The organism is Echinicola sediminis (assembly GCF_054777495.1).
Genome location: NZ_BAAHAP010000023.1, coordinates 1 through 57,671, shown reverse-complemented (window position 1 = coordinate 57,671; position 57,671 = coordinate 1). Strand labels below are relative to the sequence as shown.

Genomic DNA, 57,671 nt, shown 5'->3' with positions numbered 1-57,671 from the left:
CTTATGGTCTACAAAGCAGTTGGTAAGCAATATGACCTTCCCGCTGGAGGCCCGGTGGTGCATATGGTAGCCATTGCTGATTCTCCTACCGGGCCATTTAAGAAATATCCCGATCCGGTTTTCACTTTTGAGGGGGAGCGTTTTCCTGCTGAGGATCCCTACATCTGGTACCAGGAAGGACGATACCGGGCTATTGTGAAACGAATCAAACATGAGGGGGCAAAACGTATTTTTTCTCTCGTACATTATGATTCTGAAGATGGTATCAAATGGGATAGAGCCAAATACTTTGAGGTTTCCGACCGGACCTTGACTTGGGAAGACGGTACCATCGTAAAGTACGATCACTTGGAGCGACCCCAAGTTTTCATCGAAAATGGTCAACCGGTGGCCCTACTCTGTGCAGCTGACACCATTGATGAAAATAATGTCAGGCACTCATTCAATGTTCAGATTCCTTTAAAAATCATCAAACATACCCCTTGAGCTGACGGTAATATGGACTTCTTCGGCTGGGCCCTGATGTAAAGAAAAAGGCCAAATGTTAATAAAAATGATAAGGGCCAAGGGGGGATGGACCTAAAGTAATCCAATGGGAAAGATATAAATCTACAAAAAACGATAGACAAGAAATGAAACAGTTTTACTTATTAATATTAAGCTTGACCTTGTTTTCCTGTGCCAAGGAGGTGGTACCATATGGGGAATACCAAAATACTATTTCTTTGAACGGCACTTGGCATTTTTTGGCTTCCAATGATCTGGATGAAAATGAATTCCTGCGGGCCGATTATCCCTCTTGGGATACCCTGAAAGTACCAGGAAACTGGGACACCCGGAACCGATACAGTGAATATGTGGGCAAAGGCTATTACCAAAAGGAATTTACCGTTCCTCAGAGCTGGATGGGCAAGCAGATTAGGGTACATTTTGGTGCCGTCTATCAATCTGCACGCGTTTGGTTGAATGGAACATTATTGGGTGAACATATAGGAGGCTACACTCCATTTGAATTCAATATAACGGACAAAATAAACCGAAACGGTCCGAATTCATTGGTGGTAATGGCTGATAACTCTTATAACCGGGGCGCATGGTGGCCCTGGGGAGGGATTAGCCGTGAGGTAAGCCTGCAGGCTAACGAAGACCTGCGGCTGGTGTATCAGCATATTACAGCATTGCCAAACTTCGAAAAAAATGAGGTCCAATTTATTATTAAGTATAAGTTGGAAAATAATGGCGATAAGCGTGTAGCAGCTGAAATAGTATCCACAATAGATCAAAACAAGCATACCGTTTCAGCTACCCAAGAAATACAAGCCGGAGAAGTGGGGTTCTCTGAAGTGAAGTTTACCAAGAGCTTATCGGAGTATCAATTGTGGTATGTTGATTCTTCAAACCTCTATACGCTAAGCAGTCAGGTAAGCGTAGATGGTAAGACCGTGGCTTATGCAAAGGATAAGTTTGGGATCCGGAAATTTGAAGTACGTGGAGAACAATTCTATCTCAACAACGAACCAGTCCGCATGAATGGGGTGAATCGTGTGCATGATCACCCTGATTATGGAAATACGGAACCGGACCATTTGGTTCGTCAGGATATGCTGGACATAAAATACAATCTGGGATGTGATTTTTCACGACTGATGCATGCTCCCTACGCAGAAAATCTCCTGGACCTCTGTGACAGCATTGGGTTCTTATTGGTGGAAGAAATTCCTGTTTGGGGCGATGATGATCCCCAGGCCTTTCCCAATAATCCTTTAACAAAAACATGGCTTAAGGAAACGGTGGAGCGTGACTTTAACCATCCTAGTGTGGTGGCTTGGAGTGTAGGGAATGAACTACGTGACCCGGAAGGTCCATGGGAAGAAAAGTCTATGACTAAAGATCAGTTTGAATATGTCAATTCCATGCTTGACTATGTGGATGAACTGGATACAACAAGACTAAAAACCTATGTCACTATCACTTCCTACCGAAAAGGTGAAATTGGAAGTGAGCCCTATGAAAAAGTGGATTTCATATCCATGAATTCTTACGGGGAGGCAGTGAAACTAGCAAAAAAGACGCATGAAAAGTTCCCAGGAAAGCCCATCTTCATTTCAGAGATTGGAAAAGCGCAGATCGGTCCTGCGCCGGATGCGGAATTGAGCGCGGAACTGATTGGATACTTGCGTGGATTCAAGGATTTGCCCTATGTGATGGGAGTGTCTATCTGGAGCTACAATGACTACCGAAGTAAGTACAAAGGTACTCCAGCATCCGGTTTTAGGGAGTGGGGATTGGTTGATGAACGAAGGAATAAGAAAAAGGCCTATGAACAACTTAGGGAAATTTATTCATTATGGAATCAATAAGAATTGCTTTAGAAGCGTAACGCTTTGTGATGGTATCGTGCATACCAATGTAGTGAATAAATCAATTTATCATGCAAGTTTAAAGCTTGACCGGTTAGGGATAGCGAAGGAAAAAAATGAGTTAAGAGAGCTTATATCAGCAAAGAAGTAAGGGAAATTATTGATTATGAAAAGCAGAGGAATAGGGACATTGGTTTTTGCTTTTGTATTGATTTCAATTCAAACATTGGCACAAACCGATTTTGATTTTAAAAAGCTTATGCCTGAAAAGTGGGATAAGAACAATATCATCCAGGAAGAACATTATAACGTTTGGGGTACCAATATCCTTAAAGGAAAGGACGGTAAATACCATGCGATTTATTCACGCTGGCCCAAAAGCCGCGGACACCATGGTTGGGTAACGCACTCGGAGATTGCTCATGCAGTATCGGATAATTTGACCGGCCCTTATCAATTTAAAAATGTCGTTTTACCCGCACGAGGAAAGCAATATTGGGACGGTGACTGCACCCACAATCCTCATGTTATTGAGCATAATGGGAAATACTATCTTTATCACATGGGAAATAGAGGCAGTGGTTACTGGGACAATACACCGGATGACCGCATGCCATCCATTAACCAGGATAGTGAATGGTGGGTAAACCGGAACAATCAGCGTGTAGGTTTAGCAATTGCGGATGATCTGAATGGAGAATGGAAGCGATTTGATAAGCCATTGATTGATGTGAAAGAAGGACGAAGGATGACTTCTACCCCAGTTGTTTCCAGACGGTTGGATGGCAAATTTTTATTGGCCTATAAATATGTGGTTGACGATGGCAGTGAGAAGGGGGGAAAGGTTATTCATGTCACGGCTACAGCGCGCAATCCAGAAGGACCTTTTGAGGACACCAATATTCCGTTCATTACTCATCCAACAGCAAGCTTTGCCATTGACGATCATTTAGAATGGGTATTTAACGGAAATTACTATTGCATCGCCAAAGATTCCAGAGGTGCATGGACTGATTATCCTGATGGGAGTACAATGCTGTTTGAATCTGATGATATGGGACTGGATTGGAAACCCGCTAAAAACTTTCTGGTGATTAAGGCAGGAGAGATAAAGTGGACAGATGGAACTACTACTAAAACAAAGCGTACGGCAGATATGCCCAAATTCTACATGGATGAGGGTGTACCAAAGGCCTTAATAGTAGCAGTTCTGCCGAAGGACAGTGAAGATTCCTATTCTGTAGTGATCCCACTGAAAACGCCCAAACCTGGAACAGTAGCCTTTCCCTACCAAGTAACTGAATACTCAGATGATTATGAATTGAGTGCAGCGCTTGACCGAAGTTTTAACCAGTATCCTTCTTATGTAAATGCTGAAAATGAATTGTATAGTCAGTTTCGGTACACTAAACTAACCGGATTTGACTATAACGATGGCGATGCGACCATCACACGGCGTGATCCCTCAAAAATCGTGTTTGAAAATGGTAAATACTATGTGTGGTATACCAAGCGGGATACACCAATTCCTCCGGTAGGAAGGTTTTCAAAGGATTATAAAATAATGGATGTTGCAGGTGATGAGGTGGTTTGGAACGACACAATCCCCACTACCGACTGGGATTTGGGTGAGATCTGGTATGCGACCAGTAAAGATGGATTTCACTGGGAGGAGCAAGGAGTGGCGGTATCCCGTCCGGAATATCCCATTCCTGGATGGCGGGCAGTTGCAACCCCAGATATTTTGAAGTTTAAAGGTAAGTACTATCTCTATTACCAGGCATTTACAGAACCGAGCGGCGTACGGGGGGACTACTGTCCGGTCGGAGTGGCCTATGCGGACAACATTGAAGGGCCTTGGACGCATGTGGATGAAGTTGTGATCCCGACAGGAGCAAAAGGCGAATGGGATCAGTTTGCCATCCAGGCGCCTACCCCTTTGGTCCATGATGGAAAAATATATGTGTATTATAAGGCTGCTTTTAATCGGCCAGGCACTGTGTGGAGTGGCATAGGCTTAGCGATAGCCGATGATCCATTGGGTCCGTTTGTCAAGCACGAGCTTAACCCTATTCAAAATTCAGGTCACGAGATATGTTTTTTTCCTTGGAAAGAAGGAGTAGCATCATTGACTATAAGGGATGGAAGTGAGCACTTTACGATTCAATATGCCAAAGATTGGGTGAATTTTGAGGTGATGGCGATTACTGAATTTATGCCTACAGGGCCAAATGCCTATATCCCTGACGCTTTTGCGGACAATAAAAACGGACGGGGAATTACTTGGGGGATAGGCCACTTTATCAATTTTATGGGTAAAGATGCTTCAGGATGGCATTCAGAGCTTTATCGATTTGATTGTGATTTAAGTTTGGATGTACATGATCCCGAAATGAAACACCATAATTATCGTCTAGATCCGGAATTCTATTTCCAGTTTGGACTGACTGAAAAGCAAAAAAAGCGCATTGAAGACTCACATAAAGTTAAAAGAGATGAATAAGTACTTGATGCTATTATTCGTGGGATTAATGGCTTGCCAGCCATCTGCGAATAAGCAAGATACGACTGGTTCCAAGCAGGATCCATTCCCCTATACCGTCACGGAAGACACCAAAAACCGGCAGTTAAGTGCCGCTATGGAGCGGAGTTTCAATCGTTACAGTGCGATCCATCCGAGAAACAATGAACTGTACTCGCTATTCAAGTACACGGATCTTGAAGGATTTGACTATAGCAATCATGATGGCACTATTTCAAGAAGAGATCCATCCAAAGTGATTTTTGAAAATGGTAAATATTATGTCTGGTATACCAAAAGGGATACGCCGGTTATTCCTGTGGGGGCGAGTAACGCTGACCAGAGCAACGATACCATTCCATCCACAGACTGGGACCTTGCAGAAATTTGGTATGCAACCAGCGAAGATGGCTTTCACTGGGAAGAACAAGGGGTGGCTGTTCCCCGGCCACCTAAACCTGAAGTAGGATGGAGGTCGGTATCAACGGCAGATATTCTTAAGTGGAAAGGGAAATTTTATCTGTATTACCAAGGGTTTATGGAAGCCAGCGGTAAGCGAGGAGATTACTGTCCGGTGACAGTTTCTTATGCAGATTCACCCGATGGGCCTTGGACACCAGTCGGTAAAATAGTGATAGAGAATGGCCCGGAAGGTTCTTGGGACCAGTATGCTATCCACGATCCCTATCCCTTGGTACATGACGGAAAAATATACATTTATTATAAATCCGCTTTTAACAGACCTGACCCGGTATGGGTAGGTGGAGGATTGGTTACGGGTACTGATCCTCTTGGCCCTTTTGATAAACACCCTTTGAATCCCTTGACCAGTTCTGGCCATGAAGTGACCATGTTTCCGTTTAAGGAAGGCTTGGGCGCAATTGTCGCCAAAGATGGCACGGAGCATTTTACGATCCAGTATGCCGAAGATTGGGTCAATTTCGAAATAGCTTCTATCACTGAATTAATCCCTGTAGCAACCGGGCCATTTGTGCCGGATGCTTTCACCGATACCGATTATGGCCGCGGGATTACTTGGGGGCTTTCCCACTTCGTAAATGCGGGGACCTATGGAGTGAACCCACATTCTATCCTCACCAGATTCGATTGTGACCTAAGCTTGGATGTGGACGATCCTCGGATGAAGGAAACGGGGATACGTCATGACCTGGACGTTTACTTCAGGCAGGGACTATCCAAGGACCAGCGGGTGCGAATTGAAGAACAAACGGAAAAACTTCGAAAGGAATAGTTGTCAAAAAATACAACCATTAACGATATACCTGAGCCCAATACACCTAAATGATATGAATTTCAATAACCTAACGATTGCGTGGATTATTTGTGTTGTATTAATGTCCTGCAGCCAATCAAAGCCTAAACATGAGCAACCAGACAGCATAACCAAAGCCCATCAGGTTTTTCCGCATAAAATGCCTGAAAAAAAGCCCGGTTTTCCCCTAAGCGCAGCTACCGAGAGGATGTTTGACTATCCAGCTCCGAGAGCGCAGGATAATGAGCTGTTTACACAATTCAAATATACGCAGCTGGAGGGATTTGATTATAATGGAGGGGATGGGACGATATCCAGGCGTGACCCATCCCGTCCGATTTTGGTAGATGGAATATATTATATCTATTATACCAAGAGGCATACTGAAGGGCCCCCAATAGGATGGGATAAGGCAGATGAAGCGACAGATAAGGTGCCTTCCACAGACTGGGATTTATGTGATATTTGGTATGCTACCAGTGAAGACGGATTTAAATGGGAGGAGCAGGGTGTGGCAGTGGCGAGACCTCCCAAGCCCGCGCTGGGCTGGAGGTCAGTTGCCACACCGGATATTCTGATCTGGAAAGACAAGTATTATTTATACTTTCAGGCTTTTAATGAAGCCAGTGGAACACAAGGTGACTGGTGTCCTATTTCCATGGCTTACGCAGACTCCCCAAAAGGACCCTGGACCATGGGGGGGGAACCTGTAATTCCGTTTGGTAAAAAAGGGGAGTGGGATCAGGATCAGACACAGGATCCGCACCCGATGGTACATAATAATAAAATCTATTTATACTATAAAGCAGCGTACAATAAATGGCCAGAGCTCCGCGATAAATATGCGGTCGCTCATGGACTAGCAATCGCTGAAGATCCGTTTGGCCCTTTTGAAAAACATCCCTTTAATCCGGTATTAAATTCCGGACATGAGACCACCTATTTTCCATTTAAAGAAGGAATCGCTGCCTTAGCGATTAAGGATGGGAACGAAGCACAAACCATGCAGTATGCCGAAGATGGGGTTAATTTTAATATCGCTTGTACGGTGGAGCTTGCCCCCACAGCAGCAGGGTTTTACACACCGGATGCATTTACTGATACAGATTATGGACGAGGGGTCACTTGGGGTGTTTGCCATTTTATCAATGCGGCTACTGATAGGAATAAGCAACACTCCATTATAGCTAGGGTAGATGCGGACTTAAGCTTAGATGTGGATGAACCTTCCCTCAAATCAACGGGTGTATGGCATAGGCCAGAGGTATATTTCAAACAGGGACTGGGCAGTTTGAGGAAAAAAAGAGAAGAAAGAGCAGTTGCTCCTTAAAAATAACATGAGTTTGGAACCCGATACCATTACGATGAAAGATGATTTGAGGTATTTGCAAGTTTTTTTCCATGGCCAGGGAAACTATTTTGGATCAAAACTGACCTTATTATTCATAGTTATATTCTTTGCAATCTTTGCAAAACTTACGGCACAAGAAAAACCCAACATCCTTTTTATCATGTCTGATGATCATGCCGCTCATGCCATTGGGGCGTATGGGGGAAGGTTGTCGGTATTGGACCCAACTCCAACGATTGATATGCTGGCCTCTGAAGGAATGCTCTTTGAAAATGCCTTCAGTACCAATTCCATCTGTACACCAAGCCGAGCTACGATTCTTTCCGGACAATACTCCCAAACCAATGGTGTATTAGACCTGCACGGTTTTCTTCCAGAGTATAAACAATATCTGCCAAAAATTTTAAAAAAGACGGGGTATGTGGTCGCGGTAGTTGGTAAATGGCATTTAAAAGCGCCACCTAAACATTTTGATCATTATGAAGTACTTCCTCAACAGGGAGACTATTTTAATCCTCAACTGATCTCCAGAAAGGGCAAAATTAAGAAAACCATCAGTTTCGGAAGATACGGTGCTCATGAGGTGTTTGTGGATGAGTACCAAGGGCATTCCTCTGATGTCATCACTGACCGCTCTATCGAATGGCTCAAGCATTCATATGATCGATCAAAGCCTTTTATGTTGATGCATCATTTTAAGGCTCCACATGGAATGTTTGAATTTGCCCCTAGGTACGCCGAATACCTTGAGGATACTTATATTCCAGAACCAGCAAGTCTTTATCAGCGAGGAAATCATGGTTCTATTGCGACGAGAGGGGAAAACGATGGATTAATTCACGATATAGGTTCATCTGTAGGAATGCGAAATACGATTAGGGGAGTGGGACGAAGTTTAGATTTAGACCTGTCACCAGACGATCCTCAGTATAAGCATAAAGCATATCAAGAATACCTAAAGCGTTACCTCCGCTGTGTAAAAGGGGTGGACGATAACATTAAGCGTATTGTTGATTTTTTAAAAGAAGAAGGATTATACGAAAACACGATTATTGTTTACACTTCTGACCAAGGGATGATGCTGGGAGAACACGATTATGTGGACAAGCGCTGGATCTATGAAGAAAGTATGCGGATGCCTTTCATTGTCCATTATCCAAAAAAGTACCAGAAAGGATTTAAAACGGACGTTTTGATCAACAATGCTGATTTTGCACCGAGTCTCTTGGAGCTGGCAGGTGCTACAGTGCCAGAATACATGCAAGGCAAAAGTTTTAAACAGGTACTGGAAACAGGAAAAGAACCTGAAGGGTGGCGGTCATCCACGTATTACCGATATTGGATGCACATGGGGAGCCGTCATGCCAACCCCGCACATTTTGGAATACGGACAAAGGAATATAAGCTTATTTTTTATTACGGGAAATATTATAAACCTAAAGATGAAATAGAACAGGACGGTTGGGGAAGATATGATTTTGATACTCCAGTAGCATGGGAATTTTATGATTTGAAGAGAGATCCCGAGGAAATGCAAAATGAATATCACAATCCTGTTTATCAAGTTATCATCAGAGAATTAAAAGAAGAGCTCAAAGCTCAACGAAAAAAACTGAATGAAGAGGATGACCATTATCCCCATCTTCAAGAACTGATCGAAAGGAATTGGAATGAATAAACCACTACCCATAATGAAAAAAAACATAATATATCTACCCATTTTATTTCTGTTTTTCTCCCTTGTTCCGAAGAGGACCATCAGTCAGGAAATTTCCCTCAATGGTAAATGGAAGTTTTACACGATCTACGGCGAGGGATCCAATTATCTCAATATCCAAGAACGGGAATCGGATATTGTCATAGATAATACAGATGAAAATGTCAAAATGGAAGGGAGCTGGAAGGTGTCAAAAGAAGGAGAACGGAATTCCAGGTTTTACCGTGAGGATTATGTGCAACATTACTTTTCCCTGACTGACCTAGATAACGGCAATGTTCAGGACAGTTCGTATGTCAGATTTTATCCTGAATTAAAAAAATCCGGCTACTACGAAGTGTTTACCATTTATCCTTTTTCATCGCATCTGACAGCCCAGTACAATATACATCATGCGGATGGCATCACGACAAAATACCAAAGTCAACGTGTCGTTTGTGGTGAGTGGGTGAGTCTGGGGATATATGATTTTAATCAGGCTGATGATAATTATGTGGAGCTTACGGCTATTGTGAGCGGTGCTGTGGCTGCGGATGCCGTGTTGTTTCGGGAAATTTCTGAGGAGAAGTTTTTAAGAGCCAAGTCAGAGCCTGGTCGTGTCCATTTGAAAGATTTTGATGATTCTGAGTGGTATGACCTTACCGTTCCGGGACACTGGGGTATGATCAATGACTTTTCTAACTATACCGGAATTGGCTGGTACCGCAAGCATATCAACTTGCCGGATGGCTGGCAAAAGGCAAGTGGAAAGCGCTACTACCTAAAGTTTGGAGGGGTGTATCATCTGTCAAGAGTATATCTTAATGGTCAGTATATCGGGATGAACCGGGGAGGGTTTACGCCTTTTGAGTTTGACGTGACCGATGCGTTGAATTTTGAAGGTGAAAATGTCATCGCTGTACAAGCTGACAACAGTGCCATTGTAGGAGCCACCTGGAACTGGGGTGGAATCATCCGGGACGTGACACTCACACAAGCCAATGCTGTACGAATCGACTATCAGTACATGCATGCGGATCCAGATTTACAGGAAGGTACTGCTGAGCTTACGCTAAAGGTAAAAGTAGAGAATAATTCAAGCCAAGAGCGATCCATTACTGTGAAATCATCAGTTATGAGTGGAGCTGATGAATTAGCTACTTTGAGCGGAGAGCTTGTACTGGTTCCTCATAGCACGGATCAAGTAACGCTTACGGCTACTTTAGATGCCAATGAGGTAGAGCTGTGGCACTTTGATAATCCCAAGCTGTATCAGGTTCGAACGGCGATTTCTGAAAGTGGTAATAAGGTGTTGAGTACGCAAGCCGATCAGTTTGGTATTCGGAAGGTTCAGCTGACTGATTCACAGCTTTTGCTTAATGGGGAGGCCGTGCGTCTGGCTGGATTCAACCGGGTAAGTGAGAGCCGCTATTGGGGATCTTCTGAGCCTCTGGAAGTATTGGAGAGAGATGTGGATCTTATGAAAGAGTCCGGAGCCAATTTCATGCGCATCATGCATGGCACACAAAACGAAAAACTCATTGAGCTCTGTGATCAAAAGGGTATCCTGCTTTTTGAAGAGATCAATGTACGTGATTTGGACAATGATGAATTCCGCGCCAACTACTATCCGGTAGATAAACTAGAAGAGGAACAAGGCATAAACCTAAATTGGGAAGAAGAAGAAATCCTGATGTTTGAGGAGCCTTATGTTATGTTAAGAGAAGCACATGGGGTGGAGGTAAACGAGAAAAACTACCTGCTTGCCAAGTACTGGCTCAAAGGAATGATAGAGCGCGATATCAACCACCCCAGTATTATCGGATGGAGCGTGGGCAATGAGCTCAATAATCACTATGCATATGGACGGGAGATGATCGAATATGTAAAAAACGAGTTGGACCCGTACCGATTGGTGACCTGCGTGAGCAATTCTGGGCAAAAAGAGGAATATACGCCAAAGACTGATCCCAATACCTTTGTGGACTTGATCATGCACAATATGTACCGGTGGCAAGGCAAACCTCAGGAGATATTGAATACCCTCAGAGAAAAGTGGCCCAATAAGCCCGTTTTCATTTCAGAATTTGGTTTTGACCCTTTTCCTTCCACTTCGCTGGACGGTGATAAAGAGGTGTTTTCAGAGTGGATGGATCATTTTCGACAAAAAAATGAATTTGTGATTGGAACTTCCATGTGGACATTCAATGACTACCGAAGTGCTTATGCCGGTACCACGGCGGAAGAAAACAGGGTGTGGGGAGTCATCACCACCTGGAGGGATAAAAGGAGACTTTTTGATCGAATACAGCGAGAGCACTCACCTGTAAAGGACATAGAGGTATTTGATGTAGACTTTTCAAACGGCAAGGCTAATGTCAGCATGCCTATTCGTGATGCCAAAGACTACCCAAGTTACATCATGCGGGACTACCGATTAGAGTATGCGTTTAGAGATACCTCCGGTAAAGTTGTTTTTGAAAATGCCTTTCAGCTTCCCGACCTTGGACCGCAGGATAAGGAATGGTCTGGTGAGCTTACCTGGACTGGTTTGCCATCAGCTGTTCTTGACCTCACGCTCCGCTTAAAGGCACCAACAGGATATACACGTTTGGCAAAAACCATTTCTTTTAAACGTGCCATTACACCGCAGATTCGTGAGGTGATAGCTGGGAAAAATGCAGTTAGGGTATTCTTCGATCAGGTGCCCAACGCTACAGAATACTATGTGGTCTACACTGATGGTGCTGAGGTAATGCAGACAGAGAAGACGATTGCTGATTTTGTAGATATTGGAGATCTTGATACGGGGAAGACTTATGAATTAGCCCTTGTAGCGATCAATGATCAGGGAAAAAGCAAGCCTTCGGAGGCTGTACAAGTAAACCTGACAGAAAAGGTATTGCCACCTATAGTTTGGGATGCATTTATTACTGATGGTAAGCTGGTAATTGGATATTCCAGTGATTTTAAGGACGGTGAGTACACGGTAAGGTATGGCGAGGATCCTGAAAATCTGGATAAGACTTTCAGATCGAATGTTCGTGGGATGATGTCGATTGAATTGGAGGATGAAAAGGAGGTTTACTTCCAGATAAATCGAAACACCCATCAGGAGGTAAGCCAGTGGTCTAAATTGGATATGGCGAGCGAATCAAAATAAGAAACTATGAATGTGAATGTAAGAAATACTGTACTGATCATGCTAACTATGGTAGCCATTTCATCATGTAGCCGACAGCAGAATCATTCAGCAACATCGAGCGCTGAACCAACAACAGAAAAGTTCAAATTGGAATTAGGGCAACCTGCCTTGCATTCGAAGTTTGAAGATGACAAATGGAGCATTTGGGGAGGAACTGTGATAAAAGGGCCTGATGACCAGTATCATATGTTTTACTCACGTTGGGAAAAAGAGCTTGGCTGGGCATGGGAAACCGATTCGGAGATTGCTCATGCCGTGGCTGACAGTCCTTTCGGTCCGTTCAGGCACAAAGATGTTGCTCTTACTGTCCGTGGAAAAGAATATTGGGATGGTTTGTGTACACACAACCCAACTGTTCACTTTTTTGATGGCAAATATTACCTCTATTACATGGGCAACACCGGCGATGGAAGGGTATATTCCACACCTGGGACGATAAAATTAAATCCCGTACATAGAAACAACCAAAGGATCGGTGTAGCGGTGGCAGATAATCCCAACGGGCCATGGAGGCGATTTGATACTCCCCTGATTGATGTCAGTCCCAATGAGGATGCTTTGGATGCTTTGATTACGAGTAACCCATCCATTACCAGAGGCCCTGATGGTAGATACTTGATGGTCTATAAGGCAGTGATGAAAAAAAAAGCCGGTGTTTGGGGAGGCCCTGTTGTCCACTGTGTAGCCACTTCAGACAGCCCCACAGGTCCATTTAAAAAACATGATAAACCTGTTTTTCAAGCTGAGGGACATGATTTTCCTGCTGAAGATCCCTTTATTTGGTATCAGGATGGTAAGTACCGTGCAATTGTAAAAGACATGCACGGGGCATTTACAGATGCTGGCAGAGCTCTGGTGCTTTTCGACTCTTCAGACGGTTTTGAATGGAAATTGGCTGACGATCCATTGGTTTCTACTTTGAAAATAGATTGGGCAGATGGAACTACTCAGGAAGTAGAACATTTGGAACGACCTCAGCTGTATATCGAGGATGGAAAACCGGTGGTTTTACTCTGTGCCTCTGATATAAAGGGTGAAAATGGCGTGTTACATTCTTTCAATGTTCAATTTCCAGTAAGAATCACTAAATATGAGCCTTAAAAGGGTGGATATTTTTGAAAGCAGGGTTTAAGTTATAATGAGCCTTCCGAAAGCTATTTTGACCAATTCATTTGCAGCTTTCTTGGAAGTTGTTTTTGCTCGAGGAAAGCGAGATGCGAAAGCACCTAATCACAGTACCTAAATGGCACACCGTAGTATCTTGCTGATAACACAGTGACAGAAGCAGAAGTTTTAGAAACGGAATTCCATAAATGGACAGACGGTACTACGACCAAGGCGCAGCGCACGGCTGGCATACCAAAGGTTTATTTGGAAAATGGGGTTCCAAAAGCCTTGATTATTGCGGTATTGCCTGAATATAGTGAGGAGTCATTTGCCGTAGTAATACCCCTAAAAAAACTTAAGTAAATAGTGAAAGTATGAAGCCCCACCAATGATCGGGGACCTGAAATAAACAGAACGATTATAGTGAAATGAGCAAGTTCAAGCAATTAATTTCCACCATGTTTAAAACAATCTTTGGGATGGCATTTTGTGCGGTTCTGATGTGCTGCGGATCATCTGACATTGATATAAACCCAGATGATGGGGAGGTGGATGTTGTAGATGAGCAACCAAATGATGAAGAACCATCAGACGAACCTGAGGCAAAATGCCCCGATAATACATATGTTCATCAGCTTCCCATTCCTGATCAATTCATGGATTTGTCCAGTTATACTTTGGTTTGGGAGGATGAATTTGATTACCCCGATGCCGATCTGGACAAAAACTGGACTTCACAAAATGGCCCTAGTGGTCATATCTCCTGTAGCAGATGGCGCGAAAATGCTGCTGTAAAAGACGGAGTGCTAGAGTTAAGAGCAGTTAAAGAAAGTCGCGGTGGTCAGGACTGGACTTGTGGCAATATCTGGACAAAAGAAGCTTTTAAGTATGGGTACTTTGAATGTAGGTATAAGTATGCAGAGGCTAGCGGCACCAACAACTCTTTTTGGCTTTTTTCCACCTCTGTGCCTATATCCGGTCCGGAACTAACGTGTGAGTTGGATGTTAATGAAGGCCATTTCCCAAATGAAGTAAATACCAACCGGCACCATTGGCAAAATGGTAAAACAGAAAATGATCAGTTGGCCTACACCGAAGGACTTTCTCCAGCCTACGCCCACACTTTTTCAGAGCCAGTAAAAACTTCCCGCATTCGATTGGTTTCAAACAATGCTTCTCACTTTCACATTCGTGAGTTTAGGGTTTACAGTCCAAATGAAAACTGCTATCCTGAAAATCTCCTTTCAAATGCAGCAGATTCTGAAGTAGCAGGATTAAAAAATATTGCACAAAATGAAGAGGTGACGTTCAATGCCAGTGGTGTGCTTCGTGATGATTTTAAGGTGTCTGATGTTGTCGATGGCAATACCGCAACGAGTTGGGTTTCCCAGAAAGAAGGGGAAAAATGGCTGGAGTTTGCATGGCCTACGGTGCAGGAAATTGGTCATATACAATTTATTAATGGATGGCAAAGTGGTAGTAACTGGAATGGGCTAATTTCTGATTATAAAATCGAGGCATTTGTCGGTGGGGAATGGAAAGAAATCGGAAGCTATGATGTAAAGACTGATTACAACTTTGCAGAAGATTACCATAGATACGGTATGGAATGGACGGAGGAAAACATCAGTTTTTACTTTGATGATAAGCTGATACGCACTATCCCAAACACCCAATGCCATAAAGAGTTGAGCATTTGGCTAAGCTTGGCCATATTGGACCATGCTGGCGAAATCACGGATGACATAGACGGTACCAGCATGAAAATCGATTGGGTAAAGTACTATAAGAAAAACAACTAATTGCTTGAATAGGTGATGAATATGAAAAATAATAATTCGAAAAATGCTACGCTGATCTTGGTTTTAAGTACGTTATTTGTTTTGACGAGTTTTAGTATATCCGCACAGGTGCCACGTGTTGTGAAGAAAAATTTCAAACTCGTTTGGGAAGATGATTTTGATTATCCTGATGCGCAGCTAGACGTAAATTGGGAAGCACAAAATGGTCCAAGTGGACATATCCTATGTAGCAGGTGGCGTGAAAATGCCGAAGTTAAGGACGGTGTATTGTACCTCAATAACAAGAAAGAGAATAGGGCAGCACAGGAGTGGACATCAGCGAGTATCTGGACCAAGAGGAAGTTTAGATACGGCTATTTCGAATGTCGCTATAAATATGCGGCAGCGGAAGCAACGAACAACTCATTTTGGTTGATGACAAAGGGAGCTTCTCCAGCTGAGGGTAAGCGGTTTGAGGTAGATATAAATGAAGGTCATTACCCTAATATGGTGAATACGAATATACATAATCACACAGACCTGGTGCTTACGGAAAATGGTAAGAAAATAAGCATGCGAAATCCAGAAGCATTCACCTTTGAAAACATCGATTTCTCGAGTGAGTATCACACATTCGGATTGTTATGGGATGAAAAGGAACTGGTATTCTATCTGGATGGAAAAGAGATTCGAAGGGTTGCCAATGAATTTAGTTTTAGTGAAGCGCCTATCTTTTTAAGCCTGGCCATCATCAAGTGGCATGGAACGGTGACAGACGCCATAGACGGTACCAGTATGAAAATTGATTGGGTGAGGTATTATCAGGAAAAGAAATGGTAGTTGATCGGTCAATTGGTAGTTAGAAAAAATGGGTCGAAAATATCCTAAATGCTTAGTCTGGAAAATCTATTTAGATCATTGGTCTATCCGAAAATGGCGACCTGATTTTCAGGTTGGGCAGCAGGGAGAATTGCACGGAAGCGATAGTCCAAAATGCCTATCCCCCTAGCAATTACTCCAATAGTATGTCCGTTCAGGGATGGCTCCGCATTCATTTAGGCAAATGATAAATTACTGGAATTCAAAACAGGAGTTCGCCATGACACCCAGGACGATACGGCGACCGGTAAGTTGGGAATACGAAGCGGTCAAGGAGGTGACGAGCGAAAACAATTCCTCTTCTAAACCTAAAAACAAAAATTTCGAGGGGAACCTGCAGCATGTCAAAACCTATAACCGGGCAGTTTACTTAACCTTAATCCACCTGTTCATTGGAGCATGAGGATAGATCCCCGGTTAAGATTTTGGAAATAGGTTGTAATGTAATGTATAAGTAATAAGCTCCTGCCAATACCTGGTTTTCCTTATCCAGCATTAGAGCTTTTACCGTAGCTTGACCTTGTTTTAGTTCGACATCAAACGTCAAAGAAGTGTCCTTTGAATTAACGGCCTTGGCCTCGGAGTATCTACCTACCTCAAGTTGAATGGTTTTTACAGGTAAAGGCTTCATTTGGTCTCCGTAAATAAGTTTGTCAATTCCGCTATTCTTGTCCCATGCATCAATGGTTTTATTGAATGTTGGAATTCCCGTAATGGGGACATTGGCCTCTTTGGGCCATCTCCTTACCTCGAACCTGTAGATTCCTTTCTTTGAAACGTTGATTTCCCAAGTGCCTACATTTGACGGTCCGGCAGCAACCTGTGCATGGTTCCAGGGGACTTGGGGAAGATGCCAGTCTGAGGAAGTCAAGTAGGTTTCAGGATCAGCCTCATGACCAACAATAAATTGTGGTTTATCCCTGTCACCCGGGCTTACTTTCTTCCAGTAGGCGGTGAAATCGTTTTGGATTTTTTCAACAGTTTCAGGATGTTCTGTAATAATATTTTTGGTTTGACCGGGATCATTCTCGATATCATAAAGCTCTTCATTATTGATCAACCTCCATTTGTTGGTCATTCCTGCTGTATTCAGCCATTTTTTGGGTTCAATGGTACGCTGTGCTTCTACAAACAGGGTCCGTTCTGGTAGGTAGGTATTGGGGTTTAGTAATTGTTCTTTAAAACTTCGACCGTCCAATTCAGTCAATCCTTTAGGTTCGATGTTGCACAGTTCCATTAGGGTAGGGAGCACATCTATATGTGCGGTGAGGTCATCCACATCGGTACCTTGCTGGATTTGTCCATTTGGCCAATGAAAGAAAAAAGGTACGCGGTGACCGCCCTCGTATACCTGGCCTTTTCGCCCTCGCATGCCCGCATTGAATAATTGTACACCAGCAGTGCCTCCATTGTCACTCATGAAAATAATAATAGTGTTCTCGGCCTGTCCGGATTCCTTAAGGGCCTGTCTTAATCGTCCAATGTTAGCATCTATTCGCTCGATACCAGCAAAGAAATAGGAAACATACTTTGAAACTTTTGGGTCAGCATAGTCTGCCATAGTCGTGTCTGGCAAAGTATGGGGATCATGTGGTAAATAGGTGGGTAAGTATACAAAAAAAGGATCATCGCCGGCCTTTTTTTCTGTGATAAAATCAATGGCCGCATTGTAAAAGACATCCGGTGCAAAACCATCTATTTGCACTCGTTCGCCATTATGCCAGTAGTAATCGTTTACCCGGTCATTATCGAACCAATCGTCAGTAGTCCCTGTGCCACCATCCCCTTGACCCAGCCATTCATCAAATCCCCTGTCCATTGGGCGATAGGGGTAGTTGGACCCCAGATGCCATTTTCCAAATAGTGCAGTTTGATATCCTGATGATTTGAAGATATCAGCCATGGTCATTTCTGTAGCACGCAGGTGATTTCCCCCTGCGATAGTATGCCATACACCAGCATGATGGGAGTATTTACCCGTCATGAGTGCTGCTCGAGTGGGGGCACAGGTCGGATCCACATGGAAGTCGGTAAACCGAACCGACTGGTGGAATAACTTATCAATGTTAGGGGTTTTTATAAACCTGTTTCCGTGGCAACTCAGGTCACCATAGCCTTGATCGTCGGTAAGGATGATGATCACATTGGGTCGTTGGGCGTCTGACTTTTTAAATGTACAAGAACCAATTGTCAAGGTGATAAGACTTGCCAATAAGCAAAGCAAAACTTGATAATGGGAAAAGTATTTCATTGAAGTGTTGATTCAGAAATTAACCACGGCTTTTTTTATAAGCTATTTTAAACACCCAAGCATACTTCAAATTAGCGCTTTCAGGTAAGCTGATCAATGTTCCATTGGCAGATTGCTTAAATTCAATTTTTCCGTCAAAACCTAAAAGTTCGATGGATTGGATATCAACTTTTGAAGTTGCTAGGTTACGGATTTCGATGTCCTTTGTGGGAGGGACCAAAACCGTTGCATAAAGTGCATTCCCATTAGTGGTGAAGCGAATATCTTTTTCAGTAAACCCCTTGTTCTTATCCTCAGAAAGATGTCCGGTTGCGGTTTCAGTGGGGCCTTCCCCATATACCTCCCAATGCTTTGAACCGTAAATGGCCTCACCGTTTACCTCAAGCCACTTGCCCATATCCAAGAGGGTTTTCTTTTGGTCCTCTGGGATAATTCCGTCTTTTCTAGGACCAATATTCAGTAACAGGCATCCGTTTTTACTTACAATATCAACCAAATCCGCTACCAAGTCCTTTGCATCTTTGGGAATCCAGTTTTTAGCATAGAACCAGGAGTTTTTACCGATAGAGGTATCGGTCTGCCAGTATTCGCTGCGCAATGAATCCATTTTAGCACGTTCCAAATCCAGCATGTGAGTCCCTTCAGGGTAAGATTCATATCCCATGTTTTTGGTTTGCAAAACAACCGTTTTATCCCGTTTAAGACCGGAATTGTAATAGTAGGCGGCCAGTTTTTTATGATAAGGCGCAAACTCCGGCCTATCCAGATAAAAGTCAAACCAAAGGATGTCCGGTTGATACTTATCTATAATTTCCTTAGTTCTTGGCCACCAGATTTCAGCAAGCCATGCTTCGCTGGCGGGAGAGTATGGTTCATGTGGAGGTGCATACAAATCAGCGTACTGTGGATTCCCCGTGTCGAAATGAGGCTTCTGAGTGTAAAAGTTCCAATTGAAGGCCAAGTGGGAGCTCGCTCCGCAGATAAGCCCTTGTCTTTTAATCTCGTCTGTCAGCTCTTTGAAAACATCACGCTTTGGCCCCATATTTACCGCGTGGTACGGGGTGATAGAAGACTCGTAGAGTGCAAAACCGTCATGATGCTCTGCTACGGGCACCACATATTGGGCTCCAGCTTTTTTGAAAAGGTCTACCCACTCTTTTGGATTAAATTTCTCCATGGTCCACATTGGAATCAAGTCTTTGAAACCAAAGGTTTTGGGATCCCCGAACTTTTCCTTGTGATAAATAGATGCAGGGTGGGGGGTATCATTTATTTTCTTTCCAGTATTATGATCCACATGTCCTGAATCAAGGTACATCCATCTGGAATACCAATCCGTATGCATTTCTGGGACAGAATTGGGGCCCCAGTGAATAAAAACCCCGAATTTGGCATCTTTCATCCATTGAGGAATTTCGTATTCCAAAAGCGATTCCCAGGTGGGTTCATATTCATTTTGCAGTGACTGTTGAGCATGACCTTGTAGGCCAAATAATAATAGAATACAGATTAATACTGTTGAGTTCTTTTTCATTTTAATATCAATTCCCATTAATTAATTAGGTTCATTTCATTCCATTTTTCAACTACCTGACTCTTTGGATCTATTTTTTGAAATTTGGCCACATATTCTTGCCATTCCTGTTCACGGGGAAGCTTTCCCCACTGCTCGCCTTCCTCTTCCCAGTCAAAGTCGGACTTGGTGTTCATCACCAAATAGGCTTGGTATCCATCGAGATAGATTTCCATATCCCGAACTCCTACCTGTTTCATGTTTTTGGTGATTTCCGGCCAGGCCATTCCCATTCCATGCACCTGCTTGTACATTTTGAGTAGTTCGGGATCATTGACAATCTCAAGCGTCAGAACAAAACGTTTCGTGCCAGGTTGACGATCGACGAGTTGTCCCTCTTTTGCCCTATATTCATTTTTCTGTTCGAGCTTATAAATTCGCTCTAAGGGCTGCATTAGTAAGTTTTTTGCATTGGGGATGGTGCCTTCTAGGTCCTCCATCAGTTGCTCATGGTTATAGTCGGTTGGTGCATCGACGAGCAAAAAAGTATGGCCATCATTTTGGTAAACTTCTATCTCTAACTGCTTCATTGTATGCATATGGATGACTTTTACATCAATATCTCGGGGTAACACAAAGGTAAATCTCCTGACCTTACTTTCATTTTGAGGATTACAGGCACTGAAAATTACCGATAATGAAAGGATGAGGAAAATGTAACGCATTAGGTTATTTTTCATATTGATAGGATTATTTATTAGGAAATTAATTCTATGATTGTCCATAATAAAATTAGCAAAACCATTACAGCAATGCCGATAAGTCTGTAATCCAACAGGCTCTGGATTTTTGAAAAGTATTCATATGGGGTAAACGTATAGCTCTTTTGTTTTTGGGTAGGTTGAGGTGTAAGCAGGCTAATGCCTACAAACAATACGCAGCAGATCACAAAGCCCCACCAGGCTTGCATCATAAAGATCATGCCCATAGTATCTGTCAGTAGTTTTACACCATTTTCATCTGGAAAGTCCAAAGAAAACATGAGCACTCCCAATATCAATCCGATACCAAAGGTAATTTTGGCAGCTTCTTTTGTTCCTCTTTTCCAGAAGTAACCGAGGATAAACACCGCTGAAATGGAAGGGGCAATACTCGAACCGATCGAATTGACAATGGTAATGATAGAGCCACCTTTGGCCCCTGCCACTAAGGAAAACAAGATGGCTATGACCATAACTATAAAAGTGGTGATTTTACCAATCCAGACCAGCTTGTTGTCATCTATGTCAGGGCTTAACCGCTTGACAATATCTATGGATACTAGTGTAGAGGAGCTGTTTAGTGCGGCTGCTACTGAACTCATCAGTGCGGCCAAAAGGGAGGCGATAACCAATCCAGTAAGGCCAACAGGCAGTAACTTGGCTACCAGTATGGAGAACGTCTGCTCTGTACCGGCAACATCAATTTCTTCGCGGAAAAGGACATAAGCAAGAAGTCCAGGGAGCAACATAAAAAATACCGGGGCGAGCTTGAGTACCGCTGTGAACATAGGCCCTATTCGCGCGTCATTTTCTGATCGAGAGCCGAGTGCCCGTTGTACGATAGTTTGGTCTGTAAACCAATACCATATTCCCAATACTGGATAACCTAAAAAGACGGCATACCAAGGAATGCCCCCTGTCTCGGCCACGGTAGCATCCGACCGTAGTAATGACAGGCTTTCGGGCTTTATTCGGGCAGAGAAAAGCTCAAAACTGGATATACCCACCTCCGGAAGCATAGCCAGCCCAAAAAGTGTGATCAGTATACTGCCGCCTAGCAGCATGACGGATTGAATGGATTCGGTGACAGCTACTGCTTTGAGCCCACCGACGATGGTGTATAAAGCAGTTAGAAAAGAGATCAGCAGTACTCCCCACAATTGATCGAGACCAAAAAATTCTTTCATGATGGTTGCCCCCGCATACAGGCTGATGCCGATGTGTATGAGCAGCGCAGTTAGTATGGCAAAGATGACCATAAATGTACGGGCCATTCCGTCAAACCTATGTTCGAAATATTCCGGTATGGTTTTGATTTTATTTCGAAAATAGAAAGGGGCAATAAACACTCCCAAAAATACCAGACAGGGAATGGCCATCCACTCAAAGATCCCGTCAGAGAGACCGGAAGTAAAACCTGATTCTGCAAAACCCACGATATGCACCGTGGAAATATTGGAGGCAAACAAAGAGGCTCCAACCACGCCCCAGCCCAGAGACCTTCCTGCAAGAAAATAACTATTGGACGTCTGTTTTTTGAAACCTCCCGCTGACCAGATACCAACGACAGTGATACCAATCAGGTAGATTGCAATGATGGATAAATCGATAAGGGAGATATTCATATTATTCGCACTTTTGGTATAATAGGTTATTAGTATTCGATAATGGCTTTTACCAGGTCTCCACCATAAGTGTAGAGTTTTTCAAATTCGGTAGGTACCTGACCGAAAGTCAATCGATGGGTGATATAATCTTCTGGGTGGAGCTTACCAGCCTCAGTAAGACGGATAATGCGCTTAAAGTCACTGCTCAGAGCAGCCCTACTGGCTTTAAGTGTCAGCTCTTTTTTGTGAAAATAGGGGTCATTGAATACCACATCTCCCTGAAAGAGACCGATAAATACGATGGTTCCTCCAGCTGCGGTGTACTTAAAGGTATTGAGCATGGACTGAGGACTACCGGTAGCGTCAAGCACCACTGTGGGCAAATCTCCGTTGAGCATCAAAGTGAGTTCCTTTTCGATGTGGTCGGAAACGAGTAGGGTCTCTTTTACCTGTGCTATTTCCTTGGCCTTTTCCAGTTTACGGGCATCTATGTCCATGGCAATTACCCTGGCCCCGCTTAGCTGAGCAAATTGAATAGTGGCCAATCCTATTGGACCTGTTCCTATCACCAACACTATATCTTCATGCGATATTTCCGCCCTGTCCACAGCATGGCAGCCGATGGCCAATGGCTCAATGAGGGCAAGCTGGTCAAGGGTCAATGTTTTGGATGGATGAAGGAATTGAGCCGGTAGGATGATGTGTTCCTGCATACCTCCGTCCACGTGTACTCCCAATACGCGCAGGTGTTCCCCACAGTTGGTTTTGCCTCTCCTTACGGCTTGCCCGATTTGTTCATTGTAATATGGCTCTATAGAGCACCTGTCGCCAACATTTACGTTTTTGACCTGATCGCCCAGAGCGATCACTTCGGCTGCTAATTCATGTCCTAAAATGCGTGGGTAGTCAAAGAACGGTTGGGTTCCTTTAAATGCGTGTAAATCAGTACCGCAAACACCCATTTTTTTGACCTTTAATAGTACTTGATCGGAGCTAAGTTGTAGATCGGGGTTCGAAATTTCTAAGACTTCCCAGGTTCCTGGTTCGTTGAGTCTGATGGCTTTCATTTTAAAATAATTTCTGTTATTCTATGGAATATATCTTCCGGTAGCTTTCCAAGCTTCCAGTCATTGAGTGTAGCAGCTATTTGCCCAAGGTTTCTGGCACCCACTACCACACGGTCCGCCTCTTCAATGGAAAATAAATAGCGCTGTGCAAGTGTGGGCAAAGGCATCTGCAAATCATCAGCTATTGCTTTGACCGCTTTGGCATTGACCAAATCAGCTTTGCTGATCCATTGACCGTCTTCCCCATCATGCTGATATTTTTCATAACGGTTGCCTAACAAAGAAAAATGTAGGGCAGAGGCCGCATAATAGGAAATACCTTCTCTTTTATACTGCTGAATTTCCCCCTCAAACAGTGAAAGATTACAGGCATCCATCCTAAGGAAGCCGGATACCACATCGAAGTTTTCACGAGTGAGATAAGGAAGAAAATCTGCATTTGGATTGCCTCCGACGCCAATTTTTTTCACCAGCCCTTGTGCTTTGAATCCATTTAGTGTTTCAAGGATAGCCTCAATGTCCTGCAAAGGGACCAACTGAGGTTCATGTAGAAATAAGAGGTTGACATGGTCTATGCCGAGGGTTTCGAGACTTTCCTCCAGACTTCTTGTCATGGCATCCCGGGAATAATCCAATCTAAAATCAAAGGCATCATTTCCTTTAAGCCTTCCGACTTTGGTACTTATGAAGGGATCGGTTCCACGCCATTGCCTCAGCGCTTTGCCCAAATAAAGCTCTGCATTACCATAAGAGGGCGCGGTATCGAAAACCGAAATACCGTTTTCTAGGGCAAACAAGATCGCGTCGATAGATTCTGATGCCTCAACTTCTCCCCAGACACCGCCCAGACCTGAGGTTCCATAAACCAAGCGGCTTTGGCCGTCAAATGCCTGACTTATCGAATAATCTTCTATGTATGTCGGTCTCATCTTCTTGCTAAAAATTTACGGTGGCTCCTCCATCTACCGGAAGCAAAACACCGGTGATGTAACGCGCAGCTTCCGAACTTAAAAACACTGCTGCATTTCCAATATCTTCAGGTTTGCCAAAATGGTCCATAGCAATCCTGTTGGTAATTTGTTGTTTTCTCTCAGGGTCATTATTGATAGCGTTCAGAAACATTTGCGACTCAATCCATCCGGGTGCAATGCCATTTACACGAACATTGTTTGAGGAGTATTCGGTAACTAGGGAATTGACCAGGCCAGTGAGTGCACTTTTGGAAGTACCATACGCTACCACCTTGTCTACACCGAATAGCCCTGCCATTGAGCCTATCATAATGATAGAGCCGCTTTTACGCTTGAGCATAAAGTGGGCACATTCCCTGGTGAGGGCAAATACGCTCATAAGGTTGGTCTGTATGACCCTTTCGAAATCCTCGTCTGTAGTGTCTTGTGCCATCGCTTTATGGTGGATGCCGGCATTATTGACCAGAATTTCTATAGGTCCTTCGTTGGCTTCTATATCTGCGACCAGATGGGGAATTCCTTTTTTGTCTGTGATATCATTTGTCCGGTAAGTAGCAGGTGAGCCTAGTGTTTCCACTGCCTGCTGAAGTACAGCTTCTGTACGGCCAGTGATTACCACTCTTGCACCGGCTTCGACCATGGCCTGAGCTATCCCATATCCTATTCCCGTTCCTCCTCCGGTAATTAAGGCAAGTTTTCCTTTAAGTGAAAATACTGAAAGTGCCATATTATTTGATTTCGGTTAGTTTTTCATCAATGAAAGTGAAGCCCCAGCCGGGCTTTTCGTGCGGCTGGGCATAACCGTCTTTGACCACCATGGGGTTGTCTATCAAAGGGTCGACCCAGTCAAACGATTCAGCACCCACCCCATTTGAAATGGTACACAATAGAGGAACATCATAATCCTTGTAGTAATGAGGAAGCACTGGCAAATGAAAGCTTGAGGCCAAAGCAGCACTTTCCCGCCATGCTTCTACACCTCCTATCCTTAGAATGTCTGGCTGCCAAATGTCCAAAGCATTGCGTGTGACCAGCTCCCGGAGAGGTAGTGTATCGAACTCTCGCTCTCCCATGGCCAGCGAGATGCCTGTTTGGTTTTTGAGTATTTGATAGGCTTGAAAATCCTGATGATTCACAGGCTCTTCAAACCAGTTGATATTTAGCTCACGGGCACCATTGGCCAGCTTTATGGCCGAGGGAAGATCCATGCCCTGGTTGGCATCCATCATGATGCCCACCTTGTCCCCCACAGCTTCCCGTACTTTTCGTAAGCGCTCCAAGTCTGTGCTGATCTTTGGTGAACCAACTTTTATTTTCACGGCCTTGAATCCCCGTTCCGCATAACAAGTGACTTCTTCTATGAGCTCGCCTATATTATAAGAGAGCCAACCGCCACTACCATAAATGCTTACCCGCTCTTTTGTAACGCCCAGTAGCTTGTGTACTGGCTGCCCCTGAGCTTTTCCCCAAGCATCCCACATCGCAATGTTTACTGCTGCCTGTGCCCATCTCAGTAGGCCTTGATTGCCAAAATATTCGAAAAGATGGTCCATTTTTTGATAAACTACCCCGGTTTCGAAGGCTTTGTATCCTTTGATCAAGGATGCTGCATCTTTAAGTGCACCGATAATAGCGTTGGGAGAATATTGAAAGGACAAGAGATAAGACTCCCCAATAATCCCATTCTCCAACTGTATCCGCATTACGATAAAAGAGATCTCTGTCAACGTGTGCGTGGCATCAGCTATAGGCTTTTTGAGTTCGGAGGATGCCTTATAGAGCTTTACATCCCGTATGGCTAGGTCTTTCATTTATTTTAAGTTCTATATTGATGATGTTTTACAAAATTGGTTCATCACTGTCTAATATCTGTACAGCATTGTGTACAACTAGTGTACTATATTGACCCTTTTTAAATTTATTAATTGCTTTTACGTTAATTCCTGTCGTTATTGGGGTTTTAGCTACACATCCAGTCCATGAAAGCGCAGTTAAGACAGGTAACCACTTCATCTGAATATTCATTTAAAGTAAAAGTCTTTGAAGATAAGGAGTTCAAAGCGGAGTGGCACTTTCATCCTCAATTTGAACTCACCTATATGGTGCGGTCAACAGGGATAAGGTACGTAGGAGATTCAATGCAGCCGTTTTATCGTGGTGATTTAGTGCTGGTTGGTAAAAATGTACCGCATTCATGGAAAACAATAGGCGACAAGGGTGAGCATGTAAAATGTGTGATTATTCAATGGGATGATTCTTTACTAAATTATTGGCTGGATATGCCCGAATTTGTTGCCATTCGAAAACTGTTGTCAGGTTCTTCTTATGGAATCGCATTTGACCAACAGACGGCATTGTCCTTGGAACCTGATTTTATTGGCTTGGTCGATAAGTCACCTTTTGATCGGTTGATGACACTACTGCAGATTCTGCATACTTTGGCTACAAAATCAGAAACCTCATTGCTGGCTGGCCCAGGGTTTGGGAAAGACTTATCCAGTAAAGAGAGTCATCGCGTCAATCAGATCAACAGCTACATTAAAGATAATATACTTGAGGAAATTAATTTGAGCGATGTCGCAAATAGACTGGCTCTTAGCAAAGAAGCATTTTGCAGGTTTTTTAAAAAAACCTTTGACAAGACTTTTACCCACTATGTCAATGAATATAAAGTTACCCTGGCTAGTCAGATGCTGATCGAAACGGACCTATCAGTGTCAGAGGTAGGCTATCGGTCAGGCTTTAACAACCTGTCCTTTTTTTACCGGCAGTTTAATCGTTATAAGGACATGTCACCACAGAGCTACCGACAGCAGTTTAGAAATATAGTTACAGGTACCAAGAAAAAGAAGTAAGTAGTTGTCCCAAGGGAGGTTATTTCATCGATTTTAAAACAAGCAAAATATTCCAAAAACATATGTACCATTGATCTGGAGAATAAGAGCATGGAAATAAAGCTGCTACAGTTAGCTTTAATGCAAAACCTCCATGTTATGAGAAGCTTATTATTCTTCCTTTTTTTGAGTACCACTTTTCTTCAGGCCCAGGATCAACGGGCCTATCTTAAGCGATTGAAGTCAGAACGAGTGGCTTCTGGCCAAGAGATTACCTGGCAGCAATTTGGACCAGGAAATGCTGGATTTGCCAACTTGCTGCGCTATCACCCTACCATTCCAGGGAAGGTGGCTTTGTGCCCCGATATGTGGAATGCCTACCAGACTGATAACAATGGGGATAGCTGGTATGGAATAACCGATGATGATGGGGATGGTACCTTTTATCATTTGCGTGATCTATACTATGCTTACTCCAATCCTGAGATGGGTTTGGCGATATCATCTTCAGAATTATGGATAACCAAGGATACCGGTAGGACATGGGAAGTAGTCAAAAACTGCCCTTGGTATGAAACAGGTGAAGATGGGGAAGACCTTAACCGTTGGAAGAAAAAGGTGGCTTCTCTGGCCATTGACCCAACTGATAAAAATAGATGGTTTGTAGGAGGAGGTTCCAATGTCCGTGGACAGGAATGGCTGTCCTGCTATAAAGACCTAAAGGCTTCCAATCCCCATGGAACAAGGTCACCATATGAGGGAAAGCTTTGGCGTACCACCGATGCTGGCAACAGCTGGGAAACGGTAACCAAGGGACTGCATCCAAAAGCACAGGTAGGGAGAATCATTGTTAACCCACTTAATCCGCAACAGGTATTTGCTTCTTCCAATTATGGTTTGTACCGATCGGGGAATGGTGGGGACAGCTGGACCCAAATCGGTGAAAAACAGTTGGACAATGGTATCATTATGGATATGGATTTTTATTTTAACCCTAAAACCAATCGTTTTGTCCTCTACCTGATTGATCAGGTTCAATACCACCCAAATGCCAAGACTACCAGCTGCACTGGTGGCGTATTTTATTCTGAAGATTCGGGCAATTCATGGCATAAAATAAACGGTAATATGGTTCTGGATATCAACCAACTGTCCGGTGGGGTACCTGAAAACTATTACCAATATGTGGCAGAATGGTTTGAGCTTACAGTAAAACAGGCTTTTCAAAAATATCCAGAATTGCCTTCTGAGGCCTTGCAGCGATTTAATATGATCAGTGCTGACCCCAGTAGAGATGGTGCTGTTTATGTGGGCTTTGCTGATCCGCAAACTGGAAATTCGATCATGCCGGGCCGCTTGTGGGCAAGTTCGGATTTCGGTAAAAGCTGGATAAGCACAGCAAGGCTTTATGAGGAGGCTTGGGCCAGGGACAGTAGTTATTGGTTGTCTCGGAATCAGCCAATAACAGAAAACATGGACGTAGGGCATGCCTCACCGCATATGCGATGGGGAGATCAGTATGCCTTGAGATCCATGAGGGCCCTTGATGTCGGTGTAGATGGAAGTGTAATGATTATCTCTGATCACAGTACTATGCTGAGTACCGACCATGGTAAAAACTGGCAGCAGGTGGACGAGACCCAAACCTTCGATGGAGGTCTGGTGGGACATGGCAATTCCAATCTTCCCGGTTTGACTATCGCCCAAGATCGTAGAACAGTAAGCCCCTTATTTGGCTCTGGTGAGCACCGGCTATGGATTCCTACAGGTGAATATATCAATGGTGTATTGGCGGTGGAATACATTCCAAGTACCCAGGCGACGGTCAGCAACCTGGCCTATGATCCCTATGATCCGAAAATAATCTATGCTACTTCCAATCGGCAGGAGGATAAGGAATGCATCTTCCGAAGTACAGATGGGGGATATTCCTGGGAAAATTATGGCATTGCCACACCTGCTACCAAGCGGTGGAAGGACGACTTCTACACCAATGGACTGACCATCGATCCGCTGAATAATAAGTTTATGTACTTTGGGATCACACAGATTGTCGACAGAAGCAAGGCCGATCAGGGTGGTTTTTTCTTTTCGGACAATTACGGGAAGACCTTTAGTCAAAGAAATAAGGGGCTGCCAGTCCCTGCAAGGATTAATGATATCCAGTTTGACCCAAGAGATGAAAGCAGGCGATCACTCTTCATAGCAGCCCAAAAAAATGATAAAGATTATTTCCCGCCAAAGTCCGAAGGAGGATTGTTCCATTCCTCAGACCGGGGCGCAAACTGGTTTAAGGTGAATTTGCCGCCAGAAGTGGAAGGGGTACAGTTCATTAAGTTTGACCTGACCAACAGGATGTATATTTCTACAGGACACTATACCGGAGGACAGGGGCTCTGGTTTTCTGATGACTTTGGTATGACCTGGGAGCAACTCTTTCCTCTTGCAGGTGTGGAGTGCATTGACATTTCCCCTTTTGATTACAATCTGATCGTGCTGTCCCTGGGTTTTGAAGCCAAAAATCCAGGCATCTATTTTAGCTGGGACAGAGGGAAGTCCTGGCATAAAAACAATGAGGGCATTACCATACCACACCGGATAGAGGATGTGAAATTTGATCTTAAGGATCCATCCAAATTGTGGTTGGCTACCTTGGGTTGTGGCTTTTATGAAGGTAAGATCCATAGCCCCGTTTCCATTCAAAAATTAAGAATTTCTCCAACAGTGGTAGCAGGCAAAGTGGGCGGGCAGTTGACAATGGAAGTTGATAAATTAGATGCCAGTCTTAAAGGGAAGAAACTTGATTTCATCTCAGAAAATCCGGGGGTGGTCACGGTTGACCAAACAGGTAAGCTCACTTTTCAGGGCATTGGACTGACAAAGGTTTGGGTAAGGGCTGAAGGAGAAGGCGGTTCCACTGATTATGCCGTCGTTACCGTGAGATAGCCAATCCTAGATGGCAATTGGCAAGATCTGGTAATTAGGCCTCGAAAACATAAGTTGTAGAAGTCAAAACATAGCAACTAGTAACAGTTCCTTGGTCTCAATATCTTTACCGAAACTGTTTGACCATTGATTTGCTGCTTAAGTAAGCAAAACCAAAAAAAATAACCTATGTATTTAAAATCATTTTGTGCACTTACATTAAGTGCCAGTCTTTTTATGTTGGCTTCAGAGAGCTTGGGACAGAGTTTGGTAGAGTTTGACCCCACCTGCCAACGGTTTATCAACGAGGTCACTACCTTGGATAGAAGTAAATATTTTACCATACACTCTTCGGGATATGATGCTGAGCACACCGCTCTCTATGAACAATATAATGTGGGACAGGGGAGGGGCTTTTGGGCAGCTTTTTCCGCGGCCAAGCAAAAGACAGGTAAAGTGGCCGAATATCCTGCATTCAAAACAGGAGACAATTCCTTACGGCCTGTTTCCAGAAAGATAGGAACAGAACATCCCTATAACACATTTGTGGACGGAATGGATACAGAAAAGGCAGCAGATTGGGCGGTGAACTATTTTACTCATTGGGTCAGCGAGCAAGAAAGACCTGAATTCTTTGAAGTGATGAATGAGCCTTTTGTCCATGCCAAGGACTTTTATGAGGGCGGATGGAACAATGATGAAAACATTAGGATCAAGAGGCAAATGGCCAAACTATATGGTAAGGTGGGAGAGAAATTTGACCAGAGCCCGGCCTTGGCCAATATGAAAGTCATCGGCTATTCCAGCGCTTGGCCTTCTTTGGAGCTTCAGGATTTTGGACATTGGGAGGAAAATATGAAGATGTTTATGGATGTGGCAGGAGCGCATATGGATGCCTTTGCCACGCACTTATATGATGGGGTAAACGTGGAAGGACAGGATAATAAAAGAAGTGGCAGCAACTCTGAGGCGATTCTTGACCTGATCGAAAACTACAGTTACATCAAATGGAATACGGTGAAGCCCCATGCCATTTCTGAATATGGGGCCATTGAAAAGGGCTATGGGGAGAATTACAGTGATTTGGCCAGCGTCCAGACGGTCCGCTCGATCAACCATATTTTGTTTGGACTGCTGGAAAGGGAAGACCTGATGGAAATCTCCATTCCTTTTATTACCGGCAAGGCATTATGGCACATCAACGAGGCCAATAATTATCAGCCTTATCAGGCCGTGCTCTGGAAGCCCACGAATATCGGAGAGCCCACGCCTGCAGCTTGGGAATATACCCCTCGGATCACCTTTTATGAACTATGGAAAAATGTAAAAGGGGAACGCATTTGGATCAAATCCGATAATCCTGATGTGCAGGCCCAAGCTTTTCTGGATGGGAATATGTTGTATCTGGCCTTTAATAATTTGGATGAACAGTCGCAGGGGTTCCAGTTGGAAGGTTATGATGTTCCAGATGTTTCCCAAATCACCGTCAAAAGACTCAAAATCTATCCAGACAAGGCTCATGAGATGATCATCGAACAATGGGACGACCTTCCACCATCTTTAAGTCTTGTGGCAGGTGAAACGGTAGTATTGGAAGTAAACCTGAAAGAAATTCCTTCTCTGGAAAATACCGTAGTATCAAAAAAATATTACCCTGAAAACTACCTGGAACCTATTTTGGCCAATACACCTATTAGCTATTCCTTTGATGGTGTGGAAAAGAAGCCTGATGGATATGCTGTACTGAGGATGAGTATTGGGAGGAAGCATGATAAAAGTAAGCAGCCGACAGTTAAGGTAAATGATAAGATCGTGCAAGTTCCTGACAATTGGAAGGGCTACGATCAGTCCAACAGGGATGATTTCTTTGGGATGATCGAAATACCGGTTCCCTATGCTTTTTTACAGGCCCAAAACCAGGTGGAGGTGACTTTTCCCGATTCCCAGGGACATATAAGTTCCATGATCTTGCAGGTCCATGGTTTTGAGCAAGTTCGGGAAAATGTAATTGTGGGAATCGAGGATAGCAAGGGAATCCAAGAAAATGCCGGTTTTCGGTTTTATCCAAACCCTGTAGAACATACGCTTTCGATTAGCTGGGGAAGGGAACAAAGTGCTGAAGAAGCTTTCATCAGTTTGTTTTCCCAGGATGGAACAAAGGTAAAAATTGACCCGCCAAAGATGCTATCCGATAAAGCATTGGTAAATCTTGAAGGGATACAACCTGGACTTTATACGGCCTATGTACAGCTTGGAAAAGTGGCGGTCTCCCAAAAAATAATCAAGAAATAACCCGTTCAAATAAATCCATTGTGAAATGAAAATGCTACACTTAGTATTGTTGGCTTTGATGAGCAATATCTTTTGTCCTGTATTTGGACAAAAGCTCAACCAATCTCCCAATGTCCTTTGGATCATTACGGATGACCAACGCTATGACGCGGTTCGTGCATTTAATAGAATCCTTCATGATCGGGAAATGAGTGAACTGGGATATATAGAGTCCCCTAATATTGATAATATGGTGGCTGAAGGAACTACCTTTATCAATACTTACTGCCAATCGCCGGGCTGTGCTCCTTCCCGTGCGGCCATGCACTTTGGAAGGTATCCCTTCAAATCCGGGGTGTATGAATTTGAGTATCACAATAACTTGGCAGAACATGTAAGCCCCACCTTACCAGAACAGATGCAGCAATTGGGCTATCAGACCCTTCATATTGGAAAGCTGGGAGTTCGTCTTAAAACCCGAAGAGAAAACCGAATGGTAGCTGCCCCGATATACGAGACCAGTATTGATTCTAAGCTGCTAGCAAGGGAAGGGTTCTGTGAATGGGGTAAAGACTGGATATTCAGCATAAATGGACAAAAGCTCGATGAGCCATTCAAAAACGTGGAGTTTTTTGTGACTCCCGAAGGAGAGGTGGAGTACTGCTCCATCAAAATGGAGGAAATGGGCTATTCCAAAAAAGGAACCACTGAAGCCACGCTGGCCAAATATGACTTACTGAGGCACTATAATGAAAAAAAGGGGAAGTCTGTCGAGTCGGGGATGATCCTTTCAGGGCGAAGCCCACGTCCGGCAGGTTTTACCAGGGATGGGTACTATATTCGCGCGCTGGATGAATACCTTTCCCATCCCGACGAAAATTTCAGCATGGGCAGTTTGACTTTTGAGGGAGTTGATCCTTCCAAGCCTCTATTTTGTCACTTGGGTTTTGATTTTCCCCATACACCGGTATTGCCTCCTGAGGATTACCGGGACCGATTTGCCCTACATCATTATCAAGTGCCCGAATTCGATGATAAAGAGTGGGAAAAATTCCCAGATCAGATAATGAAGCAGGTGAGCAATGGTTTTTCGGATCATTTTACCGATGTAGAAAAGCAAAAAATGATTCAGGATTACTACGCTTTTTGTGCCTATGGGGATGCTTTGATTGGGGAAGCAGTGGCCAAGTTCAAGGCATACAGTGAGCATAACCATCAAGAGTGGATGATTGTGTTTGTTTGCGGCGATCACGGATGGAAGCTAAACGACCACGGTTCGGTATCCAAGTTTACTCCCTGGGAAGTGGATACACATAATCCCATTGTGGTGGTTTCATCTGACAAGAAGGCATTCCCGGCAGGCAAGGTGGTGGAGGATTTCACGGAGTTTGTGGATATTGCCCCTACCATAATGGCGGCGGCAGGAGCGGATTTGCGAAGAGACCAATATGCTTATTTGGACGGATACGACCTAAGAAAAGTAGCGGATAAGTCCATTCCAGCGAGGGAATACATCATTGGTGAGAGCCATGCGGTCACAGGCCCTAGGGCATATATCCGGAATAAGGAATTTCTGTTTTCCATGCAAAGTAGACCGGACAAGGTCCGTGGCAAAAATATGGACTGGGCTGTTAACGCTTCCTATGAAGCTGTCGATCCTTCACTATATCAGTATCAAAATGACCCTAAGGAAGTGAATGATTTGGCTTTTGATCCGGAATATAGAGAGGTAGCCGATCGCTTAAGAAGCCTACTGGAATCAAAGATTTTCTATGAAGATAGGGTGGAGGTAGATTGGGGAGGAAATGCTGCAGCTGGGACCACAGTATACCGGAATAAGGCAGAATAGTCCGTTCGATTTATATTAAGTAACCAAAGAAGTTAATGGAATGAAGTTCATAAGTAGTTATTTGCTCCTCTTATTGATGTCAATTGTATACCCTACCAAAGGGCAAGTGGGCTCAAAACAACCCAATGTGATTTTGATCCTTACAGATGACCAAGGTATCGGGGATCTGGCTTGTCACGGAAACCCTTGGATCAAAACCCCCAATATTGATGCGTTTTATAATGAGGCGGTTCGAATGACGGATTTTCATGTCAGTCCTATGTGTACCCCAACCCGTTCCGCTATAATGACCGGTCAATACCCTATACACAATGGAGCATGGGCGACCTATAAAGGCCGGGATATGCTTTCCCTCGGGACTATGACCCTGGCTGATATTTTTCAAAATAACGGTTATAACACGGCCCTTTTTGGGAAATGGCATTTAGGGGACAATTACCCGGCCAGGCCTACCGATAGTGGATTCGAATATGCGGTTCACCATAAGGCAGGAGGGGTGAATGAACTTTCTGATTATTGGGGGAACAGCTATTTTGATGATGTGTATTATGTCAATAATCAACCCAAGCAATTCAAGGGCTATTGTACAGATGTATGGTTTGCGGAAGCCATGAAATACATGAAAGAGAAAAAGGAGGAACCTTTCTTCGTTTATCTGGCCACCAATGCCCCGCATTCCCCATTTTATGTGGATGAAAAATATGCAAAGCCTTACCAGAAACTAGAAGAGGAAGGTAAGATCGTAAATGCCAATTTTTACGGGATGATTACCAATTTAGATGAGAATTTCGGTCGCCTGAGAGATTTTCTGAAAGCAGAGGATTTGGAAGAAAATACCGTAGTGATCTATATGACGGACAATGGCAGTTCGGCCGGTATCAGTGCGGATGGTAAGGTAGGCTATAATATGGGGCTAAGGGGAAAAAAAGGAACGCCCACTGATGGGGGGCATAGGGTGCCTTTTTTCATAAGATGGCCTAAGGGAGGTGTCCAAGGAGGCAAGGACATAAGTGTTCCCACTCAGCATGTGGATCTGATCCCTACGCTGAATAAATTATGCGGTTTAAATGTTGCAGAAAATCCTTCCTGGGATGGTGTTGATTTTTCATCACTGCTAAAGGGGGAAAGCCAAGCTTTGGATCAAAGAACATTGTTTGTACATCATGAGCAAGACTGGCGACCACCTCATCCATTGTTGGGAACTTGTATTATAGATGGCAAATGGAGATTGGTTGACGGGGAGAAATTATATGATATTTCCCAGGACAGAATGCAACTAAATGATCTGGCAGAAAGGCAACCACAGCTATTGGCCAAACTCCTCAATGAGAATTCCCGATTTATTGAAGGAGCCATTCGAACCAGAAACTACCAGGAGTTGCCGGTTACAGTGGTAGGACATCCTGCACAAGAGGAGATCAGCTTGACCATTCAACACGCTATAGGAGAGGACCAGGGGATATGGAAAACAGAACAGGTTTCCGCAGGAATGAAAAACACCAACAATACCCATGCCTTGGAGATATTGGAAAAAGGAACCTATAAAATATCTTGCCGTAGGTGGCCAGAAGAATGTCCTGGGCCAATCTGGGGAGTGCCATCAAAAAATCCGAAAAGCAGATTTGAATACCAGTCCATTTATCCCCGGAAAGTACGCCTCAAAATAGCGAACCAAATCCATGAGAAAAAGATTGAAGGGGATGAGATATCCGTTGATTTTATTCTAAAACTTGAAAAGGGAAAGACCCTATTGGTCAATGACTTTTTGGAGGATAATGAGATTTACGGGGTCTATTATACATATATCAGTAAAGTGAAATAGGACATTAAACTTGGTCCAAGCAGTGGAACGAATTATGCTTTGAGCTTATTTGATGAAAAAGGGGATAGTAAGGAGGAGATTTTTAGCAGATGTTATGCTAATCTATAATTGAAAAATGGCTTTGTTGATGGATATATAAGGTTGATAGTCTGGAAGAACATTCCTGCTATATAATAAAACATTTGTTTTATGGGCTTTGAGGCGGGAGGGGGATATTTACAGGTAGACATGGCAAGTAAATAAGCATGCTGTTGTAAACCTAAAATAACCCTATGATGAGCAAAGCTAATTTTATCTCTTTTTTAGAAAAGGTGTATGTCTTAGTCTTTAGGATAATAAATCGTGTGGAACCCATTTTGCTGGCACCTGAAATGTGCCTTTACCCGGTGGATGGACATGGAAATATAAAGGACAGCATTATTAAAATTTCTGGGCAAAGGGGGAATAATTTTCCAATTCCGCTATTTCGAATCATGACTGTGCTGGCTACCTTTTGTTTTTTTGCCTCCTGCACCAGTTCAGCTGATCCACTAAAACCCAATAAGAATCCTTCAGATGAGAATGTAAATGAAAGGAGTGCCCCCATTTTTCTGGAAGGCCAAGATCCTAAGCCTGAAAGCAGCCATTGGGAATTAATTCCTGAAATGTCAGATGAGTTTAATGAATCAGACGATAGAAGTGAAAGTGGATTGAACCCCGAAAAATGGCGTAATGGTCCCAATGAGATCTTTCCTTGGAAAGGCTCCAGTCAATGTTTGTTTTCCGAGGAAACCGTGAAAGTGGATCATGGAAACAGCAACGCTGCTACCATTACGGTGGACCAATTGTCTGAAAAAATGGAGACCAGGGAATATGCAGGAGGTATCATCCGCTCAAAATTTACCGCCGAGCCAGGTACTTATTTTGAAGCCAGAATGAAGGCTAACAAGACTCAGATGTCTTCCTCTTTTTGGGTGATCAATGCCAAAAAGGAAATACCAGATGGGCAATGTAAAAGAACAACTGAACTGGATATTCAGGAAAGTGTGGGACAACTGAAGCAGGATTATCCTCAATGGGCCAGTAAATGGACACATTTGATGCATTCCAATGTGCTCAATAGACAAACCAGTGAGGACTGCTCTCCATATGAAGATGCAAGAAACGAAAACAGATTAGATCTGGAAGAAAAGGTATGGGAGGATTATCATGTTTACGGTTGTTGGTGGAAAAGCCCGGATTTATTGATCTTTTTTCTGGATGGCAAGGAAGTATACAGAATGAATCCCAAAAGCGGCCCTTTCAGTTTTCCCATGTATCTGACGATGTCCAGTAATGTGTATGACTGGAACCAATATCCTGTTGATACCGATGGAATGCAGGGTATGTCAGCTGAAGACAGAACGACCACTTTTGACTGGGTCAGGACTTGGAAATTGGAATAATGACCATCAACAATAAGTGATTAACACAAACCAAGACAAACGATAATTATCATGATTTTATCAAGTAAATATATGCCAAGGCATATTGACTTCTTCCTAAATTGGAACGTTTTTAAAGTTAAACAAGAGGAAAAAATGACAAATCGCCTTTTTGGCTTTATGGCGATTGCCTTAATGTTTGGATTAAATTCATCCTGTAGCTCAGTTGCAGAACCCTTGGACCCGAAGGCTGATGGGGGAGAAGAAAAGCCTGTCATGGCCATGGTACCTACTTTTCAGGAGGGAGAGGATCCCAAACCATCAGGGAAAAACTGGGTGCTGGTAGAAAATATGTCAGACGAATTTGATGAAGGACCGATAGATCAGGAAAAATGGCAACTGGAACCGGTAGGAAACGGCTGGAACTGGATAGGAAGACCTCCAGGATTGTTCCAGCCAGAAAATGTATCCATTGAGGACGGTAAAATGACCGTGACAGTGGGGGTGCTGGATGAACCGCAAATTATTAACGGGAACGAATTTTTATATAAAGGAGCCATTGTTCGCTCTATCCATCCGGGGCAAGTGGGCTGGTATTATGAAACGAAAATGAAGGCCAATGCCACCGAAATGTCATCGACTTTTTGGCTGATGACAAAATACGATTGTGAAAAGAAACTGGAGCTGGATATTCAGGAATGTGTGGGGGTAGTTTCCCCAGAAGCGGCGGATTGGGTCAATGGATGGGACAGGATCTTTCACTCCAACTGCATCCACCGTCAAACTGCTTGTGTGGACAAATTACAACTCCAAAATTCTGTCAAACCCGAGGATAAAAACCACGAAAGGTATTTTGTCTATGCGGCTTGGTGGAAGTCAGCAGAGGAAATCCAGTTTTTCCTGGATGGCAAGTATGTTTATTCGATCAATCCAGAAGTAGAATGGGATATGCCCGCATTCCTGCAGATGGCCATTGAAACCTATGATTGGAATCCGGTGCCTGAAGGAGGGGGCTATGTGGCCAGTGCCCCATTGGAAGATCGGAAAACCCAGTATGAATGGATCAGGACATGGAAGCTGGAAGATGCTCTCTGATTTAATAATGGGTATTTCTGTGTAGTTACCTTTAAAAAGATATTTTAAACCTTCGTTCGACTAAAAAAGATCGAATGGTTACCTCAAACGAGAAACTAACATTTTTATAAACATAAAAGAGCTGGACGACAGTGTTTGATTCAACATGATTTTGTTGTCCCTGCATCCCGCATAGCTATAGGGTAGGGGACGGCTTATGTTGAGCTTTAGGCCTGCCCAGCTCAGGCGGACTCAATTTTAATGGTGCCGTCCGCCTGAGGCGGATAGGCACAACCAAGGTTCCAATGAAAGATTGAAAAATAATAGTAAAAAAAAGAAATAGTAAATGCGGATTGTACTAATGGCCATTTTTCTGGCCTTAATGGGGATTAATGGAATTGCCCAAGACATTAATTTTAATAAGGGCTGGAAGTTTAAAAATGATTCCGCGGAGGGAGCAGCGTCAAAGAGTTTTGATGATACCACTTGGAGAAATCTGGACTTGCCCCATGATTGGGCCATTGAAGGTCCTTTTAATGAAAAATACAATGCTCGGGCCGGAGGCTTGCCCTTCCATGGTACCGGCTGGTATCGGAAGCATTTTGTGCTCCCCGAAAAGGCAAAAGGTAAAGTCATAAGATTGGAATTTGAAGGGGCGATGTATAATGCCCATGTTTGGGTCAATGGCCACTTTGTGGGCAACCGGCCCTTTGGCTATATTGGTTTTGAGTTTGATATCAGTCCTTTCCTGAATTATGATGGGAAAGAAAATGTGGTTGCAGTGAAGCTCAGTCCGGAGGATTTGTCCTCAAGATGGTATCCCGGTGCAGGGATTTATCGATCCGTTTGGCTCAAAGTGGATGAAAAAGTCCATGTCGGGCAGTGGGGAACCTATATTACCACCCCTACGGTGACTGACGAAAAAGCAGTAGTTCAAAATGAGACTGAAGTTTATAACCAATCTGATGAAGCTGTAAAAATATCCGTAAAACAGGAATACTTTGACCCCAAAGGTGAAAAAGTGGCTGAAGTAATGGAAGAGGTGAACATTCCTGGAGCATCCAAAATCACTTCTGCACTTTATGCCAATATCGTTGATCCCCAAAGATGGGATTTGGCTACTCCCAATCTCTATGAAGCCAAGACTACCATTATGGACCAGCAGGAAAGGATACTGGATGAATACACTTCTACTTTCGGTATCAGGACCATATCATTTAACACAGATGGCTTTTACCTCAATGGAAGAAAGTTGAGGTTCAATGGCGTATGCCTTCATCATGATAACGGGGCTCTGGGGGCGGCCGTTTACCGCAGGGCGGATGAACGAAAGTTGCAAATTATGAAGTCCATGGGGGTGAACGCCATCAGGACCAGCCATAATCCTCCTTCCAGGGAGCTTTTGGAACTATGTGATGAAATGGGCCTTTTGGTACTGGACGAAGCATTTGATGTTTGGAAAATGGAAAAGGTGCCCAATGGCTATAACAAATTCTTTGATGAATGGGGAAAAATAGACCTAAGGGATATGATCCGAAGAGACCGCAACCACCCTTCAGTTGTGATGTGGAGCATTGGCAATGAAATAATAGAACAAAAGGATGCCAAAAATGGCTGGCAGGTAGCCAAAATGCTGCATGAGGTTTGTGTGGAGACAGATCCCACCCGTCCTTCTACCGTAGGGCTCAATTATTACCCGGCGCCTTATGACCATAATTTGGCCCAACAAGTGGATATTACAGGGATAAATTACAAGCCAACCAAATACAGTGAAGTACGGGGGAATTATCCGCAAATGCCTATTTATGGTTCCGAGACTTCAAGCGTAACCAGCAGTAGGGGAGTCTATCATTTGCCTATAGAGAAATACAGTACGCATGACTCCAAGCAGGTGAGCAGTTATGATCTGGTAGGTCCTCCATGGGCCTATCCACCGGATATTGAGTTTCATTTTCAGGAGCAAAACCCTTATGTGATGGGGGAATTCATGTGGACAGGATTTGATTATCTTGGCGAACCTACGCCTTATGGGGGAAGGGACAATTCCACCAATGGCTATTGGAATGATGATTGGCCGGCCCGTAGTTCTTATTTTGGAGCGGTGGATCTATGCGGTTTTCCTAAGGACCGCTTTTATCTCTACCAAAGCCAGTGGACCGATGAACCGATGATCCATCTTTTGCCCCATTGGAACTGGAAAGGCAAGGAAGGACAGGAAATACCTGTATATTGTTATACCAATTGTGAAGAGGCAGAGCTGTTCCTCAATGGTAAATCTTTAGGGAAAAGGATAAAGGGTAAAGATAAAACAGACATTCTCATTGACTTTCTAAGATATAAGCCCAAGACTTTCGCTTCTCCCTATCGCTTAAGCTGGCAGGTCCCCTATGAATCCGGAGAGCTAAGAGTGGTGGGATATAATAATGGGGAGAAAGTTCAGGAAAAGGTAATCCGCACAGCCGGAAAACCAGCCCAAATATCCATGAAGGTCGATAGAGCGGAAATCGATGCAGATGGGAGAGATTTGGCTTATGTGACCGTGGAAATCTTCGATAAGGACGGAAATATATGTCCTTTGGCAGATAATCTTGTTCAGTTCAGTGTAAGCGGAGCGGGAGAGCTGATTGCTGTCGATAACGGTGACCCAACATCCACTTCCCTTTTCCAAGCGGATTATCGGAAAGCATTTAATGGAAAATGTTTGGCCATTATCAGGTCCAAGGAGAAAGCAGGGGAAATATCATTAAAAGCTATCTGTAAGGGCCTTAAAAAAGCGCAGATTCAGATTACGGCACATTAACCTCCAAACTCAAAAATGTGAATCCTTAATCTTGCATGTTTTAGCTTATAAGGTGAATATGGTTTCGGTATTTAAGGATGGCCTTTGGTAGGGCTGGTTTTAAGTAAATTGAGAAGGCCGTTAAGAAACTGAGCTAGCTCGCGTTGTGGAACAGCGAGATCCGCTTATTTTTTGGCCGGAACAGTTTACTTAAAATTAAATTGGGAAAATGATTTCCATTCTAAAAATAAACCGGCATTCCCAATTTAAAAGACATACCACTGGCCTAGATTTTTGATCCTTTTCATCAATGGAAATGCGCAGCATTCATGAAGACCATTATGAGCAATTCATTCCTGAATAAAAGGACAGATAAAACATCAAAAATGAATAAACCAATGAAAATATAGCTATGTGTACCATTGCGAATAGTCATAAACTCAAAATATCTTATTGAATGAAATTTCTAAAGTTATTCATCTTGTTTTGTCTGTTGACATCCCTTGGAAAGGCCCAAGGGACAGAGGACAAGCCCAACATCATCATCGTCATCACTGATGATCAAGGTAAAAATGACCTGGGCTGCGAGGGCAATCCCATTGTCAAAACACCCCATATCGATCAGTTTTACAATGAAGCTGTCAGGTTTACCAATTTTCATGTTTCTACAACCTGTGCCCCTTCAAGAGGTGCCTTGATGACTGGAAGGCATACCGACCGCTTAAATGTATACCATACCATTGCCGGACGGTCCTTACTATTTGAAGATGAGGTCCTATTGCCACAGGTTTTGGCCCAAAACGGCTATGTCAATGGGCATTTTGGCAAGTGGCATTTGGGAGATAATTATCCTTTCAGACCTATGGATAGGGGCTTTCATGAGGTGGTCCGCCATGGGGGAGGGGGAATCACCCAAGGGCCGGATTATTGGGGCAATGACTATTTTGACGATACTTATTGGCATAATGGAGAACCTACCCAATACCAAGGTTACTGTACGGATGTGTTTTTTGAAGAAGCCATTGAATTTATAGAACAGAATAAAGACAATCCGTTCTTCTGTTATATCTCCACTAATGCACCACATGGTCCTTTAAACTGTCCAGAGGAGTATATGGATATGTACAAAGGAGTGGATGGCCTATCGGAAAACCATCAGCGGTTTTATGGTATGATTTCCAATATTGACGATAATTTTAAGGTACTAAGGGACAAACTTGATGAATTGGGTATAAGTGAAAATACCATCTTGGTGTTTATGTCGGACAATGGCACTGCCGGAGGCAACAGGGTCTATGATGCAGGTATGAGGGGGGCAAAAGGATCAGTTTTGGAAGGAGGGCATAGGGTGCCTTTTTACCTAAAATGGCCTGCAAGGGGACTGGAAGGTGGCAAAGACCTTGATCAGCTCACGGCCCATTATGATGTACTCCCTACCTTGGTAGATATGATAGGGCTGAATTTTAACTCCCATAAACAACTGGATGGAAAAAGTTGGAGGCCACTTCTTTTCGGAGAGACATCAAAGTGGGAGAATAGGGTGCTTTTTATGGACACCCAAAGAGAACAAAATCTGGTGAAATATAAGGAGTACACCGTGATGGATGATGATTGGAGGTTGGTTAACGGTAAGGAGCTTTATCTGGTGACCAATGATCTAAAGCAAGAAAAAAATCTAATCGATCAATACCCAGAGGTGGCTGAGCGCCTTGCTCTTGGTTATGAGAAATGGTGGCAGTCCATTTTGGATGAAGGGGCTAATGAAAGATTTGCCTATATCAAGGTGGGTAGCCCGTATGAAAACCCATCCAGGATCATGTCCCATGACCTGATGACCGGAAAGCTGGATTGGGCATGGCACCAGTATGGAGCCATCAATGCGGTTCAAGCCAGCGGTATATGGAAGATAGAGATTGTAGCAGATGGTGAATATAAGATAGGCTTGCGGCGTTTTCCCCGGGAGTCAGGACTGGGCATCAATGCTGTATTTCCAGAAGAGCAAAATTCACGAAGGATAGAGCGTCCAGCCCCCGCAAGCACCAAGGCAGATTTTTCCGAAGCGTTTTTGTATGTCGGAAAACACAAGCTAACAAAGCCTATCAATCAAGGGGATGATGAAGTCACCTATACCCTAGACGTCTCTGCAGGAAAATATGATGTTGAGGCCCAATTAATAGATAAGTTAGGAAGGGTTTATCCTGCTTATTACATGTATATCGAGAAACTATAATGAGTTGGGAGAGTCCTTTGTATTGAGTCTTAAGTTCCCCTGCAATGTAGCTATGTAACAAATCCGATGCTGTAACAAAAGCAAGAAATAATATTAAAGAGCATAGTCCGCCCGTTAGGCTTTTCGACCTTAGAGGTCTCTCCAGGGAAATATCTTTTAAGCCGATCGGGCAATATTGATTAAAAATACCTTACAGGCATCTGCTCTTCCACTGCAGGGAGGCGGGGTAGGAGGTAACGTTTGTTTCTTCCTTATTTGATTCCTGGGATATCGTGGTCGTTCGACAGTGGATATGCTTTTAGAAATCAAGCGAAGGAGCTTTCAGGCACCTGAAGTGGCAATTATTTGCCTGTAAAAGGCTTTTCAGCATGGCACTGTCGGAATTTGTTGGGGGTCTGTTTTTTGAATTTGCTGAATTGTTTATGGAAAAATGGGAGCGATTCATAGCCACATTCAAAGGCGATTTCAGCCACGGATCTGTCAGTGTCCAATAGCATTTTGCTGGCGATATTGACCCTATACTCATTGAGAAAGGTAAAGAAGGGACGTCCCATCATTTTAGTAAAGAACCTTGAAAAGGATTGCTCGGACATGGAGACCATTTCTGCGATTTCTTCGAGTTTGATTTTGCGAACATAGGCTGATTCGATGAAATCATGGATTTTGCTCATCCGATTACTGTACTCCGAGGAAAGGTTGTTGGTAAAGCTGGAATGGGATAGGGAAGTAGATGGGATCAAAGGGAGATTTGCCAGTACTTCCAAAAGCCCGATGTAAAGCTGTTGTCCCTGAACGCTTGACAATTTTAGGATAAGGGGAGCGATGGAAAGGGTATCCTTCTTTGAGAAAATGAGGCCTTTGGATGCAGCATCCAACATGGAAAACATGTGCTTTAATTCTGGAGCGGGATAAAAAATGTCCGGATTCCACTGAATGACTACTGATTCGGACATGAGATCTGCATGGGAACTGTTTTTCCAGCAATGCGGAAGATTAGGCTGAAGAAGTACAAGTTCGCCAGGTTCATAAGGCCCGACATAATCCCCTATGAATTTTGTGCCATGGCTCCCTTTGATATAGGTCAACTCATATTGTGGATGAAAATGCCAAGGGGCATCAAAATCCCTCTTGCTATACTGGAAGGCAACGATGGATTTTTCCTGTCCGACTTGTATTTGCTCTAATGTAGGTTTCATGATTCTGAAAGTAAGTTATTATGTGTTGTGTTTTGTCAAAGTGAACAGAATAGATTACTTATTTGCTAAAATAGGAAAAGAATAGCATGATAAAAATCATGATCATTGTAATATGGAAAATGTTATTAATCAAGACCTTTCGCTGCATCACGGCTTGATCAGCGATATGTTCCCACGACTTTCGGAGAAAGAAATGTGGGAAGCGTACAAGTTATCTGATGAGCAGGTGGCTTTTTTCAATGAATATGGCTATCTGGATAAAGTAAAGATTCTCGATGATGATCAGGTGGAGAAGTTGCGCCAAGATCTGGATGAAATAAAGGATGCCAACCATCCTAAACATGATTTGTTTTATGAATTTCATTCCAATGAGTCGGAGGATTCCAATTCTGTCCTATTTCACTCCTTAGGACATTGGAGGATCACTGAAGGTTTTCACGACATCCTATGGAATCCCCGCTTCGTAGTTGCGGCAAGCCAACTTTTAGGGACGAAGACTGTCCGGTTCTGGCATGATCAGCTTTTTTGCAAGCCTGCCCATCATGGTGGAGTGGTCGCCTGGCATCAGGACTACAGTTATTGGACTAGAACTACTCCCATGCAGCACCTGACCTGTTGGGTAGGTCTGGACGATGCCACTTCGGAGAATGGCTGTCTTAACTATATTCCAAAGAGCCATAAATGGGATCTGCTTGACAGAATCAGTTTGGCAGGCAATATGGATAGTTTAAAAGACCACCTTACAGAAGATCAAAAGAAGCAATATGACCAAAAAGTGGCCATTGAAATGCCTAAGGGCTATGGTGCCTTTCATCACCCTTTGATGGTTCATGGTTCTTATGAAAATAGATCGCCTATTTCAAGAAGGGCTTTTGTTCTTAATGTTTTCGGTGATGGCACCTCGTCCAATTCCGATGAGGAGATTTTGAGTGGTGTTCCCATAATAGCCAAAGGAAAGAAAATGGAAGGACGGTTTTTCCCAGTTTTGTTTGACGTCAACAAACTTTAATCCAATGGGTATTCAATCAAAATGTGCCATAGCCAGGGGTGATGGTCAGTTTGTGATCGATCAGGTAAGCATAGATGAGCCTAAGGCCGATGAGGTGTTGGTGCAGCTCAAGGCCGCAGGCCTTTGCCATACTGATTATGACTCCCTGTCCTGGGGCAAGCCCATTGTCATGGGGCATGAAGGAGCGGGTGTAGTGGTAAAGGCAGGGACAGCAGTGAATGATTTTGCTGCTGGCGACAAAGTGATTCTCAACTGGGCCACACCATGTATGAGCTGTTTCCAATGTCAGGAAGGTAACCAGCATATTTGTGAAAACAATTCCCCGGTAGTGGCCGGATCCAATGGGCATACTCCCGGCCATGCCCATTTGGAAGGGACTTTATGGAATGGCAGGCCCATTGAGCGGTCATTCAATCTGGGGACCTTAAGTGAATTTGCCTTGGTAAAAAAATCCGCTTTGGTGAAGGTGGAAACTGAAAACCTCAATTTCTCGGCAGCCAGTATTGTCAGTTGTGGGGTGATGACCGGTTATGGATCAGTAGTTAATGCCGCCAAGGTAAGCGCTGGTTCATCTGTGGTGGTACTGGGCTGCGGAGGAGTAGGGCTCAATGTAATCCAAGCTGCTGATATTTCAGGCGCTGCCCAAATCATAGGCATAGATGTCAATGCAGACAAGCTAGAATTGGCTAAGCAATTTGGAGCCACTGAGGTATTACTGGCAGATAAGAATGATTCAGGACTGAACCACGTTGCCAACAAGGTGAGGAATATGTTAGGCGGAAGGGGTGCGGATTATGCTTTTGAATGCACAGCTATCCCTGCTTTGGGAGCGGCTCCCTTGGCCATGGTGCGCAATGCGGGTACAGCGGTTCAGGTGAGTGGTATTGAGGAGGAAATCACCATTGATATGCGCTTGTTTGAGTGGGACAAGGTATACATTAACCCTCTGTACGGAAAATGCCGTCCTCAAATTGACTTTCCCAAGCTTATAGACTTATACAAAAAAGGTGAGCTTAAGCTGGATCAAATGATTACTAAGGAATATAAACTGGATGAACTGGGCCAGGCATTTGATGATATGCTCCAGGGAAAAAATGCTAAAGGAGTCATTGTTTTTGATTAAGGTGTAAAGGAAATAATAATTAATTATGTCAAGTTTTAGGACCATTGAACTATCCGATCTGCCATATGAAAGGGACGGTCTTCGTTTTATGACGGTGAAGAGTGCTAACCTACAAGGGAGGGGTGACATTTGTCTCTATGTACCAACATTGGATAAAGAAGTGAGTAGCTTACCCATCTATATCCTTTTACATGGGGTTTATGGCAGCGCCTGGGTTTGGGCCATGAAGGGAGGACTTCATCATACGGCCCAGCAGCTTATGGATAATGGTGCCATTGGTCCGGCCATCATTGCCATGCCTTCGGACGGGCTTTGGGGTGACGGATCGGCCTATTTTACCCACCATAGCAAAAGCTTTGATCAGTGGATTGTCTCCGATGTACCAAAGGCTATCATCGAAAACATACCGGAGGCCGATGTACATTCAACCCTGTGCATAGGAGGCCTGTCCATGGGGGGATTTGGGGCCTTGTCTTTGGGGGCGAGGTTTCCGGAAAAATTCAGGGCCATTTCAGGACATAGCTCCATTACCAGCTTGTCCCAAATGCCCCTCTTTGCCGAAGAAGCTCTGGAAGAGTATTCTTCTTACTGCGACAACCCGGATGTGATAGACTTATTGGTCAAAAACCGGGAAAAACTTCCGAAGCTGAGGTTCGATTGTGGTAAGTCAGATTTCTTACTGGAGCACAACAGGACCTTAAATAGGCAACTGCAAGCTGAAAATATCCCCCATACCTATGAGGAGTTTGAAGGAGGTCATGAATGGGGCTATTGGCAAAAATATGTTGCTCTGACCCTGCGATTCTTTGATCAAGAGCAAGGTGTCAGGAACTAGACAAAACCATAGTAAAATAACCGTTTTTTCTATGCATAACAATAGCCCCGGAGTTGAGCAATAGGCAATACAGCATACACACACACTAACCTATATTAATGGATGAATTTCAATACCTACCCAATAACCCTCTACCAGATTGCGAAACCATTGCGTTTTTGTTTTTATTACCAATGACTGCTACATGTCCCCAAGTTACTACAGAGACTAATGCCATCAAGGTAAAAGTGAATACCTGACGCTGTGCATACAGCCCTTTGTATCCAGAGGCCTGAATTTTTGGCAATGACATATTTTGAATCATCTAATCTACCTAAACAGGTTAAGAGTTTTGTGAACATGGATTTTAACACGCTTGATATTGTTGTCTTTACTTCATATTGCCTATTAATTATAGGCATGGGACTGTTTGTGTCCAAAGAAAAGAAAGGACATGAAAAAAATGCCCAGGACTATTTTTTGGCAAGTAAGGCCTTGCCCTGGTGGGCTGTAGGAGCCTCTTTGATCGCTTCCAACATCTCAGCTGAGCAATTTATTGGAATGTCAGGTTCAGGTTTTGCCCTGGGGCTGGCCATTTCCACTTACGAATGGATGGCTGCTGCAACCCTATTGGTTGTGGGGGTGTTTTTCCTGCCTATCTATCTTAAAGAGGGCATATATACCATGCCCCAATTTTTACACCGAAGGTATGATAGCCGTGTTCGACTATTGATGGCTGTCTTTTGGCTATTAATATATGTGTTTGTAAACCTTACCTCCGTGTTGTACCTAGGGGCTTTGAGTTTGCAGACCATTATGGGGATCCCACTGGAATATGGTATTTACGGATTGGCATTTTTTGCTTTGATATATTCCATTTATGGCGGACTGAAGGCCGTGGCCTGGACGGATGTGGTGCAGGTTTGCTTTTTGGTGGCCGGAGGACTGGCCACAACATATTTGTCACTAGAAATGGTTGGTAATGGTGATGTTTGGGCAGGACTGGGAAAGCTTCGGGAAGCCGCACCCAAACATTTTTCCATGATTGTAGAGCAGGAAGAAATGATGATCCCTGATGGCAAAGGGGGGACCAGGGATGCCTATATGGATTTGCCAGGCTTAAGTGTATTGATAGGGAGTATGTGGCTGATCAATTTGACCTATTGGGGATGTAACCAATACATCACTCAACGTGCCCTAGCTGCCAAAAGCCTTAATGAGGCTCAAAAAGGGATGGTATTTGCCGGTTTTCTTAAGCTTTTAATGCCTTTGATCGTGGTCATTCCGGGGATAGCCGCTTATGTTATTGTTGAGCAGGGGAGTGATAATGGTTTTGTTCAGGCCATGACGGATATTTCGAGTGATGTCGTCAAGTCGGACAAAGCTTATCCTGCGTTGCTTCAGCTGCTGCCGTCAGGATTGAAGGGGCTAGCGTTTGCTGCTTTGACCGCGGCCATTGTATCATCTTTGGCTTCCATGGCCAACAGCACTTCCACCATTTTCACCATAGATATTTATAGGTCCTATTTGAACAGGGGGATTTCAGAAGGTAGGCAAGTGACCGTAGGCAGGATCACCACTTTCGTGGCCTTTATAGTGGCGGCACTGGTAGCTCCCCAACTAAGACAATTGGATCAGGCATTTCAGTATATTCAAGAATATACGGGCTTTGTTTCACCAGGGGTATTTGCAATTTTTATTTTTGGCTTCTTTTGGAAAAAAACGACTTCGAATGCTGCTTTGTCGGCTGCTATTCTCACCATTCCGCTGTCAGCGCTTTTTAAATTTTTAACTCCCAGTCTACCATTTATTGATAGAATGGGGCTGGTGTTTTTGATTTTGGCCGTACTGATGATCATCATCAGCTTATTACAGGGCAAAGGGCAAAACAGCAGTAAGGCGATTGCTATAGATACGAGGCTTTTTGAGACCAGTAAGAGCTTTAAATTGGGCGCCCTGATAATCACTTTAGTACTGATAGTACTGTATTCTGTGTTCTGGTAAGCGCTATTCACTTTGAAAACAGTGATTTTAGAAGGAGGAAACATTTGTATTAGCCTAAAAAACATTTGGACCAGTGCTGAAAAGAAGAAAGAAATAACTTTATCTAACTAAAAATTCCAAAAGCTTGTAAACTGCGGTTGATGTCAGTTATGAGTAAACCTAAAAACCAAATAATATGTACAACATTCTACACGCCTTAAAGGTGCATGTAGCACAGAAATTTAAACTTGTTTTAATTTTCCCGCTGTGCTTAATGACCTTATTAGCTTATGGTCAACAGACCATAAAAGGTACCGTTACTTCATCTGAAGACGGGCAGCCTTTACCCATTGTAAATATATTAGAAAAAGGAACCAGTAACGGGGCGGTAACAGACATGGATGGTACTTATACCATTAAAGTTTCAGGTCCTGATGCGGTCTTGGTTTTTACCTCGATCGGATATATGGCCAAAGAGGTAAATGTAAACAATCAAACGCAAATAAATATAGCCTTGGATGAAGATGTAAAATCCTTGGATGAGGTAGTGGTAATTGGATATGGTTCTCAGAAAAAGAGTGACCTGACAGGAGCTGTAGGAACGGTGTCGTCAGAAGAAATCACTAAATATACCACTTCGGATGCTACTCAGGCAATTCAGGGGAGAGTTCCTGGTGTTCGAGTAGATGCGAATGGTGGTGCTCCAGGGTCAAATTCCATCGTAACTATCCGAGGAGCAGGTACACTTTCAGAATCGGGGCCATTGTACGTAATCGATGGGATGTTGACCAATAGTATGGATATGCTCAACCCCGCAGATATAGAATCTGTCAGTGTGTTAAAAGATGCCTCGGCCAGTGCCATTTATGGATCAAGGGCTGCAAACGGCGTAATTATCGTGACCACTAAGAAAGGGACAAAAGGAGAAATCAGGGTAGATACAGACTTTAGTTATGGATGGCAAAAAGCATCCAATACAATCGGTTGGGCCAATGCCAGGCAATATGCCGATATCCGTAATCAGGCCAATGATAATGACGGTACTCCCAGGGCTCCGGCTAATGACAGCCAATTTGACCCCACAGTCGATAGTGATATTCAGTCAGCTAATTTGAGAACGGCTCCTATATTTAACGGAAACATCCGTGTTTCAGGAGGTGGTGAAAATGCGACCTATAGTATCTCTGCTAACCATCTTGACCAAGTAGGGATAATTAAAGAATCCGATTACACCAGAACCAACATCCGTGCCAACTCTACCTTTACCAAAGGAAGGTTTAAATTAGAGGAAACCATCGGGCTTACAAGGACCGTGGATAATCCAAACTATTACTTTAACAGGGAAAGAGACCTCATTCCTACCATTCCTATCTATGATGAGGAAGGTAACTTTACTGCTTCAGGACAGCCAAATGGCAGCACAACGATTTATGGAGTAGGAAACATTACCAATTCATTGGGCTTGGCCACAGTAGAAGACAGGACCGTTACCCGTAATGCTGTCCTGGGTAATATTGCCGCCTCCTATGAAATTATTGAGGGACTGACCTATAAACTGAATTTGGGTTTGGATCAATACAGCCAAAATAATTACACGTTCACCCCAACCTTTTTCTTTAATGCAACCCTATTGGGACGTCAGGATTTTGCAGAATTGAGAGAGAACAACATTAATTTTCTTTCTGCATTGGCTGAAAATACCCTGAACTTTTCCCGGGTTTTCGGTAAGCATTCAGTGAACTTACTGGCAGGATATACCTCTCAGAAAACCCATTCCAGATCTTTGGGAATAGTAGCTACGGGATTTCCAAATAATGAAGTACGGGTGGCTTCGGCTGCTGAAAATAGAGCACAGGCTCCTTCCAGGGATGTGACCACTGGACTGAGGTCTTATTTCGGTAGGGTGAACTATAGTTATGACAGTCGATACCTGCTTACGGCTACTCTTAGAAGAGACGGTTCTTCTTTATTTAGGGAAGGGCTTAGATGGGGAACATTTCCGTCTGTGGCCGTGGGTTGGAATATTAGTCATGAGCCATTTATGGAAAACATTACTTTCCTTAGCGATTTGAAATTAAGGGCTAGTTACGGAGAATTGGGGTCAAACAATGTGGCTGCTTATGCTATCGATCCGGAAATGAATCTTTTCAGTGAAGCTATTTTAGGCGCAGGTCAAAGTCGTACACAAGGAACTTCCATCACCAAACCTGTCAATCAGGATATTAAATGGGAAACTACCAAGACCACAGATATAGGCTTGGAATTCAGTATGCTGAGAAATCGACTGCAGTTCACCTTAGATTATTTTGAAAAGAAGTCCGAGGATATTTTATTAAGTATCACGGTTCCGAGATATACAGGTCTGGACGGTAGAGTGCCTAGCAATGTGGCTTCCATAAGAAACCGGGGGTTTGAATTTAGCTCTATGTATAACCAAATGATAGGGGAGTTAAACCTCAATATGGCGGCTAATTTCACTGTATTGGACAATGAGGTAACCGCCATCGGAATTCCTGACCCCATTCTAGGTGGGGGGTATAGCTCTAATGGTTTGAGTGCTACCCTGACAGATGTGGGCCAACCGGTAGCTTCCTTCTTTGGTTACAAAGTTTTGGGGATTTATCAGTCCGATGCTGAAGCCCAAGAGGATGGCAGGACAGATGGCGCAGGTGCCGGAGATTTCAAGTTCCAAGATACTAATGGAGATGGGGTGTTGACCGAAGACGATAGGGTGTTTTTGGGCAGTTCCATTCCGAATTTTGAGTACGGGTTTAACCTAAATGCTACTTGGAAGAATTTTGATCTGAACATGTTCTTCAATGGAGTGGCTGGTAATAAAATCCTGAATGCCAATTTGTACAGGGGATACTTTGATACGGAAGGAAATTATTTGGCAGATGCCACCAATGCCTGGACACCAGAAAATACCAATACCACTATTCCAAGAATGACTTTGCTAGATCCTGGCTTTAATAGGAGAATGTCAGATTTTGTTTTGGAAAGTGGCGCTTATTTCCGTTTGAGAAATATACAGTTGGGGTATACCATGCCAGAACAGATCACAGAGAAACTTAGGGTACAACGAATGAGGCTATATACCTCATTACAAAATGCGTTTACCATTACCAATTATACAGGTTATTATCCTATTGTGGGACGTGGTACAAGAGATAGAGGATCTGATCAAAATATTTTCAACCAAGGAGTGGATGAAAGCGCTTATCCAACTCCGAGAACCTATCAAATAGGAGTACAGATATCGTTTTAACCCCATAAAATCGAATAAAGATGAAATTAAACATAAATAAAAAGATTGCAGGATTGACATTGGGGATTTCTTTGGCTTTGATGTCCGGCTGTGAGGAAAATCTCTTGGACCAGACCAACCCCAATGCGATTACACCAGATACCTTTTGGAGGAATGCAGATGATGCCCAGAAGGCAATAGTAGGGGCTTACAGTCCATTTACAGATATTTGGTATTATAGTAGGATAGAAATTTTTCTTTCTGATTATAGGGATGACGTGGTCAATGGCTTTGCCACTTCGGATAGAACAAACCCCGGTCGGTTTGAAGGGACGGCTATTCAAAATATGAACATTTGGGTATGGACTGTCATGTGGAAAATCATTTCCCGATCCAATGAGGTGATTGCCAATGTGCCGGATATTGAGATGGACGCTGGATTAAGAGATAATATCGTGGGAGAAGCTCATTTTCTGAGGGCGCTGAATTATTTTAATGTGGTAAATAATTGGCTGAATGTTCCCCTTATTACTGATCCGATCACATCTATCGAGGCTTCTAAAAAGGTGGTGCAGGCGGCCCCTCAGCAGGTTTGGAACCAGATAATTGCAGACCTTAAAGAAGCACAAAATCTATTGCCTCCTTCTTGGAACGAAAGTAATATTGGCAGGGCTACCTCTGGAGCCGCTACAGCGCTTCTTGGTAAAGTTTACTTGTATACCGGTCAATACCAATTGGCAAGTAATGAATTTGCAAAAATTATGGACGGAAGGTATAGCTTGGTGGATAACTACGGTGATAATTTTAGCTCCTTCACAGAGAATAATGCTGAATCGATCTTTGAAATACAGTTTACTTTGGATGATAATCGTGGCTGGGGCGGTGATAATCCAGGTATAGGTAGAACCAACTCATTTACCCCGGATTTGGCACCCCAGGGATTTACGGGACAGGATGGCATGCGTATCAACCAGTGGGTGCTGGACCTGTTCTTGGACGAGAGAACTGTGAATGGGGAGATTGACCCAAGAGCATTCAACACCCTGTTTTGGAGAACAGATGAAACCACTACTTATGAAGGTGAAGAACTTGCTGCGACCATTTATGAGGGGAAAAGGTATGAAGAGGTATACGGTCCTGAGGAAAATAGGATTTGGGGCAAAAAATACTTAGGATTAGATGAAGGAGTGACCACAGCAAACTTCCAACAATCTCCCAATAACTTGCGTCTGATAAGGTATGCTGATGTGTTACTGATGTTTGCAGAAGCCGAATTGATGGCCAACGGTGGTACAGCTACCCAAGCTGCTGTAGACGCGATCAATAAAGTAAGGGCTAGGGCTGATATGCCTCTGTTTGGCATGGAGCTGAGCATGCAGGATATCAGAGACGAGAGAGTGAAGGAATTGTCACTAGAGCGTACTCGTTACTTTGATCTGCTACGTTGGGGGATGGTGAAAGAAAAAATTGTAGATACCCCGGGCATTAAGTCAGAAAGTGGAGGAACAGGTGCTTATAGGCCGGGAAGAGAATATCTTGATCTTCCCCAAAATGAGTTTAACAACAATTCGAACCTGAAACACAACCCAGGTTACGAATAAAAAGTCTAGAGTACTGGTGCTGTCGATTTGACAGCACCTTTTCCCTTTGCAATAAACCCCAATAGACCTCATGAAGTACCGCTTGTTATTAATATCCGTGTTTTTTTGTGCCCTATCATGCAATGAAAAAGGCGAAGTAGGGAATAAATCACTTTTTAGTTCAATTTCTTCAGAAATATCCGGTATTGAATTTTCCAATGATATTTTAGAAAGCGATACGCTCAATTATTTTAACTTTCCATACCTGTATATGGGGGGAGGAGTGGCCGTTGGAGACATTAATAATGACGGGCTGCCAGATATTTACTTTACCGGAAACCATCAGGAGAACAAACTGTACCTTAACCAAGGTGGTTTGGTGTTTAAAGATATTACCGAATCAGCGGGTGTAGGTGGGGATGATCGTTGGTATACCGGCGTATTAATGACAGATATCAACCAGGATGGTTGGATGGACCTTTATCTCAGTGTCTCTGGAAAGTCAGGTAATACCAGAAACCAACTTTTTATCAATAATCAGGACAACACGTTCTCTGAGCAGGCAGCAAAGTGGGGACTGGATGATCCTGGCCACTCCATTCATGCCACCTCCATTGATTATAATAATGACGGTTTGCAAGACTTATTTGTAGCCAATTATCCCTTGGTACCGGTCAGTCAAGGAAATTTGTTTTACAAAGAGCTGATGGATAAAAATCTGGCGGAAGAATCAGGACATCTATTCAAGAATACAGGCAAGGGGTATTTTGAGGACGTAACGAAAGAAGCAGGGGTACAAAATTTTGGCTTAACCTTAGGTGTGATTGCGGCAGATTTTAACGAAGATGGCAGGCAAGACCTTTACCTATCAAATGATTTCAATATTCCTGATTATTTTTACATAAACCAAGGGGATGGTACCTTCAAAGAATCCCTTCAGCTTGCCATGGAACAGACCTCCATGTTCGGAATGGGAATTGATGTGGGAGATATCAATAACGATGGATTGCTGGATTTGGCCCAGGTTGATATGACTCCAGAAGATCACCAACGATCTAAGACCAACATGGCCAGCATGAGTCCCCGGACATTTTTTGAAGCGGTGGATATCGGTTTTCACTACCAATACATGCAAAATAGCCTGCAGTTGAACAATGGGGTGTTTGAAAATACACCGATATTCAGCAATATTGCCCGCTATGCCGGAGTCGCCACCACAGACTGGAGCTGGGCTCCTATATTTGCGGATTTTGACAATGACGGTTGGAAGGACCTTGTGGTCACCAATGGCATGAAGCGCGACGTCAATAATAACGATGCCAACCAAGCGATCGACAATCAATCATTTTTTGGCAATGACCTGGTTTTAGACATCAACAAACTTCCGAGTACTCCTATCAGTAATTATGCCTATAAAAATAGAAGTGGTCTGCAATTTGAAAACGCCACTGAGGAATGGGGCCTGGACTACAAAGGTTTTTCCAACGGCATCGCATATGGAGATCTGGATAATGATGGAGACCTGGATTTAGTGATCAATAATTTAAGTGAAAAAGCTTCACTATTTGAAAATAACCTGGGTTCAATAGATAATTATCTCCAATTGCGGTTGGAAGGGCCACCACAAAACAGATGGGGACTTGGAGCAAAAGTACGGATGTACCAGGCGGGTAAAGTACAATATCAAGAAGTAATCTTGTCTAGAGGGTTTCAGTCTAGCGTAGAACCCTTGATTCATTTCGGACTGGCTTTTCCTGGGGAAGATATAGATTCCTTAACTGTTACTTGGCCAGATGGAAGGTTTCAAAAACTAAATCAGATCAAAGCAGGCAAAAGGATATCTGTTCTATATAAAGAGGCAAATGGTGTAAAGGTCGAGGAAGAGGCCAGGAAAAGGCCTTTCCAAGACATCAGCAAACAAGCAGGACTGGAATTTGTCCATCAAGAGGATAAATATGATGATTTCCAATATGAGCCATTACTACCGCACCGTAACTCAAGATTAGGTCCAGCCTTGGCAGTAGGCGACATCAATGGGGATGGCCTGGATGATATCTTTGTCGGTAACGGAGCGGGGGCCCCAGGGGTATTATTTGTTCAGGGCAAATCCGGGACTTTTGAGGAAGTACAGGGACCATGGATAGAGGATGCCGCTCAAGAAGATACTGGTGCACTCATCTTTGACGCTGATGGTGACGGGGACAAGGACCTTTATGTAGTCAGTGGGGGAAATGATCGGAACCAAGCAGCTACCTATTATCAGGACAGGTTATATGTGCAAACTAAAGAGGGGTTTGTCAAAAATGAGGAAGCGACAAAAGTAAGTATGGGTATCAGCGGTCAGGTCGTTAGACCGGGAGATTATAACGGAGATGGTCAGATAGACCTTTTTATAGGGGGGCGCATCATTCCTGGGCAATACCCTTATCCTCCTGATAGCAAAGTACTGCTCAATAAAGGGGGGGAAGATAAATCTCTTCGTTTTGAATCCCTGAATGGAGATTCCATGGAAGTCTTAAATGGTCTTGGTCTGGTGACAGATGCCATTTGGGAAGATTTTAATAGCGATGGACGATTGGACCTGATCGTAACGGGGGAATGGATGTCCATCCGCATGCTGGAGAATACGGGAACAGGATTCAAAGAGGTCAGTACCCAATATGGTTTGGATGGTACCAGGGGATGGTGGTACAGTATTCAAAAAACTGACTTGGACCAAAACGGTGAAGCGGACTATCTTTTGGGCAATTTGGGCCTTAACTATAAATATAAAACCAGTGAAAAGTCCCCATTTACCATTTACACCAATGATTTTGATGAAAACGGTTCCCAAGATATCGTACTAAGTTATGAAAAAGCCGGGAAAAAGCTTCCGGTAAGAGGACGAGAATGTTCTTCTCAGCAGGTGCCCGCCATAGCCAAAAGGTTTGAAACCTATAAGGCCTTTGCGGAAGCTAGCCTTGATCAAATCTATGGTGAAAGGATGCTGGAAGAAGCCCTGACCTATCAAGTAAAAACCTTTAAAAGTTCATGGCTCCGCAAGGATGAAAATGGTGATTTTGAATTAACCCCACTACCAGATAAGCTTCAACTTTCGGCAATTAAGTCATTTCTTCCTGTTGATTTAAATGGGGATGAGTACCCGGATTTCATTGCCACCGGTAATCTCTACGATTCTGAGGTAGAGAC

36 protein-coding genes (1 of these 36 running past the window's edge) are annotated in these 57,671 nt (G+C 43.6%); 27 read left to right on the top strand and 9 right to left on the bottom strand.

Annotation, left to right across the window (positions count from 1 at the left end; translation table 11 throughout):
* The 11 genes from ACYVAA_RS08290 to ACYVAA_RS08240 all read left to right on the top strand — a co-directional run.
* Positions 1-486, top strand: partial view of a glycoside hydrolase family protein gene (locus tag ACYVAA_RS08290; RefSeq protein ID WP_460540419.1) — the 3' portion only. It extends 645 nt beyond the left edge of the window; the window shows 486 of its 1,131 coding nt (coding positions 646-1,131); its start codon lies off the left edge, out of view; the stop codon is at positions 484-486.
* Between the two features lie 146 nt (positions 487-632).
* A complete protein-coding gene (locus ACYVAA_RS08285) occupies positions 633-2,360 on the top strand; it encodes a glycoside hydrolase family 2 protein (RefSeq protein WP_460540417.1) in 1,728 nt (575 codons plus the stop codon).
* 166 nt (positions 2,361-2,526) lie between these two features.
* Positions 2,527-4,863, top strand: coding sequence for a glycoside hydrolase family protein (locus ACYVAA_RS08280; protein WP_460540415.1), 2,337 nt, complete (start codon positions 2,527-2,529; stop codon positions 4,861-4,863).
* A complete protein-coding gene (locus ACYVAA_RS08275; protein WP_460540413.1) occupies positions 4,856-6,133 on the top strand; it encodes a glycoside hydrolase family 117 protein in 1,278 nt (425 codons plus the stop codon). Before ACYVAA_RS08280 ends, ACYVAA_RS08275 begins: the two co-directional genes overlap by 8 nt.
* 181 nt (positions 6,134-6,314) lie before the next feature.
* Positions 6,315-7,484 carry a glycoside hydrolase family 117 protein gene (locus ACYVAA_RS08270; RefSeq protein ID WP_460540411.1) on the top strand — a complete coding sequence of 390 codons (1,170 nt, stop codon included), beginning with the start codon at positions 6,315-6,317 and terminating at the stop codon, positions 7,482-7,484.
* 7 nt (positions 7,485-7,491) lie between these two features.
* Entirely contained in the window at positions 7,492-9,183 is a 1,692-nt protein-coding gene (locus tag ACYVAA_RS08265) for a sulfatase family protein (protein WP_460540409.1), read from the top strand.
* Positions 9,184-9,196: 13 nt separating this feature from the next.
* Complete coding sequence (locus ACYVAA_RS08260) at positions 9,197-12,364, top strand: glycoside hydrolase family 2 TIM barrel-domain containing protein (protein ID WP_460540407.1); 3,168 nt, start codon at positions 9,197-9,199, stop codon at positions 12,362-12,364.
* A gap of 6 nt (positions 12,365-12,370) precedes the next feature.
* Positions 12,371-13,507, top strand: a complete 1,137-nt coding sequence (locus ACYVAA_RS08255; RefSeq protein ID WP_460540405.1) for a glycoside hydrolase family protein — start codon at positions 12,371-12,373, stop codon at positions 13,505-13,507.
* 174 nt (positions 13,508-13,681) lie between these two features.
* Positions 13,682-13,876, top strand: coding sequence for a hypothetical protein (locus ACYVAA_RS08250; RefSeq protein ID WP_460540403.1), 195 nt, complete (start codon positions 13,682-13,684; stop codon positions 13,874-13,876).
* Between the two features lie 95 nt (positions 13,877-13,971).
* A complete protein-coding gene (locus ACYVAA_RS08245; RefSeq protein ID WP_460540401.1) occupies positions 13,972-15,315 on the top strand; it encodes a glycoside hydrolase family 16 protein in 1,344 nt (447 codons plus the stop codon).
* Between the two features lie 21 nt (positions 15,316-15,336).
* On the top strand, positions 15,337-16,134 hold the full coding sequence (locus ACYVAA_RS08240) for a glycoside hydrolase family 16 protein (RefSeq protein WP_460540399.1): 798 nt from the start codon (positions 15,337-15,339) through the stop codon (positions 16,132-16,134).
* 415 nt (positions 16,135-16,549) lie between these two features.
* On the opposite strand, the gene ACYVAA_RS08235 is transcribed toward ACYVAA_RS08240, so the two are convergent.
* Genes ACYVAA_RS08235 through ACYVAA_RS08200 form a run of 8 tightly spaced genes read right to left on the bottom strand, consistent with a single transcriptional unit; the run spans position 16,550 to position 26,154 of the window.
* The gene (locus ACYVAA_RS08235) at positions 16,550-18,424 is read right to left on the bottom strand and encodes an arylsulfatase (RefSeq protein ID WP_460540397.1); all 1,875 of its coding nucleotides are present in this window, start codon (positions 18,422-18,424) and stop codon (positions 16,550-16,552) included.
* 19 nt (positions 18,425-18,443) lie between these two features.
* Entirely contained in the window at positions 18,444-19,958 is a 1,515-nt protein-coding gene (locus ACYVAA_RS08230) for an alpha-L-fucosidase (RefSeq protein WP_460540395.1), read from the bottom strand.
* Between the two features lie 17 nt (positions 19,959-19,975).
* Positions 19,976-20,677 carry an L-rhamnose mutarotase gene (locus tag ACYVAA_RS08225; protein WP_460540393.1) on the bottom strand — a complete coding sequence of 234 codons (702 nt, stop codon included), beginning with the start codon at positions 20,675-20,677 and terminating at the stop codon, positions 19,976-19,978.
* A gap of 17 nt (positions 20,678-20,694) precedes the next feature.
* The gene (locus tag ACYVAA_RS08220) at positions 20,695-22,323 is read right to left on the bottom strand and encodes an SLC5/6 family protein (RefSeq protein WP_460540391.1); all 1,629 of its coding nucleotides are present in this window, start codon (positions 22,321-22,323) and stop codon (positions 20,695-20,697) included.
* A gap of 29 nt (positions 22,324-22,352) precedes the next feature.
* The gene (locus ACYVAA_RS08215; RefSeq protein ID WP_460540389.1) at positions 22,353-23,372 is read right to left on the bottom strand and encodes a zinc-binding alcohol dehydrogenase family protein; all 1,020 of its coding nucleotides are present in this window, start codon (positions 23,370-23,372) and stop codon (positions 22,353-22,355) included.
* Positions 23,369-24,301, bottom strand: a complete 933-nt coding sequence (locus ACYVAA_RS08210; RefSeq protein ID WP_460540387.1) for an aldo/keto reductase — start codon at positions 24,299-24,301, stop codon at positions 23,369-23,371. Before ACYVAA_RS08210 ends, ACYVAA_RS08215 begins: the two co-directional genes overlap by 4 nt.
* Positions 24,302-24,308: 7 nt before the next feature.
* Positions 24,309-25,070, bottom strand: coding sequence for an SDR family NAD(P)-dependent oxidoreductase (locus tag ACYVAA_RS08205; protein ID WP_460540385.1), 762 nt, complete (start codon positions 25,068-25,070; stop codon positions 24,309-24,311).
* Between the two features lies 1 nt (position 25,071).
* On the bottom strand, positions 25,072-26,154 hold the full coding sequence (locus tag ACYVAA_RS08200) for a mandelate racemase/muconate lactonizing enzyme family protein (protein WP_460540383.1): 1,083 nt from the start codon (positions 26,152-26,154) through the stop codon (positions 25,072-25,074).
* A gap of 168 nt (positions 26,155-26,322) precedes the next feature.
* Between ACYVAA_RS08200 and ACYVAA_RS08195 the strand changes: the two genes are divergently transcribed.
* The 9 genes from ACYVAA_RS08195 (at position 26,323) to ACYVAA_RS08155 (ending at position 43,530) form a co-directional block, all read left to right on the top strand.
* Positions 26,323-27,198, top strand: a complete 876-nt coding sequence (locus ACYVAA_RS08195) for an AraC family transcriptional regulator (RefSeq protein ID WP_460540381.1) — start codon at positions 26,323-26,325, stop codon at positions 27,196-27,198.
* A 138-nt stretch (positions 27,199-27,336) separates the two neighbouring features.
* The gene (locus ACYVAA_RS08190; protein WP_460540379.1) at positions 27,337-30,123 is read left to right on the top strand and encodes a VPS10 domain-containing protein; all 2,787 of its coding nucleotides are present in this window, start codon (positions 27,337-27,339) and stop codon (positions 30,121-30,123) included.
* A 168-nt stretch (positions 30,124-30,291) separates the two neighbouring features.
* Positions 30,292-32,394 (top strand): T9SS type A sorting domain-containing protein, encoded by a 2,103-nt coding sequence (locus ACYVAA_RS08185; protein WP_460540377.1) that lies wholly within the window; start codon positions 30,292-30,294, stop codon positions 32,392-32,394.
* A gap of 25 nt (positions 32,395-32,419) precedes the next feature.
* The gene (locus ACYVAA_RS08180; protein ID WP_460540375.1) at positions 32,420-34,222 is read left to right on the top strand and encodes a sulfatase-like hydrolase/transferase; all 1,803 of its coding nucleotides are present in this window, start codon (positions 32,420-32,422) and stop codon (positions 34,220-34,222) included.
* Between the two features lie 40 nt (positions 34,223-34,262).
* Positions 34,263-36,044 (top strand): arylsulfatase, encoded by a 1,782-nt coding sequence (locus tag ACYVAA_RS08175; protein ID WP_460540373.1) that lies wholly within the window; start codon positions 34,263-34,265, stop codon positions 36,042-36,044.
* A gap of 272 nt (positions 36,045-36,316) precedes the next feature.
* Positions 36,317-37,468: a LamG domain-containing protein gene (locus tag ACYVAA_RS08170; RefSeq protein WP_460540371.1), complete on the top strand. Its 1,152-nt coding sequence runs from the start codon at positions 36,317-36,319 to the stop codon at positions 37,466-37,468.
* 135 nt (positions 37,469-37,603) lie between these two features.
* On the top strand, positions 37,604-38,542 hold the full coding sequence (locus tag ACYVAA_RS08165; protein WP_460540370.1) for a LamG domain-containing protein: 939 nt from the start codon (positions 37,604-37,606) through the stop codon (positions 38,540-38,542).
* A 325-nt stretch (positions 38,543-38,867) separates the two neighbouring features.
* The gene (gene galB / locus ACYVAA_RS08160) at positions 38,868-41,321 is read left to right on the top strand and encodes a beta-galactosidase GalB (RefSeq protein ID WP_460540368.1); all 2,454 of its coding nucleotides are present in this window, start codon (positions 38,868-38,870) and stop codon (positions 41,319-41,321) included.
* A 436-nt stretch (positions 41,322-41,757) separates the two neighbouring features.
* Complete coding sequence (locus ACYVAA_RS08155; protein ID WP_460540366.1) at positions 41,758-43,530, top strand: arylsulfatase; 1,773 nt, start codon at positions 41,758-41,760, stop codon at positions 43,528-43,530.
* A 341-nt stretch (positions 43,531-43,871) separates the two neighbouring features.
* Here ACYVAA_RS08155 and ACYVAA_RS08150 read toward each other — a convergent pair whose 3' ends face one another.
* The gene (locus ACYVAA_RS08150) at positions 43,872-44,726 is read right to left on the bottom strand and encodes an AraC family transcriptional regulator (RefSeq protein WP_460540364.1); all 855 of its coding nucleotides are present in this window, start codon (positions 44,724-44,726) and stop codon (positions 43,872-43,874) included.
* A 112-nt stretch (positions 44,727-44,838) separates the two neighbouring features.
* Between ACYVAA_RS08150 and ACYVAA_RS08145 the strand changes: the two genes are divergently transcribed.
* From ACYVAA_RS08145 to ACYVAA_RS08115, 7 genes are all read left to right on the top strand, one after another.
* Positions 44,839-45,735 carry a phytanoyl-CoA dioxygenase family protein gene (locus ACYVAA_RS08145; protein WP_460540362.1) on the top strand — a complete coding sequence of 299 codons (897 nt, stop codon included), beginning with the start codon at positions 44,839-44,841 and terminating at the stop codon, positions 45,733-45,735.
* A 4-nt stretch (positions 45,736-45,739) separates the two neighbouring features.
* Positions 45,740-46,858, top strand: coding sequence for an MDR/zinc-dependent alcohol dehydrogenase-like family protein (locus ACYVAA_RS08140; RefSeq protein ID WP_460540360.1), 1,119 nt, complete (start codon positions 45,740-45,742; stop codon positions 46,856-46,858).
* A 25-nt stretch (positions 46,859-46,883) separates the two neighbouring features.
* Positions 46,884-47,693: an alpha/beta hydrolase gene (locus ACYVAA_RS08135; RefSeq protein WP_460540358.1), complete on the top strand. Its 810-nt coding sequence runs from the start codon at positions 46,884-46,886 to the stop codon at positions 47,691-47,693.
* Between the two features lie 339 nt (positions 47,694-48,032).
* Positions 48,033-49,676 (top strand): sodium/sugar symporter, encoded by a 1,644-nt coding sequence (locus tag ACYVAA_RS08130; RefSeq protein ID WP_460540355.1) that lies wholly within the window; start codon positions 48,033-48,035, stop codon positions 49,674-49,676.
* 253 nt (positions 49,677-49,929) lie between these two features.
* Positions 49,930-52,923, top strand: coding sequence for a SusC/RagA family TonB-linked outer membrane protein (locus ACYVAA_RS08125; RefSeq protein WP_460540352.1), 2,994 nt, complete (start codon positions 49,930-49,932; stop codon positions 52,921-52,923).
* A gap of 20 nt (positions 52,924-52,943) precedes the next feature.
* The gene (locus ACYVAA_RS08120) at positions 52,944-54,503 is read left to right on the top strand and encodes a RagB/SusD family nutrient uptake outer membrane protein (RefSeq protein ID WP_460540350.1); all 1,560 of its coding nucleotides are present in this window, start codon (positions 52,944-52,946) and stop codon (positions 54,501-54,503) included.
* Positions 54,504-54,573: 70 nt separating this feature from the next.
* Positions 54,574-57,671: VCBS repeat-containing protein (locus ACYVAA_RS08115; protein ID WP_460540348.1), on the top strand; the 3,098-nt coding region annotated here is incomplete at its 3' end.

What these genes read in the sequence shown, in the direction of transcription:
- ACYVAA_RS08175 (WP_460540373.1), top strand. Translation starts at nt 34,263, where the DNA reads ATGAAGTTCATAAGTAGTTATTTGCTCCTCTTATTGATGTCAATTGTA.
- galB (WP_460540368.1), top strand. Translation starts at nt 38,868, where the DNA reads ATGCGGATTGTACTAATGGCCATTTTTCTGGCCTTAATGGGGATTAAT.
- ACYVAA_RS08140 (WP_460540360.1), top strand. Translation starts at nt 45,740, where the DNA reads ATGGGTATTCAATCAAAATGTGCCATAGCCAGGGGTGATGGTCAGTTT.
- ACYVAA_RS08150 (WP_460540364.1), bottom strand. Translation starts at nt 44,726, where the DNA reads ATGAAACCTACATTAGAGCAAATACAAGTCGGACAGGAAAAATCCATC.
- ACYVAA_RS08240 (WP_460540399.1), top strand. Translation starts at nt 15,337, where the DNA reads ATGAAAAATAATAATTCGAAAAATGCTACGCTGATCTTGGTTTTAAGT.
- ACYVAA_RS08220 (WP_460540391.1), bottom strand. Translation starts at nt 22,323, where the DNA reads ATGAATATCTCCCTTATCGATTTATCCATCATTGCAATCTACCTGATT.
- ACYVAA_RS08190 (WP_460540379.1), top strand. Translation starts at nt 27,337, where the DNA reads ATGAGAAGCTTATTATTCTTCCTTTTTTTGAGTACCACTTTTCTTCAG.
- ACYVAA_RS08265 (WP_460540409.1), top strand. Translation starts at nt 7,492, where the DNA reads ATGAGTTTGGAACCCGATACCATTACGATGAAAGATGATTTGAGGTAT.
- ACYVAA_RS08120 (WP_460540350.1), top strand. Translation starts at nt 52,944, where the DNA reads ATGAAATTAAACATAAATAAAAAGATTGCAGGATTGACATTGGGGATT.
- ACYVAA_RS08210 (WP_460540387.1), bottom strand. Translation starts at nt 24,301, where the DNA reads ATGAGACCGACATACATAGAAGATTATTCGATAAGTCAGGCATTTGAC.
- ACYVAA_RS08225 (WP_460540393.1), bottom strand. Translation starts at nt 20,677, where the DNA reads ATGAAAAATAACCTAATGCGTTACATTTTCCTCATCCTTTCATTATCG.
- ACYVAA_RS08255 (WP_460540405.1), top strand. Translation starts at nt 12,371, where the DNA reads ATGAATGTGAATGTAAGAAATACTGTACTGATCATGCTAACTATGGTA.
- ACYVAA_RS08185 (WP_460540377.1), top strand. Translation starts at nt 30,292, where the DNA reads ATGTATTTAAAATCATTTTGTGCACTTACATTAAGTGCCAGTCTTTTT.
- ACYVAA_RS08260 (WP_460540407.1), top strand. Translation starts at nt 9,197, where the DNA reads ATGAAAAAAAACATAATATATCTACCCATTTTATTTCTGTTTTTCTCC.
- ACYVAA_RS08165 (WP_460540370.1), top strand. Translation starts at nt 37,604, where the DNA reads ATGACAAATCGCCTTTTTGGCTTTATGGCGATTGCCTTAATGTTTGGA.
- ACYVAA_RS08285 (WP_460540417.1), top strand. Translation starts at nt 633, where the DNA reads ATGAAACAGTTTTACTTATTAATATTAAGCTTGACCTTGTTTTCCTGT.
- ACYVAA_RS08270 (WP_460540411.1), top strand. Translation starts at nt 6,315, where the DNA reads ATGCCTGAAAAAAAGCCCGGTTTTCCCCTAAGCGCAGCTACCGAGAGG.
- ACYVAA_RS08205 (WP_460540385.1), bottom strand. Translation starts at nt 25,070, where the DNA reads ATGGCACTTTCAGTATTTTCACTTAAAGGAAAACTTGCCTTAATTACC.
- ACYVAA_RS08145 (WP_460540362.1), top strand. Translation starts at nt 44,839, where the DNA reads ATGGAAAATGTTATTAATCAAGACCTTTCGCTGCATCACGGCTTGATC.
- ACYVAA_RS08245 (WP_460540401.1), top strand. Translation starts at nt 13,972, where the DNA reads ATGTTTAAAACAATCTTTGGGATGGCATTTTGTGCGGTTCTGATGTGC.
- ACYVAA_RS08135 (WP_460540358.1), top strand. Translation starts at nt 46,884, where the DNA reads ATGTCAAGTTTTAGGACCATTGAACTATCCGATCTGCCATATGAAAGG.
- ACYVAA_RS08280 (WP_460540415.1), top strand. Translation starts at nt 2,527, where the DNA reads ATGAAAAGCAGAGGAATAGGGACATTGGTTTTTGCTTTTGTATTGATT.
- ACYVAA_RS08170 (WP_460540371.1), top strand. Translation starts at nt 36,317, where the DNA reads ATGATGAGCAAAGCTAATTTTATCTCTTTTTTAGAAAAGGTGTATGTC.
- ACYVAA_RS08275 (WP_460540413.1), top strand. Translation starts at nt 4,856, where the DNA reads ATGAATAAGTACTTGATGCTATTATTCGTGGGATTAATGGCTTGCCAG.
- ACYVAA_RS08235 (WP_460540397.1), bottom strand. Translation starts at nt 18,424, where the DNA reads ATGAAATACTTTTCCCATTATCAAGTTTTGCTTTGCTTATTGGCAAGT.
- ACYVAA_RS08215 (WP_460540389.1), bottom strand. Translation starts at nt 23,372, where the DNA reads ATGAAAGCCATCAGACTCAACGAACCAGGAACCTGGGAAGTCTTAGAA.
- ACYVAA_RS08180 (WP_460540375.1), top strand. Translation starts at nt 32,420, where the DNA reads ATGAAAATGCTACACTTAGTATTGTTGGCTTTGATGAGCAATATCTTT.
- ACYVAA_RS08125 (WP_460540352.1), top strand. Translation starts at nt 49,930, where the DNA reads ATGACCTTATTAGCTTATGGTCAACAGACCATAAAAGGTACCGTTACT.
- ACYVAA_RS08200 (WP_460540383.1), bottom strand. Translation starts at nt 26,154, where the DNA reads ATGAAAGACCTAGCCATACGGGATGTAAAGCTCTATAAGGCATCCTCC.
- ACYVAA_RS08195 (WP_460540381.1), top strand. Translation starts at nt 26,323, where the DNA reads ATGAAAGCGCAGTTAAGACAGGTAACCACTTCATCTGAATATTCATTT.
- ACYVAA_RS08230 (WP_460540395.1), bottom strand. Translation starts at nt 19,958, where the DNA reads ATGAAAAAGAACTCAACAGTATTAATCTGTATTCTATTATTATTTGGC.
- ACYVAA_RS08155 (WP_460540366.1), top strand. Translation starts at nt 41,758, where the DNA reads ATGAAATTTCTAAAGTTATTCATCTTGTTTTGTCTGTTGACATCCCTT.
- ACYVAA_RS08130 (WP_460540355.1), top strand. Translation starts at nt 48,033, where the DNA reads ATGGATTTTAACACGCTTGATATTGTTGTCTTTACTTCATATTGCCTA.